This window comes from Streptomyces flavovariabilis (assembly GCF_000725785.1).
GTDB lineage: Bacteria > Actinomycetota > Actinomycetes > Streptomycetales > Streptomycetaceae > Streptomyces > Streptomyces hawaiiensis.
The window spans coordinates 286139-343809 of record NZ_JNXD01000006.1; the positions used below are offsets into that span (position 1 = coordinate 286139).

The 57671-nt window shown below is 69.1% G+C and carries 40 protein-coding genes and 4 pseudogenes (2 of these 44 running past the window's edge); 23 read left to right on the plus strand and 21 right to left on the minus strand.

Annotation, left to right across the window (positions count from 1 at the left end; all coding sequences use genetic code 11):
• The 5 genes from IO24_RS0113500 to IO24_RS0113520 form a co-directional block, all read right to left on the minus strand.
• Window positions 1-1958: the 5' portion of a xanthine dehydrogenase family protein molybdopterin-binding subunit gene (locus IO24_RS0113500; RefSeq protein ID WP_031135380.1), read on the minus strand. It extends 238 nt beyond the left edge of the window; only the first 1958 of its 2196 coding nucleotides appear in the window; the start codon lies at window positions 1956-1958; the stop codon falls past the left edge of the window.
• Window positions 1955-2935 carry an FAD binding domain-containing protein gene (locus IO24_RS0113505; RefSeq protein ID WP_031135382.1) on the minus strand — a complete coding sequence of 327 codons (981 nt, stop codon included), beginning with the start codon at window positions 2933-2935 and terminating at the stop codon, window positions 1955-1957. Before IO24_RS0113505 ends, IO24_RS0113500 begins: the two co-directional genes overlap by 4 nt.
• 6 nt (window positions 2936-2941) lie before the next feature.
• Entirely contained in the window at window positions 2942-3592 is a 651-nt protein-coding gene (locus IO24_RS0113510) for a (2Fe-2S)-binding protein (protein ID WP_031135384.1), read from the minus strand.
• A gap of 528 nt (window positions 3593-4120) precedes the next feature.
• On the minus strand, window positions 4121-4447 hold the full coding sequence (locus IO24_RS0113515; protein ID WP_031135386.1) for a carboxymuconolactone decarboxylase family protein: 327 nt from the start codon (window positions 4445-4447) through the stop codon (window positions 4121-4123).
• A gap of 19 nt (window positions 4448-4466) precedes the next feature.
• Complete coding sequence (locus IO24_RS0113520; protein WP_031135387.1) at window positions 4467-4874, minus strand: (R)-mandelonitrile lyase; 408 nt, start codon at window positions 4872-4874, stop codon at window positions 4467-4469.
• A 205-nt stretch (window positions 4875-5079) separates the two neighbouring features.
• Here IO24_RS0113520 and IO24_RS0113525 point away from each other — a divergent pair, with 205 nt between their 5' ends.
• A complete protein-coding gene (locus IO24_RS0113525) occupies window positions 5080-5952 on the plus strand; it encodes a helix-turn-helix transcriptional regulator (RefSeq protein ID WP_037667819.1) in 873 nt (290 codons plus the stop codon).
• Between the two features lie 51 nt (window positions 5953-6003).
• Here the strand turns inward: IO24_RS0113525 and IO24_RS47555 are convergent.
• Window positions 6004-7153, minus strand: a pseudogene (locus tag IO24_RS47555) (flavin-containing monooxygenase).
• Between the two features lie 279 nt (window positions 7154-7432).
• On the opposite strand from IO24_RS47555, the gene IO24_RS0113535 reads away from it, so the two are divergent.
• Together IO24_RS0113535 and IO24_RS0113540 are read left to right on the plus strand one after the other, a co-directional pair.
• Window positions 7433-8035: an ABC transporter ATP-binding protein gene (locus tag IO24_RS0113535; RefSeq protein ID WP_045296152.1), complete on the plus strand. Its 603-nt coding sequence runs from the start codon at window positions 7433-7435 to the stop codon at window positions 8033-8035.
• Window positions 8032-8823: a hypothetical protein gene (locus IO24_RS0113540; RefSeq protein ID WP_037667820.1), complete on the plus strand. Its 792-nt coding sequence runs from the start codon at window positions 8032-8034 to the stop codon at window positions 8821-8823. The genes IO24_RS0113535 and IO24_RS0113540 overlap by 4 nt, the downstream gene beginning before the upstream one ends.
• Before the next feature lie 121 nt (window positions 8824-8944).
• On the opposite strand, the gene IO24_RS0113545 is transcribed toward IO24_RS0113540, so the two are convergent.
• From IO24_RS0113545 to IO24_RS0113580, 8 genes are all read right to left on the minus strand, one after another.
• A complete protein-coding gene (locus IO24_RS0113545; protein ID WP_031135395.1) occupies window positions 8945-10144 on the minus strand; it encodes a threonine aldolase family protein in 1200 nt (399 codons plus the stop codon).
• Window positions 10145-10215: 71 nt separating this feature from the next.
• Complete coding sequence (locus tag IO24_RS0113550; protein WP_045296132.1) at window positions 10216-11496, minus strand: MFS transporter; 1281 nt, start codon at window positions 11494-11496, stop codon at window positions 10216-10218.
• Complete coding sequence (locus tag IO24_RS44350; protein WP_051905894.1) at window positions 11489-12736, minus strand: ATP-grasp domain-containing protein; 1248 nt, start codon at window positions 12734-12736, stop codon at window positions 11489-11491. The genes IO24_RS0113550 and IO24_RS44350 overlap by 8 nt, the downstream gene beginning before the upstream one ends.
• Window positions 12733-14364 carry a class I tRNA ligase family protein gene (locus tag IO24_RS40620; protein WP_037667821.1) on the minus strand — a complete coding sequence of 544 codons (1632 nt, stop codon included), beginning with the start codon at window positions 14362-14364 and terminating at the stop codon, window positions 12733-12735. Before IO24_RS40620 ends, IO24_RS44350 begins: the two co-directional genes overlap by 4 nt.
• The gene (locus IO24_RS0113565) at window positions 14361-15464 is read right to left on the minus strand and encodes an NAD(P)/FAD-dependent oxidoreductase (protein ID WP_031135401.1); all 1104 of its coding nucleotides are present in this window, start codon (window positions 15462-15464) and stop codon (window positions 14361-14363) included. The genes IO24_RS40620 and IO24_RS0113565 overlap by 4 nt, the downstream gene beginning before the upstream one ends.
• On the minus strand, window positions 15457-15834 hold the full coding sequence (locus tag IO24_RS42020) for a cupin domain-containing protein (RefSeq protein ID WP_051905895.1): 378 nt from the start codon (window positions 15832-15834) through the stop codon (window positions 15457-15459). Before IO24_RS42020 ends, IO24_RS0113565 begins: the two co-directional genes overlap by 8 nt.
• Window positions 15831-17063: a lysine N(6)-hydroxylase/L-ornithine N(5)-oxygenase family protein gene (locus IO24_RS0113575; protein ID WP_031135404.1), complete on the minus strand. Its 1233-nt coding sequence runs from the start codon at window positions 17061-17063 to the stop codon at window positions 15831-15833. Before IO24_RS0113575 ends, IO24_RS42020 begins: the two co-directional genes overlap by 4 nt.
• Before the next feature lie 16 nt (window positions 17064-17079).
• Window positions 17080-18342: an ATP-grasp domain-containing protein gene (locus IO24_RS0113580; RefSeq protein WP_045296134.1), complete on the minus strand. Its 1263-nt coding sequence runs from the start codon at window positions 18340-18342 to the stop codon at window positions 17080-17082.
• Window positions 18343-18800: 458 nt separating this feature from the next.
• Here IO24_RS0113580 and IO24_RS47560 point away from each other — a divergent pair, with 458 nt between their 5' ends.
• Entirely contained in the window at window positions 18801-18950 is a 150-nt protein-coding gene (locus IO24_RS47560; RefSeq protein WP_157851252.1) for a transposase, read from the plus strand.
• 215 nt (window positions 18951-19165) lie between these two features.
• A pseudogene (locus tag IO24_RS47565) lies at window positions 19166-19350 on the plus strand (IS982 family transposase); the annotation flags it as partial.
• Between the two features lie 35 nt (window positions 19351-19385).
• Here IO24_RS47565 and IO24_RS0113595 read toward each other — a convergent pair.
• Complete coding sequence (locus IO24_RS0113595; protein WP_051905896.1) at window positions 19386-20189, minus strand: AfsR/SARP family transcriptional regulator; 804 nt, start codon at window positions 20187-20189, stop codon at window positions 19386-19388.
• 362 nt (window positions 20190-20551) lie between these two features.
• Here IO24_RS0113595 and IO24_RS0113600 point away from each other — a divergent pair, with 362 nt between their 5' ends.
• The 9 genes and pseudogenes from IO24_RS0113600 (at window position 20552) to IO24_RS0113645 (ending at window position 32820) form a co-directional block, all read left to right on the plus strand.
• Complete coding sequence (locus tag IO24_RS0113600) at window positions 20552-22828, plus strand: glycoside hydrolase domain-containing protein (protein WP_051905897.1); 2277 nt, start codon at window positions 20552-20554, stop codon at window positions 22826-22828.
• Window positions 22825-23877, plus strand: coding sequence for a hypothetical protein (locus IO24_RS0113605; RefSeq protein WP_167551608.1), 1053 nt, complete (start codon window positions 22825-22827; stop codon window positions 23875-23877). Before IO24_RS0113600 ends, IO24_RS0113605 begins: the two co-directional genes overlap by 4 nt.
• Entirely contained in the window at window positions 23868-24203 is a 336-nt protein-coding gene (locus tag IO24_RS0113610) for a hypothetical protein (protein ID WP_031135422.1), read from the plus strand. Before IO24_RS0113605 ends, IO24_RS0113610 begins: the two co-directional genes overlap by 10 nt.
• Window positions 24204-25386: 1183 nt before the next feature.
• On the plus strand, window positions 25387-25962 hold the full coding sequence (locus tag IO24_RS0113620) for a hypothetical protein (protein WP_107062956.1): 576 nt from the start codon (window positions 25387-25389) through the stop codon (window positions 25960-25962).
• Window positions 25952-26635 carry a hypothetical protein gene (locus IO24_RS0113625; RefSeq protein ID WP_234335205.1) on the plus strand — a complete coding sequence of 228 codons (684 nt, stop codon included), beginning with the start codon at window positions 25952-25954 and terminating at the stop codon, window positions 26633-26635. The genes IO24_RS0113620 and IO24_RS0113625 overlap by 11 nt, the downstream gene beginning before the upstream one ends.
• The gene (locus tag IO24_RS0113630; RefSeq protein ID WP_037667822.1) at window positions 26635-31368 is read left to right on the plus strand and encodes a putative T7SS-secreted protein; all 4734 of its coding nucleotides are present in this window, start codon (window positions 26635-26637) and stop codon (window positions 31366-31368) included. The genes IO24_RS0113625 and IO24_RS0113630 overlap by 1 nt, the downstream gene beginning before the upstream one ends.
• The gene (locus IO24_RS0113635) at window positions 31368-31655 is read left to right on the plus strand and encodes a hypothetical protein (protein WP_031135428.1); all 288 of its coding nucleotides are present in this window, start codon (window positions 31368-31370) and stop codon (window positions 31653-31655) included. Before IO24_RS0113630 ends, IO24_RS0113635 begins: the two co-directional genes overlap by 1 nt.
• A gap of 105 nt (window positions 31656-31760) precedes the next feature.
• Window positions 31761-32233: pseudogene (locus IO24_RS47570) on the plus strand (putative T7SS-secreted protein).
• Window positions 32234-32328: 95 nt separating this feature from the next.
• Entirely contained in the window at window positions 32329-32820 is a 492-nt protein-coding gene (locus IO24_RS0113645; RefSeq protein ID WP_031135433.1) for a nucleotidyltransferase domain-containing protein, read from the plus strand.
• A 52-nt stretch (window positions 32821-32872) separates the two neighbouring features.
• On the opposite strand, the gene IO24_RS0113650 is transcribed toward IO24_RS0113645, so the two are convergent.
• Entirely contained in the window at window positions 32873-35431 is a 2559-nt protein-coding gene (locus IO24_RS0113650) for a glycoside hydrolase family 32 protein (RefSeq protein ID WP_037667823.1), read from the minus strand.
• Window positions 35432-35969: 538 nt separating this feature from the next.
• On the opposite strand from IO24_RS0113650, the gene IO24_RS0113655 reads away from it, so the two are divergent.
• The 7 genes from IO24_RS0113655 (at window position 35970) to IO24_RS42025 (ending at window position 47656) form a co-directional block, all read left to right on the plus strand.
• Complete coding sequence (locus tag IO24_RS0113655) at window positions 35970-36977, plus strand: LacI family DNA-binding transcriptional regulator (RefSeq protein ID WP_031135437.1); 1008 nt, start codon at window positions 35970-35972, stop codon at window positions 36975-36977.
• Between the two features lie 401 nt (window positions 36978-37378).
• Window positions 37379-38677, plus strand: a complete 1299-nt coding sequence (locus IO24_RS0113660; RefSeq protein WP_031135439.1) for an extracellular solute-binding protein — start codon at window positions 37379-37381, stop codon at window positions 38675-38677.
• A 32-nt stretch (window positions 38678-38709) separates the two neighbouring features.
• Window positions 38710-39696, plus strand: a complete 987-nt coding sequence (locus tag IO24_RS0113665) for a carbohydrate ABC transporter permease (RefSeq protein ID WP_031135440.1) — start codon at window positions 38710-38712, stop codon at window positions 39694-39696.
• A gap of 6 nt (window positions 39697-39702) precedes the next feature.
• On the plus strand, window positions 39703-40590 hold the full coding sequence (locus tag IO24_RS0113670; RefSeq protein ID WP_037667824.1) for a carbohydrate ABC transporter permease: 888 nt from the start codon (window positions 39703-39705) through the stop codon (window positions 40588-40590).
• Window positions 40591-40757: 167 nt separating this feature from the next.
• Window positions 40758-43055, plus strand: coding sequence for a glycoside hydrolase family 3 N-terminal domain-containing protein (locus IO24_RS0113675; protein ID WP_031135444.1), 2298 nt, complete (start codon window positions 40758-40760; stop codon window positions 43053-43055).
• A 100-nt stretch (window positions 43056-43155) separates the two neighbouring features.
• The gene (locus tag IO24_RS0113680) at window positions 43156-44628 is read left to right on the plus strand and encodes a glycoside hydrolase family 32 protein (protein WP_037667825.1); all 1473 of its coding nucleotides are present in this window, start codon (window positions 43156-43158) and stop codon (window positions 44626-44628) included.
• Window positions 44629-44719: 91 nt separating this feature from the next.
• Window positions 44720-47656, plus strand: a complete 2937-nt coding sequence (locus IO24_RS42025) for a discoidin domain-containing protein (protein ID WP_051905898.1) — start codon at window positions 44720-44722, stop codon at window positions 47654-47656.
• Between the two features lie 177 nt (window positions 47657-47833).
• On the opposite strand, the pseudogene IO24_RS42890 reads toward IO24_RS42025, so the two are convergent.
• From IO24_RS42890 to IO24_RS0113700, 3 genes and pseudogenes are all read right to left on the minus strand, one after another.
• Window positions 47834-48400, minus strand: a pseudogene (locus IO24_RS42890) (transposase); the annotation flags it as partial.
• Between the two features lie 1384 nt (window positions 48401-49784).
• Window positions 49785-50369, minus strand: coding sequence for a WD40 repeat domain-containing protein (locus IO24_RS0113695; protein WP_031135451.1), 585 nt, complete (start codon window positions 50367-50369; stop codon window positions 49785-49787).
• A gap of 363 nt (window positions 50370-50732) precedes the next feature.
• On the minus strand, window positions 50733-54113 hold the full coding sequence (locus IO24_RS0113700; protein ID WP_037667826.1) for a S8 family peptidase: 3381 nt from the start codon (window positions 54111-54113) through the stop codon (window positions 50733-50735).
• A 610-nt stretch (window positions 54114-54723) separates the two neighbouring features.
• Here IO24_RS0113700 and IO24_RS0113705 point away from each other — a divergent pair.
• Window positions 54724-55311 (plus strand): hypothetical protein, encoded by a 588-nt coding sequence (locus IO24_RS0113705; protein WP_031135455.1) that lies wholly within the window; start codon window positions 54724-54726, stop codon window positions 55309-55311.
• A gap of 367 nt (window positions 55312-55678) precedes the next feature.
• Here the strand turns inward: IO24_RS0113705 and IO24_RS0113710 are convergent, their stop codons facing one another.
• On the minus strand, window positions 55679-56302 hold the full coding sequence (locus IO24_RS0113710) for a TetR family transcriptional regulator (protein WP_031135457.1): 624 nt from the start codon (window positions 56300-56302) through the stop codon (window positions 55679-55681).
• Window positions 56303-56398: 96 nt separating this feature from the next.
• The gene (locus IO24_RS0113715; RefSeq protein WP_031135459.1) at window positions 56399-57223 is read right to left on the minus strand and encodes an SDR family oxidoreductase; all 825 of its coding nucleotides are present in this window, start codon (window positions 57221-57223) and stop codon (window positions 56399-56401) included.
• Between the two features lie 133 nt (window positions 57224-57356).
• Between IO24_RS0113715 and IO24_RS0113720 the strand changes: the two genes are divergently transcribed.
• Window positions 57357-57671: the beginning of a helix-turn-helix domain-containing protein gene (locus IO24_RS0113720; RefSeq protein WP_045297237.1), read on the plus strand. It continues 573 nt past the right edge of the window; only the first 315 of its 888 coding nucleotides appear in the window; its start codon is at window positions 57357-57359; its stop codon lies off the right edge, out of view.

Consider the following 57671-nt stretch of genomic DNA (forward strand, 5'->3'; position numbering starts at 1 on the left):
CGGTGGTCGGTGACCGTGTGCTCCAGCAGGGCCGTGCCGATGCCGCCCACGATGCCGCCGATGGCTTGGCTCTCGGCGAGCTTGGGGCTGATGATGCGGCCCGCGTCGTACACCCCGAGCATCCGCCGGACCCGCACCAGCCCCAGCGTCGCGTCCACCGCGACCTCGGCGAAGGTGGCGTTGTAGGCGTTGTAGGAGTTCCGTTCGGGAGCCGGCGGCCCGGCATAGTTGCCGCGTGCTTCCAACTGGGGGCGGTTGTGGCGGGCCAGCAGGCTGCGGTACGTCTCACCGCGCGCCGGGGTGCCCTTCACATGCAGCCGCCCATTGCGCACGACGACGTCGCCGGCCGGCACTCCGTGCAGAGGCGACTCCTCGTCCCCGACGGCCAGTTCGATCGCCTGCTGCCGCACCTTGTTGCAGGCGTCGACGACGGCGGAGCCGACGCTGGCCATGGTCGACGAGCCGCCGTGCGGGCCGGTCTGCGGATACAGGGAGTCACCGAGCCTGAAGGTCACCGTGCGCATGGTCAGCCCGAGCGCGTCCGCGGCCACCTGGGTCTGCGAGGTGTAGGTGCCCGGACCCATGTCAGTGGCGGCCGCCTCGACCACAGCGGTGCCGTCGGCGTGGAGGCGGGCCCGGGCCTGCGCGGGGAAACGCCCGGGGTCGTACACGCCGGCCGCCATTCCCAGACCGATCAGCCAGTCCCCGTCACGGGTCGAACGGGGCCTGGGGTTACGGCGGTCCCAGCCGAACTCACGGGCGCCGACCGTGTAGCACTCCCGCAGCCGCCGCGTCGAGAACGGCAGGTTCTTCGCCTCGTCCTCGGACGGTTCGTTGCGCCGGCGCAGCTCGATCGGGTCGACGCCGAGTTTGTGGGCGAGTTCGTCCATCGCCGACTCGATGACGAACGACGCCGACGCGAAGCCGGGGCCGCGCATCCAGATCGGCGTGTTCACATCCAGCGGCACCGTCCGGTAGTTCTGGCTGACGTGGGGCATGCTGTAGAGCATCTGCCCGGGCGCCATGACCCCTTCGGTGAACGTCTCGTACGACGAGGTCTCCGCGTCGATCTCGTGGGTCGCGGCGGTCAGCCGGCCGCGCCGGTCGCTGCCCAGCCGCAGCCGGTACTCGTAGGTGGGCCGGAAGCCGGTGCCGAAGTACATCTGCCGACGGCTGAGCACCAGCTTGACGGGCCGCTTCGTCTCCCGCGCGGCCACAGCGGCGACGATCGTGTGCGGCCAGCAGCGCAGCCCGCTGCCGAAGCCGCCCCCGACGAACGGGTTGATCACCCGCACCGCATCCGCGGGCAGGTCGAACACGGCGGCGATCTCGTCGCGGGTACCCATGACCCACTGCGTCTTGTCCCACACGGTGACCTTGTCGCCGTCCCACCGGGCGATCGTGGCGTGCGGCTCCATCGGGTTGTGGTGGTTGCGCGCCAACCGGTACGTCAGGTCCAGGCGCACGGCCGAGGAGCGCAGCCCGGCGTCCGCGTCGCCACGCGCGTAGGCCGTCGGTTCGTCCCGCTCGGCCTCGTGCAGGTCGGTCGAGGACTGCTCGGCGTCGTACTCGACCCTGACCAGACTCGCGCCGTGCTGCGCGGCCTCCAGGGTCGTGGCCACGACGACGGCGACCGGCTGGCCGTGGAAGAGCACCCGGTCGTCCTGGAACACCCGCAGCCTGCGCCCGGGCAGATTGTTCGAGCCGGAGTTGTCGCGGTACGGCAGCTTCGGCGCGTTGCGGTGGCTGATCACCCGCAGCACACCCGGGTGCCTCTCGGCGGCGCCGGTGTCGATGGCGGTGATGCGGCCACGGCCGACGCTCGCGTCGACGATGACCGCGTGCACCACCCCGTCGACGTCGAACTCGGCGGCGTACTGCGCCTGGCCCGTGACCTTCAGTCGCCCATCCACCCGGGACAGCGGCGCACCCACGGCAGCCTGCGGCTGGGGACTCACTTCGTACCTCCTACGACGCGCAGCTGGCGTTCCACGGTCCGCCGCAGAAGCTCGACCTTGAACCGGTTGTGCGGAAGGGGACGGGCCCCGTCGGCCGCATGCCGGGCGGCCTCGGCCCACAGGCGGTCCGAGGGGTGCTCGCCGATGAGGGTCTGCTCGACGGCGGGCAGCTTCCACGGCACCGTGCCCACCCCTCCGGTGGCCACTTTCGCCCCGCGGATCACCCCGCCGCGCACGTGCAGCGCCACGGCCGCCGAGGTCAGGGCGAACTCGTAGGACCGGCGGTCGCGCACCTTCAGGTAGCCGGACCTGAGGGGGCGCGGCAGCGGCAGAATCTCCACGGCGGTAATCAACTCCCCCTGCCTGAGAGCGTGTTCGCGGTTCGGAGTGTCCCCGGGTTTGAGAAGGAAATCCGCGAAGGGGACACGGCGTTCCCCGTCCGGGCCCAGCAGGTGCACGGTCGCCTCCAGCGCCGCGAACGCCACGGCGACATCGGAGGGATGGGTGGCCACGCAGGCGTCGGAGGTGCCGAGGACGGCGTGCGTGCGATGGTGGCCGTGCAGCGCCGCGCATCCCGAGCCGGGCTCACGCTTGTTGCAATCGGCGGTCACGTCACGGAAGTACGTGCACCGGGTGCGCTGCATGATGTTGCCGCCGATGGTGGCCATGTTCCGCAACTGGGCGGAAGCGCTCAATTCCAGCGCCTGGGAGATGACCGGGTACAGCGAGCGCACCTTGGGGTGGGCGGCGGCCTCGGCCATCCGCACCAGGGCACCGATGAGCAAGCCACCGCGCTCGGTGACCCTGAGGTCGCGCAGCGGCAGGTCGGCGATGTCCACCAGGGTTTCGGGGCGCTCGACGGTCTCCCGCATCAGGTCGACGAGAGTGGTGCCGCCGGCGATGTAACGCCCGCCCGAGCGGCCCGCTTTGAGGGCCTCGCGGGTGTTCGCGGCCTTCGTGAAGGAGAAGGGGTACATCGGTCCTCACTTCCGGCCGGCGGTCTGCTCGACCGCCCGCACGATGTTCACGTAGCAGCCGCAGCGGCAGATGTTGCCGCTCATCCACTCCCGGATCTCCTCCGGCGAACCGGTGTGCCCCTCCTTGATGCAGCCCACCCCGGACATGATCTGGCCGGGTGTGCAGTAGCCGCACTGGAAGGCGTCCTCGTCGACGAACGCCTGCTGCAGCGGGTGCAGTTGGTTGCCCCCGGCCAGGCCCTCGATGGTGGTGACCTCGGCACCCTCCAGGCGCACCGCCAACGTCAGGCAGGAGTTGACCCGCTGCCCGTCGACCAGGACCGTGCACGCCCCGCAGGCGCCGGCGTTGCAGCCTTTCTTGGAGCCGGTCAGCTCGAAGTGCTCGCGCAGCAGGTCCAGCAACGAGGTGCGGTTGTCGACCGTCACGGCTCGCCGGGTGCCGTTCACCGTCAGGGACACCCGGCTGGAGGGCGGCGCGTCGGCGGCGGCCGCCTCCTCAGGACCGAGAAGATGCGTCCCCCCGATCAGGCCACCCGCAACGACGGCACCACCGACCGCGCCGGTGGTGGCAATGAAGGTGCGCCGACTGGGGGCCGGGGAGGACTCACCGGCCCCGCAGGGGGGCGGAACGGCAGACTCGGGGACTTCAGTGGACATGGGGAAGCCTTCGCATCGCGGACGGATCACGCCGCGCACAGCGGCACGGCAGGAGGCGGGACCGTCGTCGCCGCAGGACCTGGAAGACCGTGCGGATCAGACCCGCGACCGGTCATGCCGGCAGTCTGGCACCGCCGGTGACACCCGTGGCAGGGAGACTTTTCTCCCCCCCATCCCCTCCTTCGGAGTCCCAGCCCTGAGGCTGTCTGTGCAGCGTGGGCGGGTTGAGACATGCAGGACAGCAGGACAGCACTGACCCGCCGATGACGAGGTGAGGCTCCTCGGCGAGCGGGGTCGTCGCGTGGTGGGCGGCGCGGGAGGCGGACTCACCGCGGCGGCTTCACTTTCGTCGGTTTCGTGACCCCGGGCAGCCGCCCGGCGCGCCCGTCCTCGTCGGCACCCAGCCCGATTTCTTCCGTTCGTTCTCGACCGCCCTGGCCCGGCCAGGCTCCGGAAAGCACGGGCCGCCGAGCGGAAGTCGCTCGGCGGCGCCCTGCCGGGAGGAGTGGCCCAGCATCTCTCGCGTGGTCAGTCCGAGAAGACCTGCTTCGCAACCGTGATCGCCGACATGGCCTTGGGCCAGCCGGCGTAGAAGGCGAGGTGGGTGATGGCCTCGACGAGTTCGGTCTCTGTGACGCCGTTCTCCTTGGCTCGTCCGAGGTGGAAGCGCAACTGGTCGGCGTCGCCGCCCGCCGTGAGGACGGCCACGGTGATCAGGCTGCGGTCACGGGCGGCCAGTTCCGTGCGATTCCACACGTCCTCGAAGAGGATGTCGTCGGTGAGTTCGGCGAGCTTGGGAGCGAAGTCGCCGATCGTGCGGCGTCCGCCGCCGATCTGCCGGGGCTGGTCGGTCATCGGAAGTCCTTTCGTGCGGTCAGCGGCTGCGGGCGCGGTTGTACTGCTCGTCGGTGACCGGCTCGTTCCAGGTGGTTTCCTCGCTGCCGTCGCCCCTGCCCTCCCACATGGCGATGTGCTCCATGAAGCGACCGGGCGTGGCGCCGTGCCAGTGCTCCTCGCGCGGAGGGCAGGTGACCGTCTCGCCGGGGTGCGCTTCGAAGACGGTGCCGTCTCGGGTGCCGATCAGTGCGGTGCCGGAGACGACGTGCAGGGTCTGGCCCAGCACGTGGGAGTGCCAGTGGGTACGGGCGCCCGGGGAGAAGCGGACCAGGTTGGCACGCATCCGGGACGGCTCCTTGCCCGCGTGGATCACGTCGAACCAGACGTCGCCGGTGAACCAGTCCGCCGGGGCCTTGACGGTGTCCTGCTGCTTGACGAATTCCATGGTGTCTCTCTCAGAGGTGGGGGGACTGTGGGACGGAGGGCCGGTCCTAGTCGGCGACCTTCAGGACGACTTCGGCAGGACCCCGCGGTCGGGGAACGCCGCCACCATCGATGAAACCGCAGCTCAACGAGGTGAGGAAGGGTCTGTCGTTACCGGTACTGACAGTGCCCCCCACGCCTGCGCCGTCCGGCTTAGCCTGGACGGCGTGAGTACCGAGAGCGACATCCGCGAGTTCCTGGCCTCCCGCCGTGCCGGAATCACCCCCCAGCAGGCGGGCCTGCCCGCCTACGGCGGCAACCGGCGCGTGCCGGGCCTGCGCCGCGAAGAGGTCGCGATGCTCGCCGGCGTCAGCGTCGACTACTACGTCCGCCTGGAGCGGGGGAACCTCGCGGGTGCCTCGGAGGAAGTCCTCGACGCCGTCGCGAACGCTCTCCAGCTCGACGACGCCGAACGCGCCCACCTCTACGACCTCGCCCGCGCAGCCGCCAAACGCCCCACCCGGCGCAAGCGCGCTCGCGGCCCGCTGCCCGACAGCGTCCTGCGCGTTCTGCACTCCATGACCGACTCCCCGGCCTTCATCCGCAACGGCCGCCTGGACATCCTCGCCGTCAACCGCCTCGGCCGCGCCCTGTACTCCCCGCTCTTCCCCGACCCCACCACCGCGACGGCCAACATCGCCCGCTTCCAGTTCCTCGATCCGAACGGCCGCGACTTCTTTCCCGACTGGGACCAGTCCGTGAACACCACCGTCGCCCTGCTGCGCACCGAGGCCGGGCGCGCTCCGCACGACAGCGGGCTGACCGGACTCGTCGGCGAACTCGTCACCCGCAGCGAGGAGTTCCGCGCCGCTTGGGCCAGACACAACGTGCGCCTGCACCACACCGGTCGCAAGTCCTTCCGGCACCCGGCCGCCGGAGTTCTCACCCTCGACTTCGACGCCATGGAACTGCCGGCCCAGCCCGGTCTGACGCTCACCGCCTACAGCGCCGCCCCCGGCACACCCGAGCACGACGCCCTGCGGTTCCTTGCCGCCTGGGCAGCCACGGGGTCGACGGCCGCCGGGTCGGCTCCTGCCTGAAGAACCCTGCGTCGCCGCGAGGTTTCCGAAGCTCCGTCAGCCCGCGACCTCTCACAGGCGGAAGGCGTGAGCGATGGCGCGCGCCTCGATGCCCGCCTGACGAAGGACACCCGTGAGTGGATTGGTGTATCCGGCGAAGTACAGGCGCGGGGCCGCGGGATGGGTCTGTGCCCCTACGGCGAGAGGGTGCCCGGCCTCGTCGAGTACGCCCAGGGAGCCGACCAGGTCGTGCAGGTTGGGCCGGTACCCGGTGGCGGCGATGACCGTGTCGGGTCGCAGCCGTGTGCCGTCGGCCAGTACAACCTCGGGGCCGTCGAAGGCCTGGACGGCCGCGACCGGCTCCACCCGACCGGACCGGACGGCGTCGACGAAGCCGTGGTCGAGCACCGGATTGACCCCTTCGCGGGCATTGCGGGTATAGAGGCCGGTACGGGGCCGGGGCAGTCCCCGTGAGGTCAGGTCGGGCACCGCGAGACGTTGCGTGAGCAGGGAGGTGCGGTCGCGCCACGCGAGCGGGAGGACCTCCGTCAGCCGGCCGGCCGCATGCCATCGGGCGCTGGAACGGGGAAGGATGCTGGGTGGGGTACGGACAGCGATCCGTACCCCGTTCGGCTCCGGCCCCGGCCAGGACACTCGCGATTTCGGTACCGCTGTTGCCGGCACCGACCACCAGGACGTCCCGCCCGCGGTAGGGGACGGGAGAGCGGTAGCGGGCCGAGTGCAGCAGGGTGCCGGTGAATGTCGAACGCCCGGGCCAATGGGGGATGTTCGGGGTGTGGCAGCGGCCGGTGGCCACCACGACCGCGCCAGTGGGCACCGGGCCGTCGGGGGTGTGGACCAGCCACCGGGCGCCCGAACCGGGCTCGGACCGCTCGATGCGCTGCACCGGGGTGCTCACCCGGATGCCGAGTCGGTGATGGGCGACGTATCGCTCCAGGTATCGCACGTAGTCGTCCCGGCTCACCCAAGGGCCCGCCTGGCGCGGCACCGGCAGGCCGGGGAGTTTCGAGGTACCGGGGGTGGTGTGCAGTCTCAGATGGTCATAGCGCTGCGCCCAGCTCGCTCCCACTCGGTCCGACCGTTCCAGGATCACGGCCGGTACTCCGGAGCGGCGCAGCAGCGCGGCGACCGTGAGCCCGTGGGGACCGGCTCCGATCACGATCGTGGGAGCGCTGAACTCTGGCTGTGGTGTGGGGGGCATCGCCCCTTACAACGGCGGACCGCGGCTCACGTCACGCCCGACGCGGAGGCGCAGAGCCCGTGGAGCGGCGGTGCCGGTTGTCGAACGGAACAGCGGGTGGCCGCCGTTACACCGGCCTTACGGACTCGTTGAACACCGGGCAGTGGCGCGCCGCCTCGCAGGGGGTTGCGCGGCCCTGGCTTGTGAAGGCGGACTTTTCCTCCGGGCCGGCTCGCTGCAGCTGTTCCGATCTTTCGGGGGGCTCATGTGCAGGCAGTAACGACGTGCCATCGGCCACGGCTGCGGATCAGCGGAGTCTGCAAGGGGTACGGCGGCAAGCAGGTTCTGAGCGACGTCCACCTTGAGGTGCCTGCCGGGACGCTGGTGGGAGTCGTCGGCGAGAACGGGGCGGGCAAAAGCACTCTGCTGCAGATCGCCGTAGGACACCTCGCACCCGACCGCGGGACGGTGACACGGGCCGGGACCGTGGGGTACTGCCCACAACGGGCCGTGCTGAACGATGCGTTCACCGTCGGACAGCATCTGCGGTTGTTCCAGATGGCCTACCGGCTGCCGACACCGGAGCGCGTCGGGGAGCTGATGGAGCTGCTGGCGCTGACCGGCTGCCGGCGACAGCAGGTCGGCGAACTCAGTGGCGGAACGCGGCAGAAGCTGAACCTGCTGATCGCTCTCATGCACGATCCGCAACTGCTGGTCCTGGACGAGCCCTATCAGGGCTTCGACTGGGACACCCATCAGCGGTTCTGGACCCTGGCCGCCGACCTGCGTGATCAGGGCCGGTCGATCATCGTGGTCTCGCATCTGCTGCACGACCAGCACCACTTCGACGCGATCGCTCATCTGCGCCAAGGGCGTCTGCACTTCGAGGAGACCGACCGATGAAGCTCTCCTGGACGGCATTCACCGAACTGCTGCGCTGCACTCTGCTGGGTCACCTGCGCAACCGGCTGGCCCTGGTTCTGGCGGTCGCGTTCATCCCCGTCTGGATCGCTGTGGCCCGCCTGTGCACGTCCGACGAAGTCGTGCGCATCTGGCTGGACGCCATCAGCGCACCCGTCTCCGCCCCGGCCAGCCAGGCGGGCCAGGTGGCCAGCGCGCTCGGCGCCATCACCATGGTCGCCGGCTTCATCGCCTTCACCGAGACCTTCCAGTCCCGGCAGATGGACCGCCGTCTGCTCCTGGCCGGCTATCCCCGGCTGCCGATGCTGCTGGCGAAGCTCGCCGCTGTCGCCCTCACCGCGGCCCTGCTGGCCCTCTACACCACGATTCTGCTGTGGATCTCCCTGCCCGTACGCCACGCGGTCCCCCTGGCGCTGGTCCTTGCGGGTGCCGGACTCGCTTACGGCGGCATCGGTCTTCTGCTCGGCTCTCTGGTCCGCGGCGAGTTGGAGGGCTTCTTCCTCATCATCATGCTCAGCCTGGTCGACACCGGCCTGCAGAATCCCGTCTTCAACACACTCATGGATGTGGCGGGCGTGTCCGCGCTCCCTCTGTACGGCGTGAACCAGCTGGCGCTGAGCTCAGCTCTCACCCCCCAGAGTGCCTGGTCCCATGGTCTGCTCTCCCTCACCTGGTCCGCGGCGACCGGTGCCCTGGCGCTGCTCGTCCTCCACACCCACCGCCCTTCCCGCTCGTCGATGTCCCGCAGAGCGGGGGCCAAGGCAGGATGATCACGGTACGAGCATGCTGCCGAGCAGTGGGACCTCGAACTGGACGACCTCTTCGTGCTTCTCCTGCCGGGGGGCCCAAGGGCCAGGGGGCTTGCCTGACCTCCCGGGCTTCCGCCGCCGGCTACTTCGTCTTGCGGTTCGCGGAGAAGGCAGGCTCTTTCCCCAGCACTTCGATCGTCTCTTCCATTTCGCGGACCCTACGGCGCAGTTGCACCAGTTCCTCGCGCTCGGCCGTGGTCAGTGCGCCCGCCGGCCCTTGGTCTCGCTCCGCCGCCAGCTCCTCCGCGATCGCCGCCGCGAACGCGTCCACGTCGCCCTCGGTGGTGTCGAAGGAGGTCATCCAGCGGACCTCGCCGGCCTGCTCGTCCCAGGTGTAGAAGCGGAAACGCTTCTGGAGACGCTCGGTGACGGCCGGCGGCAGGACGGCGAAGATCTGGTTGGCCTGAACCGGACGGGGGATCTCCAGGCCCGGCAGTTCGCGCACCGCCTCGTACAGCCGCTGGGTCATCGCGTTGGAGCGGGCCGCCGAGCGCAGCCAGAGGTCGCCGCCCAGCAGCGCCTCGAACTGCACCGACATGAAACGCATCTTGGAGCCCAGCTGCATGCTCGTCTTGCGCAGGTGAGCCATGCCGCGCACCGCGTCCTCGTTGAGCACGATCACCGCCTCGCCGAAGAGCAGCCCGTTCTTGGTGCCGCCGAGCGAGAGGACGTCCACGCCGGCGTCGGTGGTCATCTCGCGCAGGGACACGTCGAGGGTGGCGGCGGCATTGGCGAGCCGGGCGCCGTCCAGGTAGACGAGCATGCCGAGCCCGTGTGCGTGGTCGCAGATCGCACGGATCTCGTCCGGCGTGTAGCAGGTGCCGAGTTCGGTGGACTGGGCGATCGAGACGACCTTGGGCCGGGCCCGGTGCTCGTCCTCGAAGCCCCATGCCTGACGGTCGATCAGCTCAGGGGTGAGCTTGCCGTCCCATGCGGGCACCGTCAGGAGCTTGATCCCGGCGACCTTCTCGGGCGCCCCGCCCTCGTCGACGTTGATGTGGGCCGATTCGGCGCAGACCACGGCGTCCCAGCGGTCGAGCATGGTCTGCAGCGCGACCACGTTCGCGCCGGTGCCGTTGAAGACCGGGTACGTGTGCGCGGTGGGGCCGAAGTGGCCGCGCACCACTTCCTGGAGGCGCTCGGTGTAGACGTCGGCGCCGTAGCTGACCTGGTGGCCGCCGTTGGCCAGGGCGATCGCCGCAAGGATCTCGGGGTGCACGCCCGCGTAGTTGTCGCTGGCGAAGCCGCGCTCGTCCGGGTCGTGCCGTCGCTGTACGGTCATGGTGCTCGCTTACTTGTCTCGGTCGGACGGGTGTGACACATGTGGTCCGGACGGGCGCCGGCCGGGTTCGCTCAGGCCGGCGCCGGCTCCGTCCGCGCGCGGGCCTTCTCCAGGCCGCGCACCAACGGCGGCGCGGCGAGCCCGAGCAGGGCGAAGAGCGCCGCGAGGACCAGCCAGCCGGTCCCCGCCGCGCCGACGACCAGGGAGGTCATCAGCCACGGCCCGGCGAACTGCTGGAACCCGCGCCCCAGGGAGAACACCGCCTGGTACTCCCCCTGCCGGCCCGCCGGGGCGAGCCCGAAGGACAGGCCCCAGCTCGCCGACGCCTGGTACAGCTCGCCGAGGACGAGCACCAGCGCACCGCCCAGCAGGGCCGCACTGTCCAGGAGCGCGCCGTGCCCCCCGCTCACCGCGAAGACCAGGCAGGACGCCCCCAGCGCCCACCCCGCCCAGCGCAGCATACGTGCCGCTCCCGCCGGGGTACGCGCGCCCTTGCTGACCGCGACCTGGAACAACAGCACCAGGACGGTGTCCAGGATCAGCAGCCCCGACACCAGCAGCGCGGGCGCGTCGGTGCCGGTGACGATCCACAGCGGCAGACCGACCGTCAGCAGCGGGTGGTACAGCTCCAGAGCGCCGCACACCAGCGCGACCGCCACATAGCGCACGTCCCGCAGCGCGGCGCTGCGCAGCACCCCGCCCGGCGCCTCGGCGGCGGGGGCCCGGGGCCCGGCGCCCGCGGGCAGCCGCATCCCGAGCAGCACGGCGACGGAGACCAACTGCAGGGCGGCGTTGGCGAGGACCGTGGCGTACAGGGCGGTCGAGGTGCCGGCCGCGATGGCGGCTCCGGCCAGCGCGGCGCCGCCCAGGAAGCCCAGGTTGAACAGGCTGCGCATCTGCGCGCTCACCCTGACCCGCTCCGCCTCGCCCACCAGCGCGTCGGTGAGCGACGCCTGGAGCGCGCCCGCCGAGGTCTCCAGGACCGCGATGGCACAGGCGACCGCGAGGAACGAGGCGAAGCCGTCCACCAGGCAGTACGCGGTGAAGCCGACGGCCGCGAGCAGGAAGTTGACGGTGAGCACCCGGCCCGCGCCGAGCCGGTCCGCGAGCCGGCCGATGGGCACGGTGCAGACCAGACCGCAGAGCCCGGCGACCGACAGGGCGAGGCCCACGCGCTGGGCGGGGATGCCGATGGTCCGGGTGAAGAACACGGCGCTGGAGGTAAGGAACACCCCGAGCCCCAGGGACTGGATGAGCGTGAGGACGCCGAGTCTGCGGGCGTTACCGGCGGCCGGAAGGGTCTCCCGGAACCACGCGCGCAGCGTACCGGCGTACCGGCGCGCCTCAGCCATGCGGCTCAGCTCCCTCGGCCCGCTCGGTCCGCAGCCCGTACACCTCCATCGCGGTGTGCACGGCGGCGTGCACCGCGGCGGCGCTCCGCCCCCGGAACCGGAAGATCCCGCAGCCCTCGTCATAGCTGCCGGGCCCGGTCATGATCTGGCCGATCGCGGGCAGTTCCTCGTGGTAGACCTCGGGGACGGCCGACCTGGGCGAGGTGCGCGCGACGACCCGTCCGGGCAGCTCGCGCGGAGCGGGGTAGATGAGCCAGCCACCGGCCCGGGGCCCGGCCGGTTCGGACGGCTGCCACAGCGGGGGCAGGCCCAGGGCCGCCCGGAACGCCTCGGCGAACAGGTCGATGCCGTAGAGGTCGACGTGCAGGAACGGCACCTGCGCGCCGCCCGGCCGCAGCCCGACCTCCAGGAACACCAGCTCGCCCCCCGGACGCCGGATCGCCTCCAGGTGGAACGCGCCGTCGCGCAGCCCCAGCGCCCGCAGACAGCGGTCGGCGAACGTGGTGAGCTCGTCGCGCTCGGGGCCCGGGTCGAGCAGGACCGAGCCGAGCGGGCGGCCGTGTGCGTAGTCCAGGCAGGTGTGGACGTACTGGGAAGCGGTGACGAAGTGGAGGCGGCCGGAGCGGCGGACACCGTCGACGTGGAAGATGTCCCCCTCGACGTACTCCTCGCACTCGTATGCCTCGGGGTCGACGCCCCCCAGCGCGTCGCGCAGTTCGTCGGCGCTGCGGACGACCGTGACTCCCTGGGAGCCCGCCGCGGCGCGCGGCTTGAGGACCAGGGGCAGACCGCCGAGGGCGTCGACGACCGCCTGTGCCGAGGGGGCGTCGTCGAGGCGCAGGAACCGGGGAACCCGCAGTCCGGCCGCGCCCACCGCGCTCTTCATGGCGGGCTTGTCCTTGAACCGCTCGACGAGGTCGAGACCGTAGCCGCCGGGGACGCCGAGTGCGGCCGAGAGCCGGGCGGCCGTCAGGATGTCGTACTCGGACTGGCCGAAGACGGCCTCGGGCGTGCCGTGCCGGTCCGCGATCTCCCGTACGAGGGGCAGCAGATCGTCGTGGGCGAGGCTGTCGCGCACATGGACCTCTCTCGCCCCGTCCTGGTCGAGCGCGGGCAGCCCGCCGGGCGTGGTGAGGTACACCGTCCGGCAGGGGTGGCCGTCGAGGAAACGGTGGTACTCGCCGAACTCGTCACCGGAGCGGTTGAGGACGACGTACAGCGGGGTGGTCCGGTCGGTCACGCGTCCGCTCCCGGTCGCAGGGTGTCGGGCAGGCAGGCGTCCAGATCTGCGGCGCTCACCCGGCCGAAGCCTGGCGCGGGCCGGTCCCGGTGGGCCGGGGTCCTGGCGAGGAAGGCCGCCGCGCGAGGCTCTCCGGCGCCGCCGAGGCGCTGCCAGACGAGCTCGGCGAGGTCCGGCATGACCGGGAACGCGAGCAGGGACAGGCCCTTGAGCCACCAGTAGGCGCCGTCCTCGGCCGCGTGGGCGACCGCGTCGTCGGCGCACCAGCGGTCGAGCGCCGCGACCGCGCGCCGCGTCGAGACACGGGTGCCGTCGAGCGCCGCTGACTGCTCGGCGAGCAGGGATTCCAGGAGGTCGGCGACGGCCGGGGCGGGCGCCTGCGGCGTCCCCCCGGGCAGCCGGCTCCAGGCGGCGTCGATCTGCTTGCCGAGGCCGTCGGCGAGCGTGGCGTTCGCGGTCCGAAGGAAGTCCGCCGTCTCGAAGCTCGCCGCCCCGGACTCCAGATCGGCCCCGGCGAGGTAATACCGGACGGTGTCCACGCCGATGGCGGGCGACGCGGCGATGTCCGCCGCCCAGATGGCGTGCCGGGCGCTGGTGGAGAACTTCCGCCCGGCCAGCCGGTAGAAGTTGTTGATCAGGCAGCGGTCGTACGGCTTCATGTCGCCGTGCAGCAGGCTGGTGCCGACGATCGAGACCAGGGTGGGGATCACGTTGTCGACCCCCAGGGTGGTGATGGTGGTGACCCCGGAGTCCGGATCGAAGGCGTTCACGCCGGTGCCGGAGAGCCGGCCGTGGACAGCGCCGGCGAGGCGGGCGAACATGAAGATCCCGGCGTACGGGAAGAGGGCGCGCGGCACGTCCGGCTCCGGCGCGGGCAGCGGAAGTCCCCACGTCTGCGGTGCGCTCAGCCGTACGGTCAGGCCGTCGCGCTCCAGGAAGCGCGCCACGGTCGCCCGGTAGCGGTCGGCGACGCCCAGGTCCACGAGCGTGGTGTCCAGGAGATCGCGGTCCGGCAGCCGCAGGAAGAGGCTGGAGATCTCCCGCCAGGTCAGCGGCCCCTCGTCGAGCAGGGGGCGCGGCTCGACGACCGACTCGGGCAGGAAGTGCGCGCTGCACTCCTCGCAGAAGTAGCTGGCGATGCCCGCACCGCACTCGGGGCAGCGGCCCTGGAGCCAGCCGCCCACCACCCAGCGGTCCGACGCCGCGCAATAGGGCACGCACTCGGTGCGCGTCACCACCGCGCCCCGGGCCGTCAGCCGCTCCATCGAGGCGGCGACCTCCTGCTCGAACTGCTCTCGCCAGGGCTGCTGATCGGGGACGATGAACGCGTCGACGCCGATGCGCAGGGCGGCCAAGTCGTCCTGGATGCGCTGTCCGTAGCGGGCGGCGACCTCGCCGGGCGTGGAGTCCTCGGCGTGCGCCTTGAGCGCCACGTACGACTCGTACACGTCACTGCCGGTGATCACCAACGGCAGGTCGCCGCGGACCCGCAGATGCCGCGCGATCATGTCCGACCACAGGAAGGGGCCGCCGACGTGGCCGAGGTGCAGGGGGCCGTTGGGAGTGGCCTCGGGCGGCACCAGGAGGTAGTGCCGGGGGGTGTGCGTGTCCCCGGTCAGCAGGCTCATGTTCGCGGTCTCCCGTCGAGCAGGTTCAGTGCGTCCTCGGCCATGGCCGGGGAGAGTCGGTAACCGGAGCCGGAGCCGCCGATGGCCATGACCACGTCGTCACCGCCGACCGTGTCCACGACCGGCAGATGGCCGGGGGTGAAGCAGTCGCTGAAGACCCGGCCGCCGAGCAGGTGCGGCAGGAATCCCGGTACGTGCCGGGCGAGCAGGGCCCGGGCGAGTTGCCGGTCGCGGGCATCGATGGCGAGCGGTTCGTCGGGGCCGCGGTCCCAGTCGGGTGAGGTGATGCTGAAGATCCAGTGGCCGCCGGGGTGGTGGGGCAGCAGGAAGGCGTCGGCGTCCTCCAGGACGAGTGCCGGGGCGCCCGGCGGGGGCGGCGTCATGATGTGGAACGCCACCACCTTCTTGACCCGGGCCCCGCGCTCGCGGGCCGCCGCCGCCACCGGGCCGTCGAGGACCCAGGGGCCGGGTGCGAGGACCGCCTTGGAGGCGGTGATCCGGCCGCCGTCGGCGGCGACCAGTTCGACACGCCCGCCCGTACGGCGTACTTCGGTGACCCGGAAGCCCTCCAGGAGGGTGTTGTCCGGGCGGCCGAGGACCTCGTCCAGAAGCCGGTCGGTGAGCCATTGGGGCTGGCCCGCCGTCATGGGGGCAGTGGCCAGAAGGACTTGCTCGTCGTCGTGGGCGAGCCCGGGGAAGGTCCGGTCGAGCAGGGCCCGCTGCTCCCCGGTGACCGGGCGGGTGCGGCCGCCGTCGGCCATGGTCGCGTCGAGGGCGGCCGTGTTCTCGCGCGTCACCAGCCAGCGGACGTCGACCGGCGCGCGTCCGGCGTCGCCGAGTCCGGCGGCGAGCTCGTCGAAGAGCGCGGTGCTGCGGGCGGCCAGGGCGCGCTGGGCCGGGTTGTGCCCCGTGGGCGTGTCGAACCCGGCCGAGAGACGGGTCGCGCCCGTCCCCCGTCCGGCGTGCGTGATCACGGCGACGCGGCGGCCCGGGTCCCGGCGCACGGCGTAGTACGCGGCGATGGCGCCGACCGCGCCCGCGCCGACGACGGCGAGGTCGTAGTGGGGCGCCTCACCGGTCCTGGTGGTGCGCTCACTCATCGGGCGCCGACCACCAGAAGGAGTAGATCACCAGTTCCTCGCCCTGGTCGGCGAAGATCTCGTGGACGGCCTGCGAGGCGAAGCCCACCAGGGAGCCGGGCCCGACGAGCGACCGTTCACCGTCCACCTCCAGGGTGCCGGATCCGGCGTGGACCACCCAGATCTCCTGGACCGCGTGCTGGTCGGGCGAGCTGGTCCCGCCCGGCGGCACGGTGAAGCGGGCCGCCTTGAACGGCACGCGGGAGAAGACCGAACGGGCGAAGTCCGCCTCGGCGACGGTCACTCCGTCGGGTTCCACCTCGGTCGGACCGAAGGGGACCAGGACGCCGACCGCCTCGGCCTGGAACTGCGGGACCTGACGAGCGGTCATACCGGATACCTCGTTTCACCGAGCATGCTGTTGAGGATGACCGCGCTGCGCCAGGCGAGCAGGCTGAGGTTGGGATCGGCGACGCCCCAGGAGTGCCGGGCGCCGTTCTGGAGGTAGATCCGGTTCTCCGCAGGCCCGTCCCATGCGACCGAGAAGTCGTCGCCGACGACGAGCATCCCGCCGTTCCGCCGCAGCCGCGCGTCCAGCGGAGCCATGAAGTCCGGCAGCGCGTACGCGTATCCGGTGCTCAGGATCACGATGTCGGCCGCGAGCACAGCGGGTGCGGAGCCCGGGCCCGAGGACTCGACGACGAGCTTCCATTCGTCGGGGCCACCCTCGATCGCGGTGACCGCGCAGTCCGCCAGGAAGCGCAGCCTGCCGGGATTGTTCTCGATGAACTCGTCGCGGTAGCTCAACCGGTAGATGTCCTGCAGGACTTGGAGGTCGATACCGTCGCTGGTGTACTTCTGCCGCTCCAGGAGCCGGGCCTTGTGGTCGGCGGGCAGCGCGTGGAAGCGGCGTACGTAGTCGGGCGTGTAGAGGTCGTTGGCGAACGGCGAGTCGTCCATCGGCAGGAACGACGAGCGCCGGCTGACCCAGGTGATGCTCTCGGGGTCCGCGCCGGTCGCCAGGTGGCGCACGATCTCCGCGCCGCTCTGCCCGCCGCCGACCACGACGACCCGCCGTCCGGCCACCTCGGGGGCCCGCAGCAGGAACTCCCCGGAGTGGAAGACGGTGGGGCCGAGTAAGCGACGGAACGGCTCGGGGACGGACGGGGTGAGCCCAGTGCCGAGCACGAGATGACGTGCCGTCACCTCGTGCTCGCCGGTGCGGAGGCGGAAGGCCCCGTCGTGGAAGTCCACGCTGTGTACGTCCGCCCCGAACGTCAGGCTCGGCAGCCGCCCGGCGACCCACTGGAGGTACTGGTTGAACTCGGCGCGCAGGACGGCCGGGAAGTCCGCGGCCAGGAACCGGTAGAGCCGGCCCTCACTCGCCAGGAACGACAGGAACGAGAAGGGACTGGTCGGATCGACCAGCGTCACCAGGTCCTTGAGCAGCGAGACCTGGAGGGTGGCCTCGGGCAGCAGCAGTCCGGGGTGCCAGGAGAAACTCTCACGGCGTTCCAAGTGGGCGCCGCGCAGCCCTTCGACCGGATGCGCGAGCGCGGCGAGGCTCATGTTCGCGGGGCCGATGCCGACGGCCGCGTAGTCGAGTATGTGTGCGTTCATGGTGGGAACCGCCCGGTCAGGCCGGGACGACGAGGTCGCCGAGCGCCTGCCAGCGGTCCAGGGCGCCCTGCGGCGAGTCGGCGGTGAACAGGGCGTGGCCGAGGCGCGAGCGGCAGTCCTCGACGCCCGGGATGGTCTCGCCCGGTGCGAAGTACACGGCGGTCTCGGTGACTTCCGGCAGCGCTTCCAGCTCCGGCCACCCGGTGAGTTCCCGGTACGAGGAGCGGCCCGCGGCGGAGAAGAAGCGGATGCCGGCGCTCTCGGCCTGCGGCCGCGCGAAGGCGCCGGCCGCCTCCAGTCCGACGCCGAGCGCGGTCGCGACGGCCACCCTGGGCAGGCTGACGCCGGTCACGAGCCGCAGCAGCTCCACGATCCGGTCGCCCGGCAGCCGGGCGCCGATCTCGATGAGCACCGGGCCGTCGGCGGTCAGGCGCAGTTCGCAGTGGAAGGGGCCGCTGGTGATGCCGACGGCGCGGACGACGTCGCCGACGTACGCCTCGACGTTCTTCAGGGTGGCGTCGTCGACGAGCGCCGGCGTGAGGTGGCCCAGCTCCACGAAGTCGGGCTCGGGGCCGAGCAGCGTGCGGCTGAGGGCGACGACGGTGACCTCGCCGCTCTCCAGGACATAGCCGTCGGCGCTGAACTCGGGGCCCTGCACGTACTCTTCGACGAGCACCCGGTGCTCGTGCAGTTTGCCCATGTCGGGCTCCGGGTCGGTCACGAGCCGCTGGAACGCGGCGGTGAGCTGGTCGAGGTCGTCGGCGCGGCTGACGTGGATGCTGCCGGAGCAGGCGACCGGCTTCAGCACGCAGGGGAAGCCGACCTGTTCGGCCGCAGTGCGCAGTTCGGCGTCGGTGGTCGCCTGGGCGAAGCGCGGGGTGCGCAGCCCGGCCTCGGCCACGGCGGCTCGCATGACGCTCTTGTCCCGGACCCGGTCGACGGTCGCCACGGGCAGGCCGGGCAGGTCCAGTGCCGCGGCGACACGCGCGGTCGCCGTCACATAGATGTCGGAGCCCGGCAGCACCGCCTCGAACGGCTCGGCCCGGTGCAGTTCGAGCACGGCCGCTTCGAGGGCTGCCTGGTCGTTGGTCTCCACCGTCAGCACCGAGTCGGCCGCCGCGCGCACAGCGGCGGAGAGCCGGCGGTCGCCGGAGTCGGCGGTGGCGACGACGACCCGCAGTCCCATCTCGGTCGCGACGCCGATCAGGGTGGCGCCTCCGGAGGAGGCGGGTTCGACGACGAGGACGCGGGCAGGACGAAGTGCATCTGTGTGCGGCAAAGCGAAATCCCCCGGGCAGAGCTGTATGGACCGGACTCGCGATCGCGATCCTGGTCGTGATCTTTCTATCCGGGCGCCTTGGTCCCGGTCAACGGATAACCGCAAGATTATCTGTGAGAGCGAACCTGGGCCGCACATTTTCCGGAACCAGCGCCCTGTCGGCGCCTGTTCGCCTCCCGGGAGCGACCTAACGCCTCCGTGAAGGTCCTCAGCGGCGAGACGTCCCCCTCGGCCGGCTCGGGCACGGGCGGACGGGGCATGCCGTCGCCGCCGGTCGCCTCGGCGAGGGCTGCCGGAGCAGACTCCGCCGCCTCCCGGTACAGGTCACAGAATCGCGTCGTGGCTTCCAGCGCCGTGGCGTACCGGACGCCCATGGCCCGCGTGGACCAGCTCCTCGTCCGGGGTGAGATGGTGCCGGCGCCGGCGCAGCCGCGTCAGGACTGCAGGACCCGGCCGGATTGCCGAGCGCAACAGCTGTACGCCTTCTCCGCCCGATCGCGCATGTCGCGAAGGATCTGGGCCTCCACAAGGAGGCCCTGCGCCGCTGGGTCCGCCAGGCCGAGGCGGACACCGGCGAACGCGACGACCGGCGACGACCGCCGAGGTAGAGCTGAGGCAACTCCGCCGGGAGAACGCTGGATCGAGGCGGGCGAACGAGATCCGGAAGGCCGCGAGCGCGTTTTTTGCGGCGGAACTCGACCTACCCGGACGAGGCCCACCAGGTGATCGAGCGCCTCAGGGAAACAAGGACCTCGGGGTCGAGTTCGCCTGCCGGGTGCTGGGCGTGTCCGAGTCGGCGTACCACGCGCGCAAGAAGCGGCCGAAGTCGGCCCGCCGCTTGCGTGACGAGCAGCTCATCACCCTCAAGGTCCAGCTCGACCTCGAACAGCACGGAAGCCGCAGCATCGAAGGCGCCGGCGTCCGTGTGGTCCAGCGGACCTGGCGAAGACCTGCGCAATCTGGCACAACGGCGCCATCGGCGCACCCGTCACCAGGTCACTGATCGCCGTCTCCACGCTGGAATTCCCACTCGCGCCGCCGGCTCAGGACCGCGCGCCCATCCCGGTGTCCGAGAGCGCGTCGACCCTGGTCCCGGGAGCCGGACTCGCGCCGTCGAGGATCGCGTCCAGGGTTCGGCGGACCTCGCGGCCCGGGCCGACCGCGAGTCCCTCGCCGAGCCGGCGGACCAGACGCGCGTACACCGCGTGAGCGTCATGGGTGCGCCCCTCGTCGTGCAGCGCCGACATCAGAAGGGCGACCCCGCGCTCCCGGAGCGGATGCTCCCCGACGTGCCGGAGCAGACGCGGGATCACTCCACTGCCGTTGCCCGCCGCGATCGACAGGGCGAAGTACTCCTCGGCCGCGATCGTCCGCTGCTCCTCCAGTGCCGCCGCGTATGAGGCGAAGCCCGGCACGTCGAGCCCGTCGTAGACGCCACCGCGCCACAACGCCAGCGCGCGTTCGTACAGTCCGATGCTCGCCTCCGTCCGGCCGAGCGCCTTCGCCGACTCCGCCTCGGCGCAGAGCCGGGAGAACACGACGTGGTCGATCCGGTCGACCTCGATGCCGAACACGTATCCGTCCCGAACCCGGTCGAGGGACACCTCTTCGGTGCACGAGGAGGCGATCGCGCGCCGAATGGAGCCGAGGCAGTTCATCACCTGCTCACGTGCCGTCCGCGGGGGATCGTCGTCCCACAGCGCGTCGATGAGCGTATTCGTGGAAATGAATGCGTTCGGTCGCGTCATCAGAGCGGAAAGAATGACCCACTCGCGCCTGCGGTTCACGCCGATACCGGACCGGAGAGGCTCGGCACGGGGCTGCCCGAGAATCCCGAAGTCGGGCATCGGCCATCCTTTCGACAGGGGGACGGGGCCAAAAGGGGCGCCAAATGCCGAAGAGTCCCACGCCCACGCCTTCGAAAGTGTATGCGACACGGGATTCTCTTTTGCGTCCGGGTGTGACTTTTGGGGACTCTTTGGAACTGTCTTGACACCCGCCCCCTTCTGGCAAAGTCAGTAAATTCAGGCACCCCCTGGCGATGGCCCGGCGATGGCCCGGCGATGGGACGAGCTGCCATCTTCATGCGCATCGGCTCACCGGCATGGAGAAGGACCACCCTATGGATCAGATGGTTCTCAAAGCACAGCAATGGGTCAATGCAACATACACAGGCGTATCTGGGTACAACCCGTGCACAGAGAACGGAATGACGGGCTGGGAGACGATCTACTGCCTCACGCGGGCTCTCCAGCACGAGCTGGGCATCGCCACGCTGTCCGACAACTTCGGGCCGACGACATGGGCCGATCTGAACGCCTACGGCCCGGTCGGGCGGGACTCCGGCAACATCAACATGCGGACCATCGCGGAGGCGGCCCTCTACTGCAAGGGCTACAGCGGCGGCGACATCGACGGCGGCTTCAACGTGTCCACCGGCGCCGGCCTGACCGCGCTGGTGGCGGACATGGGCCTGCCAGGTCCGGAGGTGCCCGGCTCCCAGATCTACGACGTGGAGCCGAAGGTCTTCAAGGCACTGCTGACCATGGACGCGTACGTGCTCACGTCCGGCGGCTCCAGCATGATCCAGACCTGCCAGCGCTGGCTCAACGATGCCTACTACGGGAAGGGCCAGTTCTTCATCGGACCGTGCGACGGCCACTTTTCCCGCAATGTCCAGCAGGCCCTGGTCCTGGCGATCCAGTACCAGATGGGCCTGACGGACAGCCAGGTCACAGGCTCGCTCGGCCCGACCACCGAAGGTGCGCTCAAGACGACCGCGTACGTGTCCAGCGGCTCGCAGGACTCCGGGGACGCCGGATGGGTCCGGTTGTTCCAGTGCGCGGTCGCGTGCAACAACTACGACAACCACTGGGGGGACGGCGGCGGGACGTTCACCTCCGATCTGGCGGCCACGGTGACGGCCTTCCAGAAGTTCTGTTCGCTCGACGCCACAGGCGCAGCCGATTACGGGACCTGGATGTCACTGCTGGTCTCGACCGGGGACCCGGACCGCAAGGGCACCGCGTTCGACTGCATGTATCCGCTGAACGCGACGACGATCCAGACGGTGAAGAGCAACGGGTACACGACGGTAGGCCGATACCTCATAGGCGGCACGAACAAGGTTCTGACCAACTCCGAGATCGCGCTCATCTTCGACAACGGCCTTTCCCTCTTCCCGATCTATCAGGACGAGGGAAACGCGCTCATCGACTTCAGTTACCCGCAAGGTGTCGCAGCCGGAAACGACGCGGCCGAAGCAGCGACCTCCTTCGGCGTCCCTTACGGCACCGTCATCTATTTCTCGGTCGATTTCGACGCGACCGACGACGACATCACGAGCGCGATCATCCCGCACTTTCAGGGCGTCAACAACGGCATGGCCGCGATGGGCAGCCAGTACGCGATCGGTGTGTACGGATGCCGCAACACCTGCATCCGCCTCGCGGCCGCGGGCCTCACCACCAGAAGCTTCGTCAGCGGCATGTCGACCGGCTACAGCGGCAACCTCGGCTATCCGCTCCCGGACAACTGGGCCTTCGATCAGATCAAGGACTTCACGCTGGCCGCCGGCACCAGCGGCGCGGTGGAGATCGACAACGACATCGCCTCCGGCATGGATCCGGGCATCGACAGCGTGACCCGGCCACGCGATCCCAACGACGCCTTCTACACGTACCTGATCTGGGTGGAGGCCAGGGCCGGCCAGTGGATCGACCAGGGGCACACCGACCGGTCCGCGCAGGAGCTGGTCGCGCAGTACCTCCGGGCCCGGACGTCACAGTACGTGTTCACGGGTTCCGACACGGTCTTCGGTGAGCTGGACCAGGGCTTCATCGATTTCGTGAACAGCTATCCCGACGAGCCGTACGCGGGCCCGCTGCGCGACCCCGGCCTGCTGTGGGACTCCGACGTGGACCACTTCGGCGCGTCCTGCGGCGCCGTCATCACCAGCGGGATCCCGGGCGACCTCACGTCGTCCAACCTGACGGACTTCGGGAGTTGGGGCGGCGATCTCGTCAGCGTGCTGGCGCAGTTCTACCTGAGCGGGCTCTCCGACGACCAGGCATACACCTACGCCGCGGGTCAGATCGGCGGCAAGGGCGACAGCACGTACTTCTCGCTCAACGACCTCCTCGCCGACGCGGACGCCTATGTTCTGGGCTATCCCGTCAAGCAGGGCTCCAGCCAGCCACTGTCGACGGGGTTCAAGGCCGGCTACGCGTCGTCCAGCGCGGCCGTGGCCCGGCGGGCGACGTTCTACTCGATCCGTTTCGGCAGCTCGCCCGCGACGGTGGCGGCCGCCGCCATGAGCGCCATGACCAGCGACGCCGCCGACCCGGAGATGGCCGCCATCCGGGACGCCTTCTGGGTCAAGACGACCAAATCGGCGTCCTGCCCGACTCCTGGGTCCATGTCCGACGCCGCGCTGTCCGGTGTGGCGAACGCCTTCAAAGACGCCCTCATCCAGTACTGCTCATGACGAAGCGAGGATGTGACATGTTCGACCCGAAGGTCAGCCGTCGGCAGGTCCTGGTACTCGGAGGTCTGACGCTGGGCGTCGGCGCGGTCACCGTTGCCGGTCTGGGCCCGGCGTGGGCCGACACCGCGGCCGCCGGCGTGGAGCTGGTCCCGGTCGGCGCGAGCCCGGTCGCGGTCCTGCCGGGTGTCGGTGTCCGACCGGCCGCGTTCCCCAGACAGCTGGCCGTGCAGGTCAAGCACGCGGGCACGGATCTGCCGGCCGGGACCCAGGTGGCCATCAGCTACGATCCCCGGCTGTACTCCCCGCTGCCCGCGGCCGTCGCCACCGTGGGCGACCGCCGGCTGCGCGCCACGAGCACCATCACGACCGACTCCAAGACCTCGGTCACCGCCTGCACGGTCACCTTGACCGAGGCCCTCCCCGCCGGCAGCGACCCGGTGGTCGTCGTGGGGACCGTGTTCCCCGTGCTCTACCCGTACGACCTGGTCGCCGGGCCCGCCGGTGCCACCGCGGCCGTGCACCACAAGAACGTGCGGCCGACTGACCGGCGGAGCCTCCAGCCCGGACGTCCGCACGCCTTCGGCGGAGTCGCCACGCCGTGGGGCCTGGAGGTCAGCGGCGTGTGGAACCGTTACGAGTGGGCGAACGGCAAACGGTGGTACTACTACCCGGCGCGGATCACGCTGAACGGCGTCGGACCGGGCGCCGCCCCCGTGGCCGCGTCCTTCTCCGTCGCGCTGGACCCCCAGGTCGTCTCCGACGTCAGGATCGTCAGCGCACGGCTCAACGACAAGGCGCACGACGCGGGGGTGCGGCTCCTCTCGGACACCCGGACCGCGTCGCTGTTCGAGACCCGCTGGACCACGCGCGTGAAGCTCAAGTCCGGCGACCGGCTGGACCTCGGACTGGAGGTGAAGACTCGGAAGCCTTCGCGTGACCTGCCGACCGTCAAGCACCCGACCGTAGGGCTGATGGACATGGGCAACCACATCACCCAGCGGCAGACCGGCCTGACCTCGATGTCGCGGAGCGATTCACAGTGGACATAGTCCCCGGTTTCGTGTTCATCCTGCCGGCGGTGATCGTCGTGGGATGGATCCTGTCGTGGTGGGGAGCCCGACGGGTCCGGTGGGTCCTGCTGTCCGCCGCGGCCGTCGTCTCCGTGCTCGGCGTCGTCATCGGCTGGCACGCCATGGGGCCGCCGGCGGACCCGCGGGCCGTCAACTGCTCGTCCAGCTGGGCGTGCACGGACCCGGGTTCGCTCTACCTGGTCGCGGCCGGGCTGCTCGGTTTCGGATGCTGCCTTGTGCTGTTGCTCCTCACGCTCGTGGGCGAGGCGATTCTGATCCGGAGGGCACGCCGCATCTCCGACTGACGGTTCATCAGCCGGACCAGGCGCCGAGCCGAGCGGTCGGCAGAGCCTGGTGAGCAGCGCGTCGTATGCGGTGGAGCCTGCTGTCCGCCGGGGCCGTCATCTCCGTGCTCTTCCGGTCTGGACGAGTAAGTCCGATCTCCGGTCAGTGGTCGTAGGCGATCAGTGACCGGGTGATCGGCAGGGGCGTGGGCCGGCTGACCCATGGCGGCGCATGGAGCAGACTCAGTCCGTTCACATGAAGCCGGGGCAGCAGGCGCCGACATGTTGCTGAGCAGGCACGGCAGTTGGTGGATCAGCTGACGCGGGAGCACCTCGCGATCACAGCCATCAGCAGCGTCGGCCTGCCGGCATTGCAGGTGAAGCGGGAGCGGTAGAGGAGGCCGACTGGCATTCGCGGCGGCTGCGGCTGGTGGGAGACCTGATCCCGGGGGCAGCGCTGGCGACGTGCGCGTCGACGCGGGTGCTGTGGTCCGAGGAGGCCGGCGGGGAACGGGTTCTGGATTTGTTTTCGAGGGATCGTTCAGAAGCTTGTCGCGAATGAGGTAGAGGGCGACTCCAAGTGGTTCGGGAGGCTCGGGCCATGGCGGAGAATTGCTGGCAGTGGAGTTGCCGTAGGGGGCGCTGGAACGGCGGTCTGCGCATTGGCCGTTGGTGCCTCCGGAAGACTCAGGGCGGATTTGATGCGGGCGCCCGGCTTCCCCGTCAGCTCGCCGTCGCGCAGTTTCACCGAGTGGACCGGCGCGTCCTACCACTCCGACCGTCCACAGTGAGTCTTTCCGGTAAGTGTCCATCGATCGCTGGGACCGCGACGCTGGGCTGCGGACCGTGCGGTTCCCAAGGCTGGGCAGCCAGGCTGCTGCATGATCACCGGATCGTGGCCGGAACGCACAAGGGTACGTGCGTTGGGCTGTTGCCGGCAGGCAGGCGGTGCTCGCAGACCGCCCCGCAGCCCCGGTCCTGCTCCAGATCGCGTACGCCAGCACCATCCGAGTGATCACACAACGTTACAGTCCGTTACTGGCAGAGGCTCACTGTCGTCCCCTTGATGCCCTCACGGCTGTAACGGGCCCTCCGCGCAGAGGAGGGATCGGGGGAGTCGGTGCCGACTGCTTGACAGCCAAATCCTGCCCCGGCCGGTGGTCCGCGTTGCGCTCGACAATATGCGGATGTGATGATCCCGGGCATGGCTGAAGGAGGGGGCGAGGGCCCGGAGATACCCAGGTCCAGGCTGTACGACTACCTGGAGAACGCTGACCCGGACGACAAGGTCGGGCAGGCGCCGCGGGACAGCGTTGAATCGCCATCGCCTGGCCCCCTGACGGGAGCTGCAATACCGCCGACCGCCGCGGCCCCCTCTCCGGGCAGCACGGACGACAGTGCCCGTGCCCGCCGTGAGTTCTCCGCGCTGCTGGGGGAGTTCCGCCGTACGCCCGTACTCGTGCCGCTGGACGAGGATGAAGCCCCGCTGGTCGGGGACTACGGCGGCATCCGGTGGATCTACGCCTTCTCGGACGAGTCGGCGTTGGCCCGGTTCGCGGTCGCGAGGGGTGAAGGCTCGCGGGAGTGGGAGTACCGGCGGGTGTTGGGGGCGCGGTTGCTGGATGCCGGTGTTCCGGCGACGGGGGTGCCGACCGGGGTGGCGTTGGACGTGGGCAGTGACGGGGACGGCGTGCTGTTCCCGCCGGTGACGGGGATCGTGCCGGATGCGGCCGCAGTGGACACGGAGACGGTGGACGTGGAGGACCGCGGTGAGCGGTGAAATGGGCGGCGGCAGCGGCGGCAAGGACATCCAGGCGATCGGCCTCGATGCCATAGCGCAGGGCATCACGCTGACACTGTCCGAGTTGAAGGAGCTCGGCATGGACAGCATGGCCGGTTCCGGTCGTGGGTTCGAGGAGCTCGCGCTGTCTGGAATGCAGTTGGGGCACGACGGGCTGACATCGGCCTTCAAGTCGTTCTGTGAGCGCTGGGAGTGGGGCGTGCGCGACCTCGTGATCGAGGGCAACCTCTTCGCGCAGAACGTGGGCCTGTCGGCGGGCACGTTGCACGAGACGGATCAGTACGTGGAGGGCGCCCTGAAGATCGGCGTCAACTCCCTCATGGGCAACCCGTACGCGTCCGAGGATGAGGTCACACAGATGGGCTGGCGCCAGATCGCCGGCACCGGTATGGACTCCCTCAGGAACCCGGACTACAGCGCGGAGTCCTTCGACCAGGCGTGGGACAACAGCAAGCAGGGCTGGATGGACGCGAGCCGCGACATGATGACCTCGCAGGCGATGGCCGGCCCCATCCCCGGCCCGCTGAACGTCCAGCAGGCAACGGGCGTGAGTGACGAGCAGTACGAGACCTTCCTGGACGCGACTTTCGGGCCGTCGGCCGAGGAACGGGCCCAGCAGCCACAGCCCCAGCAGGGCGAGGAGAGCCGCTGATGGGCTTCGGTGATCTCGTCAACGGCGGACTGGGCAAGCTTGAGGACGGTTGGGAGGCGGGTAAGGAGCTTGTCGGTGAGGGTGTCGACAAGGGCACCGATCTCGTCGGTGCGGGTCTGGAGAAGGTCGGGGCCGAGGGCTGGGCCGACAAGGTCGAGGACTTCGGCGACGAACTGGCCTCGGACCTCGGTGCCACGCCGGGCGAGCAGCAGCTCGGGCAGACGGAGCAGGCGAACGAGCTGATCCACGGCAACCCGGGCACCATCCGGGCGTCGGCCTCGCACCTGAAGGACTTCCGGAAGGCCTTCGACAAGGTCGGCGACGGGATGCGGAAGCTGGACTCCTCGCACTGGAAGGGCGAGGCCGCCGACACGTTCCGCGAGAAGTTCGCCATGCACCCGACCAAGTGGCTGCACGCGGCGGACGCCTGTGAGAAGGCGGCCAAGGCTTTGGAGGACTTCGCGGACACGGTCAAGTGGGCGCAGGGTCAGGCCCAGGACGCCATCAACCTGTACAAGAAGGGCAGGAAGGCCTCCGACGACGCGGTCGACTCGTACAACAAGCGTGTCGACGCCTACAACGCCAAGGTCAAGGCGGACGAGGATCCGGGTCCGCGTCCGGAGCCCTTCAAGGATCCCGGCACCCCGGACATCAAGCGGGCCGGGGAGATCCTTGCCGAGGCCCGCCGCCAGCGCAACGACGCCGGCCGTACCGCGGCGTCTTCCGTGCAGGCCGCCCTCGCGCACGCGCCGGCCGAGCCGCCCGCGCTGGACCGGCTGCGGGCGAACGCCGAGGACGGGTACGTGGCGGTCAACACCGAGATCTTGCATGTCGCGGGGGGTGTGGTGAAGGGCGGTGCGGGCCTGGTGAACTTCGCCCGAGGCCTCAACCCGCTCGACGGGTACAACATCACCCACCCCGCTCAGTACCTGCAGAACGTCAGCATGACGCTCTCGGGACTGGTCTCGACCGCCGCGCATCCTGAGCGTGTGGTGAAGTCGGCGTGGGAGGGCTTCAAGAAGGATCCGTCCGAGGGTATCGGCCGTCTGATCCCGGAGTTGATCGGCACCAAGGGGCTGGGGCTGGCCCGGGGCGGGCTGCGGACCGCGGTGAAGGAAGGGATGGAGGAGGCCGCTGAGCAGGGGGTGCGCAAGGGCGGGAAAACGGCTCGGGGCGGGGTGAACGAGGACCCCGCGCAGCACTCTCGGGCCGGCCAAGCCGTGGAGAGCAAGGGCACCGACCCGATCGACCTGGCCACCGGCAAGATGTACCTGCCGCAGACGGACGTCACCCTCCCCGGCGCACTGCCCCTGCAACTGACCCGACGGGTGCAGTCCGGCTACCACCTGGGCCGCTGGTTCGGCCCGTCCTGGTCCTCCACCCTGGACGAGCGCCTGGAGATCGACGCGGAGGGAGTCGTCTACGTCACGGAGGACGGCCTCCTCCTGTCGTACCCCCACCCCGCACCCGGTCTGCCCACCCTGCCCAGCCACGGCCCCCGCCTTCCCATGGACCGCGTGGATGACGGCTACACCGTCACGGACCCCCACACGCGCCGTACCCGGCACTTCGCCGACCATGGCGCCGACCTGGCGATCCTGAAGCAGATCGACGACCGCAACAGCAACTGGATCACCTTTGAGCACGACGAGGCGGGAGCGCCGTCGGCCATCGTCCACAGCGGTGGCTATCGCCTCAGGATCGACAGTGCCGACGGGCGGGTCACCGGCCTGCACCTGGCCGGAGGCGAAGACGGAGCCGATCTCCAACTGGTCCGGTACGGATACAGTCAAGGGAACCTCACCGAGGTCAGGAATTCGTCCGGGCTGCCGCTCAGGTTCACTTACGACGATGCGGGCCGGGTCACGTCGTGGACGGACACCAACGAGCACGCGTACACGTACGCGTACGACGATACGGACCGGTGCACCGCGCAGGGCGGCACGGACGGGCATATGAGCCTCCGGCTGTCCTACGGCGAGAGAGACCCGGAAACCGGGCTGCGGACCACGAAGGCGGTCAACGGCGAAGGCGCCGTACGCCAGTACTACGTCAACGACCTGCACCAGATCGTCGCCATAGTGGATCCGGCAGGGCACACCCGGCGCTTCACCCGTGACCGGTTCAACCGCCTGCTCTCCGAGACGGACGCCGTCGGCCGTACCACTGCCCACCGGTACGACCCTCTGGGAAACCTGACGGAGATCATCCGTCCGGACGGACGGCGAACGACGTTCTCCTACGACGCCCGTGGGCGGCTCACGAGGATGGTGCGCCCGGATGGAGGCTCGCTCCGTCAGGAGTTCGACGCCCTTGGCAACCGGACGTCGGTCACCGATTCAACAGGCGGCAGGCAATCCTTCACGTACGACGAGCACGGGCATCTGTGCGCGCTGCGCGATCAGTACGGCCGGGTGACCGAAATCCGCTGCGACGCAGCCGGTCTGCCCGTCGAGGTCCGCGATCACGCCGGCAACACCATGCGATACGGGCGGGATGCCTTCGGCCGCGTCACAGCCATCACGGACCCCTTCGGTGCGACCGGTGAGATGGAATGGTCCATCGAGGGTCACCTCACTCGCCGGCGGAATCCGGACGGCACCGAGGAATCGTGGACGTACGACGGTGAGGGAAACTGCCTCACTCACACGGACACGGTCGGCGGAGTCACCCGTTTTGAATACGCCCAGTTCGACCTGCTGACCGCGCGCACCGAACCAGACGGCTCTCGTTACGAGTTCGCCTACGACAACGAACTGCGCCTGACTCGGGTGACCAACCCCCACGGGCAGACGTGGACCTATGAGTACGACGCGGTCGGCCGGCTCATCACTGAGACCGACTTCGGCGGACGCGTCACCCGGTGCTCGTACAACGCCGTCGGCGAGCTGAACTCCCGAACGAACGCCCTCGGTCAGGTCGTCTCCTTCGAGCACAACGACCTCGGGCAGGTCGTTCGCAAGAGCGTCGACGGGGAGGTGGCGACGTATACCTACGACTTCACCGACCAGATCGCGCACGCCGGCAATCGCCATGCGGAACTCTCCCTACTGCGCGACCGGCATGGAAACCTGGTCTCCGAACAAATCGACGGCCGGGAAGTGGCCTACCAGTACGACGAGTTCGGGCGGCTGACTGGACGCACGACGCCGGCGGGCGCCGTCAGTGCCTGGGAATACGATCCCGAGGGGAAGCCCCGCCGGTTCACGGCCGACGGCCGCGTGATCGCACTGGGGTATGACCGGATCGGCCGCGAAGTCAGTCGCCGATTCGGCGAGTCCTTGAGCGTTTCGCGGTCGTTCGACGCAATGAACCGGCTGGTCTCCCAAGCAGTGGACCACTCTCGCCGGCGTGTCCAGTCGAGGACCTATGCATACCGCGCCGATGGCAGCCTGACCAAGGTCGATGACCAACTGAATGGCATTCGGCACTATGAACTCGATCCGGTAGGCAGGACCACTCGAGTAAGCGGGGACGGGTGGGCGGAGTCCTACGCGTACGACCAACTCGGCAACCAGACAACCGCCGACTGGTCTGCGCGACAGTTCGGCGACGACGGGTGCGGTGATCGCGCCTACCAGGGCGCTGACCTCGTGCGCGCCGGCCGGATCCGTTACGAGCACGACGCCGCGGGACGTGTGGTGCTGCGCCAGAAGACCCGGCTCTCCCGCAAGCCGGACACATGGCGGTACAGCTGGGACGCGGAGGACCGGCTCACCCAGGTGGTCACCCCGGACGGCACGATATGGCGGTACCAGTACGACGCTCTGGGCAGACGCATCGGCAAGCAGCGCATCGCCGGGAACGGTGTCGACGTACTGGAGCAGGTGGACTTCGCCTGGGACGGCGTCGCCCTCTGCGAGCAGACGACCACCTGGGGAGACTCGAGTGACTCGGTGACCCTGACGTGGCACCTCAATGGCACCGAAGCGGTTGCCCAGAGCGAGCGCAGGGCCACGGCGACGGCCTCGCAGGACGAGATAGACACCCGGTTCTTCGCCATCGTGTCCGACCTCTCGGGGTCTCCGTGCGAACTGATCGACGAGTCGGGAGAGATCGCCTGGCGAGCCCGGGCCACAAACTGGGGAAAGCTCTCCTGGTCGGTCGGGAGCCACGCCTACACTCCACTGCGTTTCCCGGGGCAGTACTGCGACTCCGAGACCGGCCTCAACTACAACTACTTCAGGTATTACGACCCCGAAGTCGGCCAGTACGTCAGCCTGGACCCCCTCGGTCTGGCTCCGGCGGCCAACCCCGTCGGGTATGTCGATCGGCCTTCTGTTTCCTGCGATCCCCTTGGACTTGCGCCTCAGAAGTCGCCGATCCCGCCCAAACCGTACGAAAGTCCCAACTTTCCGGACATGGCGAAGCAGTTCAACCCCGACGGTGGGAATACGAACTGCACCTACGTCGCCGACGCATTCGAACGGTATATGCGCGGCGAGGGGATCAAACCGGTGCCCGCAGACATGGGGGGACTGCAGTCCCTCGAACGCCTGGAGAATGTCTATGGAGCGAGCTTCAACAAGACCGATTTCTGGAACATGGTCGACCATATCAGGAATTCGGGGGACGGTGCTCGCGGTATCGTCGCAGCGAAGCCTGGTGAGGGTATGCCGGGCCACGTATTCAATATCGTGAACCAGCAGGGTCGAGTACTCTTCATCGATATGCAGACGGGGTTTGTCGACCCTGCCCTTTACAAGACATTCAAGCTATTGAGGACGAACTGATGTATACGCAGGAACGAGCAGAGCAGTTGGCCGCAGACTTTCTTCGGCGAGTATCTGCTGGTTGGGACAATGAGGTCGCGCTGTTTGAAGAGGACAGTCATAAGGCGGCGAAGGGTGACTTCTTCTACTTCGGCTATCAGTCTGTCAAGTACTTGTCTACCAGGGATGACAAGTACCTCGTCTACGGGCCCACCTGTATCTCGGTGCACAACGTGACCGGCGAGTGTCGATTTGTCAGTGTGCAGGACCTGCAGGCGGCCGGTGACCCGTTCAACTGGTGGCACTGACCTCCAGGCGGCCGGCTCTGAGACCATCGCAGCGCAGCGCACTCGTGCCCAGCAGTCGCCCCAGCACTATCTGCGAGAGCGACAGCAGGGCGGGGAGACCGGCTGATGGGCTCGGGCGATCTCGTCAACGGGGGTCTGGACAAGCTCGAGGACGGCTGGGAGGCGGATAAGAAGCTTGTCGGTGAGGGCATAGACAAGGGCACTGACCTCATCTGCGTGGGTCTGGAGAAGGTCGGTGCTGATGACTGGGCCGACAAGGTCGAGGACTTCGGCGACGAACTGGCCTCGGAACTCGGCGCCACGCCGGGTGAGCAGCAGTCGGCCAGAGCGACCAGGCGAACAAGCTGATGCACGGTAACCGAGGCACCATCCGTGCGTCCGCCTCGCACCTGAAGATTTCCGCAAGGCGTTCGACAAGGTCGGGCGACGGGATGCTCAGGTTGGACTCTTCGCATTGGAAGGGCGAGGCCGCCGACACCTTCCGTCGCTGCCCGGCGCCCTCCTCCTGCTCTCCAGACGGCGGGTGGAGTCGGGCTACCACTACGGCCGATGGTTCAGCCCCTCGGCCAGCAGCTTGAGGTGAGTGTCGGCCCCGACGCCGTTCCTCGGCGAGATTGACCGCACATAAATCCACTCGCCCGCCCACGTGATCACCGCTAACGTGCGCAAGGTGATGACGGCCGACGATGTGTTGTCCATCCTTGCAGTGCTGCGGAACGCGGACGTCGACATCTGGATCGGCGGCGGTTGGGGCATTGACGCCCTGGTCGGCGAGCAAACCCGCCTGCACCGCGACCTGGACCTGATGCACCGAGAGGACCAGGAAGCCGACGTCGTGGCGGCTCTCGCGGACGCCGGCTTCGTCGAGACCCTCGACTGGCGCCCCGTACGGTTCGTCGTCACCGGTCCTCATGACCGGGAGATCGATCTTCACCCGCTGGTCTTTGCCGCGGACGGATCCGCCGTGCAGGCGTCACCCGACGCGGAGCACCCGTTCGCCTATCCCGCCTCGTGTTTCGTCACTGGCACGATCCTCGGGGCCACCGTCCCGTGCCTGTCACCCGAGCAGCAGGTCTATTTCCACCAGGGCTATGAACCTGCTGATCACGACCGTCACGACATGGCCCGGCTCCGGCAGACCTTCGGGATCACCACCCACTTCTGAGCCCGCGCGCCGGAAGCCGCTCCTGGCCGACCGGCGCACGGACCCCGGCTCGTCACCGCCGGATGGACCCCAGCTGCCACGCCAGCATGTGGTCGAGGGTGGCGGTGCCGCCCTCGGCGAAGACCTCGACGCCGGTGCTGGAGGGGTCGGGGAAGATCTGGTCGGTGATCACTGCCTCGCCGTTGCCGCCGAAGACCTCGACGGAGGACCAGTCGACCAGAATCCGCAGCTTGACCTTGCCGTTCTTGGCCTTCAGCGGTGCGGTCTGGACGTCGGGGAAGGTGCTGTTGAAGTCGCCGACGCCGGAGCGGGTGCGGTCGACGTACAGCTCCTGCGTCGTGGTGTCGTAGCCGATGACGGTCTCCTCGCCGCCCGCGCCGGTGCGCACCTTCAGGCCGAAGCGGTCGGCGTCCTTGAGGGAGAAGGTCGCCTCGATGTCGAGTGCCTTGCCCTTGGCCGTGGGGCCGATCAGGGGCTTGGAGGCGCTCTTGACGGTGATGTCGGACGCCGTCGCCGGGCGCTTCCCCCGGAGGGACTCCAGGCTGCCCACTGGCTTGCTGGTCAGCCGGATGCGGCCGTCGACGGTGCGCAGGGCCATCTCCCGCGGAACGCTCTGCGCGCCGCGCCAGGGGGAGGTGGGGACGGACTGGCCGTAGTCCCAGTTGTTCATCCAGCCGATCATGTAGCGCTTGCCGCCCGGCGCGTTCTCCCAGGACACCGCCGCGTAGTAGTCCTTGCCGTAATCGGCCCAGTCGGCGCGCTGTACGACCGACTTGGCGGGCTTGTCAGCGGCGGTGAACTGGTCGGCCATGACGTGGCCCCAGCCTGCGGTGTTCATGTCGACGACCTGGATCTGCGCCTTCTTCCCGGCGTACGGGCGCATGTCGAAGGAGGCCCAGTCCAGGGTCTCGCTGTCGGCGCCGGTCGCGCTGCGGACGACCTGGCCGTCGACGAGCAGGTTGACGGACGTCTCCTGGGAGACGCGCTGGGCCTGGCTGTCCGACAGCACGATGTGGTCGACGTTGACGTGGCCCCAGCCGCCGGTGTTGTCGTCGACGATCCTGATCCGCGCCTTCTTGCCGGAGAGGTCGCTGACGTCCCAGGAGGCCCAGTTGAGTGCCTCGGCGTCCTTTCCGGTGGCGCTGCGGACGACCTGGCCGTCCACGAGGAGCTCGACGGCGGTCGGGTTGTCGGAGCCGGCCGGGTGATTGCCGCCGCCGATGAGGAAGTTGATGCGCTTCTTGTCGATGGTGAACTCGGGTGACGTGAGGGTGCCGGTGGTGGAGTCGCCGTTCCGGAAGGTGTTGACCAGCCCGTCTCCCAGGAAGCCGGATACCTGTCCCTGGTCGGGGAGGGTGCCGGTGGCCGGTGCGGTGCCGAAAGCGTCCCCGGTCGCCGTCCAGTCACCGTACGTTCCGCCTTCGAAGTCGGCGAGGACCGTGCCCTCGGGCGGAGTGCTGTCCATCACGGTCCCGACCTCGTGCGGATGCCGCCCGCCACCGATCTTGAAGTTCAGGTAGGGGCTGTCGACGGTGAAGGAGGGGGAGCTGAGGATGCCGGTGGCGCCGTCACCGCCGTGGAAGCTGTTGGCGAGGCCCTTGCCGTAGAAGCCGTCGACGGTCCCCTGCCAGTCCACCGCACCGGCTGCCGGTCCCTGGCCGAACGCGGTGCCCGTGCTCGTCCACGTACCGAAGCCGGTGCCCTCGAAGTCCTGGACGACCTTCCCGGTAGGCGGGGTGTAGGTGCCTTGGTCGTCCGCGGTGAACTTCTTGCCGTCGAAGTCGCCGACGAAGTACTGGGCGGCCGAACCGCCCGCGATGCCACCGGGGTTGATGTTGACGACCAGGACCCACTTGATGTTGTTCTTGTCCCCGTCGACCGCGAGCGGGAACAGGTCGGGGCACTCCCACACACCGCCCGTGGCACCAGCCGGCCCGAACTCGCTCTGGAGCTTCCAGTCCTTGAGGTTCTTGGACGAGTAGAACTGCACTTTGTGCTCGGCGGACAGAGACACCGTCATCAACCAGCTCTTGGTCGGCTCGTACCACTGGACCTTGGGGTCGCGGAAGTTGTTGGAGCCGATGTCGATGACGGGGTTGCCCTGGTACTTGGTCCAGGTGCGGCCGCGGTCGGTGCTGTAGGCGAGCGACTGGGCCTGCTTGCCGCCGTTCTTGTAGGCGCTGGTGTAGATCGCCACCATGGGCGGGTTCTTCTTCGTGCCGAAGCCGGTGGTGTTGTTCCGGTCGACGACCGCGCTGCCGGAGAACACCATCTCCTCGTCGTCGTGCGACAGGGCGAGCGGCAGCTCCTCCCAGTGCACGAGGTCCCGGCTCACCGCGTGCCCCCAGGACATGTCGCCCCAGGTGTTGCCGTTGGGGTTGTACTGGTAGAAGAGGTGGTATTCGCCCTTGTAGTAGACGAGCCCGTTGGGGTCGTTCATCCAGTTCTTCTGCGGAGTGAAGTGGAACTGGGGTCTGTAGGTCTCGGTGTAGGTCGGGGTGTCGGCGGCGACGGCCTGGGGGGCCAGCGGGGCTGCGGACAGGGCGCAGACGGTCGCGACCGCCGCCATCATCCGTATGCGGGCATGCCGGGATACGCGTGCAGAGCTCATGGTCTCTCCTAGTCCCGCGGCCGTCCACGCAGCGGTGACTGCGGCTTCTGTGCGACGGACCGAAAAGTGCACCTCAGGCCGATGCCGGCTTCCGTGCCGTCGGCCTGGGGTGTCATCGTTGACTTGTGTCATCGATGACAGCGAGTGCCCGATTATGAAGCCCAATCCGGGCTCCGCGTCAACGGTCCGGGCGCGATTGCTCCGGCATGACCGGCAGTTCATCGGCTGTCGTCGGTGGTCGCGAACCGCGCCGACCCGTTGGCAGTGGCGGTCTCGGTTTCGATAACCGCCCAGGTCAGAGGGGTGGGGTGGGGGCCGCCCGGCAAGCTTCGGCCTCATCGTCGACGCCGAGACGGGTCGGTGAGCGAGTTGTTTCCGGCCTGTTGACCGGTCGGGTCTTTCGGTGCTTCACTGCCGGAACCGCTACCGAAACCGGTTCCGGAACCGATTCCGGTACCGGTTCCACGGGCCTCTGTACGATCGGCCCTTCGGTGCGGGAGGACGTCTTCCGCCTCTGCAGGAAGGGAGGGGAGGTGACATGGGAGTCACTATCGCCGATGTGGCCGCGCGGGCCGGGGTCAGCAAGACGACGGTCTCGCGGGTGCTGAACGGCAAGGGCGAGATCAACGAGAACACCGTCTTGAAGGTCCGCAAGGCGATATCGGAACTCGGTTATGTGCCGAGCGCCGGGGCAGTGGGGCTCGCACGCGGCACGACACAGATGATCGGCATGCTGGTCCCTGACCTGGCCTGGGCCTGGGCCGGCATAGTGCAGGCGGTCGTCGAAACGCTGGAGGCCGAGGGCTTCGGGCTGCGGATCCTGACCTGGAACCGCGGTGAGGAGTCACTGCGCAGGCTGGGCCTGCAGGTCGCTGCCAAGTCGTTCGACGGGCTGCTGGTGATAGAGCCCGAGGGGGCCCTGGGATCCATCACGGAACTGCACGAGGCCGGACTGCCGGTGGTGCTGATCGACGACCGTTTCCAGCGGCCGGGATTCCCCTACGTGGCCACCACCAACCGGGAGGGCGGTGAGCAGGCGGCGCGCCACCTGCTGGACATCGGCCGCCGTCGCCCTCTGGTGGTGACCGGCCCTGATGAGTACGGGTGCACGCAGGAACGGCTGGGCGGCTTCGTCGACGCGTATGCGCAGGCCGGGATCGAACTCGACCCGCGCAGAATCATCTGCGGCGACTTCCTGTTCGACGACGGCCGGAGCTCGGTGGCGCAAGCTCTCGCGGACGGCGTGGAGTTCGACGCGGTCTTCGGGCACAACGACCCCTTGGCAGCCGGTGTGATCGCGGCCCTGCACGAGGCCGGCCTCAAGATTCCACGGGATGTCGCCGTGGTGGGGTTCGACGACGTCGAGGTGGCGTCGTACACCTATCCGGCGCTGACCACCATCCGCCAGCCGATGCGGGAGATGGGTGAGGCGGCGGCTCGTCTGCTGCTCGACCACGTGCGCAGATCGCCGGAGGCCGCTCCCTCGCGCATCGTTCCCACCAGCCTCGTGGTCCGCGGCTCGACGTTAGAGCCGAGCTCGAACTGACGCGACGTCATCGCGATGAGCGAATGACGGCGCCTCGTGGCCGGGCGGTGCGTTGCCGCTGACGCACCGCCCCCCGTCTCCTTGAAACATCGGCGAACCTCTTCGGGGCCTCGCCTTCCTCACAACTCAGGGCGGCTGCGCCTGCGTTCACGCGGCACCGCCCACCTGCACTTTCCGCCCGCGCGTTTCCCGATCCGGGACACCGAAGGGGCGCCTGGCACATCCCGCCCGGCCGCTACCCACTCCGCGTCGGACGCTCCCACCGCGACCCGCGAGGGGCCGACGCCGCTGTCACCGCAGACGCTGCCCACTCGTGGGCCGGCCCATCCGGGCGCCCGCCCCTTCCTACCCTTCGCCGCCCCCCCCCGCGCCTGTCTCGCTCAACGGCAAGGAGCCGCATCATGCGTATCACCACCCGTCACGCTGTCAGAACCGTCCAGACCCTGTGCGTCACCCTCACCGCAGCCCTCGTGGCCACCGGCTGCGGCCGGAGTGAGGATTCCGGCCCCGGCAACGATGCCCCCGCCGAGATCGGCGCGGGCAAGGCCAAGGGGACGGTGGTCATGTGGTCCCTGGGTGACCCCGACGAAGACCTGAAGGAGCTGGCCAAGAAGTTCGAGCAGCAAAACCCGGACGCAGACGTCAAGATCACCGCGGTCCCGTGGGACGGCGCCCACGACAAGCTGACCACCGCGATAGCCGGCGGCAACACACCGGACATGTCCATGGTGGGCAGCACCTGGATGGCCGAGATGGCCGCCTTGAACGGCTTCCAGGCCACTCCGGCGTCGATCAAGTCGTCGGACTTCTACCCCGGCCAGTGGGACACCACCAAGTACAAGAACACCTCCTACGGCCTCCCGTTCATCGCCGACACTCAAGCGGTCTACTACCGGACCGATCTCACGGCGAAGGCCGGCATCAAGGGCGCCCTGGCCGGCGACTGGGACGGATACCTGAAGGACCTCAAGGCCATCCAGGCCACCGCCGGCAAGGAGAACCCCAAGCTGCGCCACGTCAGCGGGCTGGTGATGGGCTTCAACTCCTGGATCTTCTGGCTGCCGATGGTCTGGCAGCAGGGCAGTGACATCTACGACGCCAAGACTGGAAAGTTCACCTTCGACACGCCCGAGGTCGCCAAGGCGCTGGAGAACTACGCAAGCGTTCCGAAGCAGGGCCTCGCGCCGACCGACAGGGCGGACAACGTGCAGAGCTTCCAGGACGGGCTGACCGCCGTCTACCAGGAGGGCGCGTGGGCGGGCGGCACCTTCCACAAGGACTCCCCGCAGCTGGACGGCAAGTGGAAGACCATGCCGATGCCGTACACCAAGCAGCCCGCAGGGTTCGCCGGCGGCACCGACCTGGCGGTGTTCAAGGAGGCCAAGAACCCCGACGCGGCATGGAAGTTCGCCCAGTTCCTGACCGAGCCCGCCAATCTGGCGACCTATTCCAAGGCCACCGGCAGCCTGCCTCCTTCGCCCCAGGCGTGGACGGAGGGGAAGCTGACCGAGGACGAGAACTTGAAGGCGTTCGCCGAGCAGCTCGAGGTCAGCAAGGCGCCGCCCGCCATCACGACCTGGCAGCAGATCGCCGACACCATCGACTCCGAACTGGAGAAGCTGACTCTCGGCAAGGCCACCGTCGCCGAGGTGCAGAAGACGCTGCAGTCCAAGGCCACCAGCATCGGCACCGGCCGCTGAGCGCGCCGCGTGAGTATCCCTCGTACGGACGGATGACATCCATGTCCACGAAAGCGCTCCCCGAGCGGGGCGACACCCACGAGCAGGGCACCGCAGGGTCGGAACGGAGTGCCGATCGCCGGCACTCCGGGCTCCGGAGCACGGCGCGCGGCAGGCAGGCCCGGGCCGCCTGGGTCCTCGCCGGCCCGTTCCTCGCGCTGTTCTTGGCCTTCATGCTGCTGCCGGTGGTGTGGTCGCTGCTGATGGGCCTGACCGACACCAAGAGCGCGGACCTGCGCACACCGCTGAACGTGTCGTTCGTCGGCTTCGACAACTACGTACGCCTCTTTGAGGACCCGCAGTTTTTCACGGCCCTGCGCAACACGGCCGTGTTCGTCCTGGTGGCCCTGCCCCTGACCCTGGCCGCCGGGCTCGCGGCGGCGGTTGCCCTCGACCGGGGCATCCGCCGCTTCCGGGCCGTCTTCCGGGTCGGCTTCTACCTGCCGGTGATCACCAGCATCGTGGCCGTCGCCGTGGTGTGGAAGACGCTCCTGGAACCTCGCGCGGGACTGGCGAACCTGGTCCTGGGCTGGTTCGGGATCGACGGTCCGGCCTGGCTGGCGGACACCCGCTTCGCTCTGCCCGTCATGATCGTGATGGCGATATGGCGCAACCTCGGCACGGTCATGATCATCATGCTGGCGGGTCTGCAGTCCGTACCCCAGTCCCTGATGGAAGCGGCCGAACTCGACGGCGCCGGGCCCTGGCAGCGGTTCTGGCGGGTCACCTTCCCACTCCTGCGTCCCGCCCTGCTGCTGACCGCCGTGACCACCGGCATCGGCTATCTGCAGTTCTTCGACGAGCCGTTCGTGATGACCGATGGCGGACCGCTGGACTCCACCCTGTCGGCGACGTTGTACGCCTACAAACAGTTCGGCAACGGCAACTACGAGATGGCGTCGGCCGCCGGCTACGTCATCTTCGTCCTCATCGTCGCGCTGACCGTGCTGCAGTTCCGCGTGCTGCGAGACAAGGACTGATGCCTCATGAGCACCCTCTCCACTCTCCGAACGCCACAACCGGGCACGAACCGCGCCCTGAGGCGCCGCCGCATCCGCCAGAACTGGGGCCAGCCCTGGCTGTACATACCGCTCGCCGGCGCCCTGCTGCTGATGATCGCGCCGTTCCTGTGGATGCTGTCCGGGTCGTTCAAGCCCGAGGCCGACATCCGCAGGGTCCCGCCCGTCTTGATACCCACGGCGCCCACGACCGCCAACTACGGCGAACTGTTCAGCACGCTCGACTTCACGAGCATGTTCGCCAACTCCGTGATCGTGGCCCTCGCCGTCACCGCGGGCAACCTGATCTTCTGCTCGATGCTCGGATACGCCTTGGCCAAGCTGGAGTTCCGCGGACAGCGCGCCGTCTTCCTGCTGGTCATGGGGACCCTCATGATCCCCGGCCTGGTCACCTTCGTACCGCTGTACGTGCTGGTGGCCAACATGCAGCTGACCGGCTCCCTGCTCGGGCTGATCCTGCCGTTCCTGGCCACGCCCTTCGGGGTGTTCCTGATGCGGCAGTTCATCTCCACCCTGCCCGACGAACTCATCGACGCCGCCCGCGTCGACGGCTGCCGCGAACTGGCCATCTTCGCGAAGATCATCCTTCCGCTGACCAAGCCCGCCCTCGCCACCCTCGGGATCATCACCTTCCTCGGCTCCTGGAACAACTTCCTGTGGCCCCTGGTCGTCGCCCAGAACGAGAGCCAGTACACCCTCCCCGTCGGCCTCGCCCTGGCCAGCAGCGGACAGTCCTTCACCCGCTTCGGCATCCTCCTCGCCGGCGCCATGGTCGTCCTGCTGCCGGTGATGATCGTCTTCCTGCTCTTCCAGCGACAGTTCGTGGCGGGCATCGCCACCACCGGTCTGAAGTGACACCCCGGCTCCCGCCCCGCCGCCCCATGCCGTACCGGCCCCGCCCAGAGCGGCGGACGGACGGCACGCGAGCCCCGCCGCGCCGGGCGGCAAGGTTCGCGCGACGAAGCACTCACCGTCGCCCATCAACTCTCTGATCAGTGACGACTCATCTCTTGGAGAACACCGTGGGACAGCCGGTCCACTCTGCCGCGTACCTGGATCCGGAAGCGTCCGTGGAAGCGAGAACCGACGACTTGCTGTCCCGGATGACCCTGCCGGAGAAGGTCGGGCAGCTGCTGATGCTCGACGCACAACACGGGGACCTGGCGGACATCGTGTCGGCCAAGCTGGCCGGGGCAGTCCTGCATGTGTCTCCCGACCTCATGCCGCAGGCCATGGAACTGGCCCGGCGGACACGGCTCGGCATACCGCTGCTGACAGCCGACGACGGCATCCACGGCCACTCGTTCTGGCCGGGGGCGACCATTTTCCCGACCCAGCTGGCCATGGCCTGCACCTGGGATCCCTCCCTGCTCCACCGAGTCGCCCGAGCGGCCGCGACCGAAATCGCGGCGACCGGAATCCACGGGACGTTCTCCCCGGTCCTGTGCATCACCCGGGACCTGCGCTGGGGCCGGATCAACGAAACGTTCGGCGAGGACCCGTTCCTGATCGGTGAACTCGGGGCGGCCATGGTGCGCGGCTACCAGGGCGACGGCCTCAGCGACCCGACAGCCGTGCTGGCGTACGCCAAGCACTTCGCGGGCTACTCCGAAACCCTGGGCGGGCGCGACGCCAGCGAAGCCGATCTCAGCCCCCGCAAGCTGCGCTCGTGGTTCCTGCCCCCCTTCGAGCAGGCGGTACGGGCCGGCTGCCGCGGCTTCATGCTCGGCTACCAGTCCATCGACGGGGTGCCCATCACCGCGCATCAGTGGCTGATCAACGACGTGCTCAAAGGCGAGTGGGGCTTCACCGGCACGCTGGTGACCGACTGGGACAACGTCGGCCGGATGGTCTACGACCAGCGGACCTGCGCCGACTACGCCGAGGCGGCGGCGGTCGCCGTCAACTCCGGGAACGACCTCATCATGGCCACACCGCAGTTCTTCGAGGGCGCCCAGGAGGCGGTCGCCCGCGGCCTGATCGAAGAGAAGCAGATCGATGACGCGGTACGGCGGGTTCTGCGGCTGAAGTTCGAACTCGGGCTGTTCGAGGACCCCCGCGCCCCCGACCCCGACCGGCAGGCGCAGGTGATCGGCTGCCGCGCACACGCCGACCTCAACCTCGAAACCGCCCGACGCTCCCTGGTGTTGCTGCGCAACGAGGGGATCCTGCCCCTCGAGGGCGGGCTGACCTCGGACGGAACCGGCCGCGCCGCGAGCCGAGGCAAGCAGCGGACGATCGCGGTCATCGGCCCCAACGCCGACAGCACGCAAGCCATGCTCGGCGACTGGGCGGGCGCCACCGGCCAGGTCCCGTGGATGCCCGACGGACATCCACGCGAGTCGGTGGAGACGGTGCTCGATGGCCTGCGCGCCGTCGCACCGGCCGACTGGACCATCACGTACGCCCGCGGAGCCGACATCGAAAGCCCCGCATCCAACTCCGAGTGGTCCCTCGGGCCCGACGGCCAACCGCAGCCATCCGTTTTCACCCCCGCCCCGGTCGACCAGGCACAGCTTCGGGAGGCCACCGCCGCCGCGGAGGCCGCCGACTACGCCGTCGTGGTCGTGGGGGACACCATCGCCCTCACCGGCGAGGTGCGCTCCACGGCCACGCTCGACCTCCAGGGAGGCCAGATCGCGCTGCTGGACGCGGTCGCCGCCACCGGCACACCGATGATCGTCGTACTGGCCCAGTCCAAGCCGAGCACCCTCCCGGAGTCGGCACTGAACGCGGCAGCCCTCATCGAGGCGTTCAACCCGGGCATGCGCGGTGGCCGCGCCGTCGCCGAACTGTTTCTCGGACTCATCGATCCCAGCGGTCGGCTCCCGGTCTCGTTCGCGCGCCACGTCGGGCAGCAACCGGTCTTCTACAACCAGGTGCGAGGCCAGCACGGCAACCGCTACGCGGACCTCACACAGGACCCCCTGTTCGCGTTCGGCGAGGGCCTCACCTACACCACGGTCACCTACTCCGACTTGGTCGTGCACGACTCGGAGGTCTCCGCCGACGGCACCGTCGACGCCACGGTGCGGCTCACCAACAGCGGCAGCCGCAGGGCCGTGGAAACGGTCCAGGCGTACGTCAGCGACCTGACCACCAGCGTCACCTGGGCCGAGCAGGAGCTGAAGGGTTTCACCCAGGTTGAAATACCTCCCGGCGAAAGCCTGGACGTCCGCATCAGCATCCCTGCCTCCCAGTGCTCTCTCGTCACAGCCGACAACTGCCGAGTGGTCGAACCAGGCGAGTTCGCACTCCGCGTCGGCCCCAGCTCACGGCGGGAGCAGCAGCTGAGCGTGGAATTCCGCATCCGGACCTGAAGGCCGCACACAGGCTTGAAGACCACCGCCGCGTCGGCCCGCCGCCCCGCCAACCAGAGGGCCGGCGGGGCGGTCCCCTGTCATACCGAAAGGCACGCGTGTGTCCACCCCACCCCGCGATCCACACTTTCCCGTCGCGCACCTGCGCCCGCCCCGCAACTGGATCAACGACCCCAACGGGCTGGTCTTCCACGACGGTCACTACCACGTGTGCTACCAGTACAACCCGCACGGAGCGAACCACGCCAACATGCACTGGGGCCACTTCCGCAGCCCCGACCTGCTGACCTGGGAGCCGCTGCCGATCGCCCTGTCCCCGACCCCCGGTGGCCCGGACGCCGACGGCTGCTTCTCCGGTAACGCCGTCTCCGACGGCGAACGGCTGGTCGCCTTCTACTCCGCGCACCGCGAGGACCGCTCGTTCCAGCACCAGCCGGTCACCCGCGCCGTCTCCCGAGACAGCGGCCGGACGTTCGGCCCGAGTGGTGAACTGGTCATCCCCGAGCTGCCCGAGGGCTGCACCATGTACCGCGACCCGTACGTCTGGCAGGACGGCGACGGCTGGCGGATGCTGGTCGGCGCCGCCCTCGCGGACGGCCGCGCCGCCACCCTCCTCTACGACTCACCCGACCTGGAGAACTGGGCCTACCGGGGGCCCTTCGCCACCCGCCATCCGGAGCCCATCGGTGGCACCGACCTGCTCACCGGGGAGGGCTGGGAATGCCCGCAATACCTCCCGGCAGCCGACGGACGCGGCGCCCTCCTGTTCAGCACCTGGACCGAACCCACCGGTCCGCAGAGTGTCGCGGCCCTGATCGGCGAAGAGCATGACGGCCACTTCAAGGCGGGCTCAGCGGTACCCGTCGACCACGGCCCCGACTGCTACGCCCCCGCCCTGCTGCGGGCACCGGGCGACCGGTGGCTGCTGTGGGGCTGGTCGTGGGAAGCCCGCGACGAAGCATGGGCCGTCGCGGACGGATGGGCCGGGGCCCTCACCCTGCCCCGCGAGATCCACGTCCACGACGACGGCACACTGCGCCAGCAGCCCGCCACCGAACTACTCGCCCTGCGCGGCCGACACACCATCACCGCCACAGGCGCGACGCACGGCTCGCAACCGGTGGACCTCGGCTCCGTGGGCCGCGCCTTCGACCTGACGGCCCGTCTGGAGCCGACCGGAAACGCCGGCCTGCGGCTGCTCACCACCCCGGACGGCTCCGAGTACCTCGACATCCGTCTCGACGTGGACGCGGGCGAACTCGTCGTCGACCGTGACCACGCCTCACTGGACAGCCGGGCCCGCGGCGGTTCCCACCGGATGCCCTGCCCGCCAGACCGGCCCCTAGACCTGCGCGTCGTCGTCGACCACTCCATCGCCGAAATCTTCCTGATCACCACCGGCCAGGTCCTCACCCTGCGCTTCTACCCCACAGGGCAGAGCCCGTGGCGACTTCAGGCCCGCACCGCCCCGGGTACACGCCTCGGCTTCGCGGTCGACGCCTGGGAACTGCACTCGCTCGTGATCAAGGAGCCGAGCACCGGCGCCGCAGAGCCGGCTCCGGCGTCGCCGTAGAACCGACTCCAACCGGTCGATCCCCCACCTCGGCAATGTGTTCCACCCGCTCTCCCAGTACTGAACAAGCAGGTCCGAAGGAGGATCTTCCATGAGGTCATACGGTCTCGGACGACGCCAGTTCCTGGCCACCGCCGTTGGTGTCGCCGCCGCCTGGAACCAGGTTTCCGGGAACGCCATCGCCGCCCCGCAGCTGAAGCAAGCCTCACGTGACAATTCCGTCCGTGTGTGGCTGACGGACGTATCGGCCGACAAGTGGGTCGCGGGCCAGGACGATGTGCTGTTCAAGGCGAAGAGAACGGCCAACCCGCTGACGATCAAGATCGACGACAGCGTCAAGTACCAGAAGGTCCAAGGCTTCGGTGCGGCCATGACCGACTCCTCCGCCTGGCTCCTCGACAAGCTGTCGACCGCCGAGCGGACCAAGCTGATGAAGAAGCTGTTCGATCCCTCGAAGGGAATCGGCCTCAGCCTGCTCCGCTCTCCGATGGGCGCCACGGATTTCAACGCGTCCGGGAACTACTCCTACAACGACATGCCCGCGGGACAAACAGACCCCACGCTGTCCAACTTCTCCGTCCAGCATGACGTGCCGTACATCATTCCGGCCTTGCGGCAGGCCCTCTCACTCAACCCGTCCATCAAGATCATGGCTAACCCGTGGAGCCCACCAGGCTGGATGAAGACCTCCGACTCCATGATCGGAGGCACCCTCAAGAGCGAGTACACCTCCGCGCTGGCCGACTACTTCGTCAAGTTCATCCACGCCTACGGCGAAGCCGGCGTGCCCATCTCCTACATTTCCCCGCAGAACGAACCCATGGGTACTCCCACCTGGCCTGGAATGTTCCTGTCCGCGTACCAGGAAGCCGAGTTGATCCAGGAGATCGGCAAGGCGTTCGAAGCCAACGGAATCTCCACGAAGATCCTGGCCTGGGACCACAACTGGGACGTGCCCTCGTATCCCGAGACGATCTTCAGTGACCCCGCAGCCTCCAAGTACACCGCGGGAACCGGATGGCACATCTACAGCGGCAAACCGAACTACCAGACGGTGGTCCACAACGACTACCCGAGCAAGGAAACCTTCATCACAGAAGCCACCGGAGGCGTTTGGCAGGACAGCGACCAGACGGCGTTCAGCGAAGCACTGGGAACGTGGATCATCAACGGAACGCGCAACTGGGCGAACGGGGTGATGCTGTGGAACATCGCACTCGACCCCGATCGGGGCCCCCTCAACAGCGACACGGACGGCATACCCATGCTTCGGGGCTTGCTCACGATCGACCCGGCCGACGGACGGGTGACCTACAACGTGGACTACCACGCCCTCGCTCACGCCGGCAGGTTCGTCAAGCCCGGAGCACGCCGGATCTACTCGAACACCTTCGGCGAAGGAAGCATAGAGAACGTCGCGTTCCAGAACCCGGACGGATCGAAGGTCCTGATCGCCCACAACTCGGGCAGCGCCGCGAAGACCTTCAGCGTCGCCGACGGGACACACTCGTTCGACTACACCCTGAACGCCGGCGACGCCGTCACCTTCACGTACTCCGGGCCTGCGCAGAGTGGTAGTACCCCCGCAGCGACCAAGGTCTCGGACCCGACACACGACTTCACCTTCAAGTCGGCATCCGGCCCGGTCACCGTCACGTACGACCCGGCACTGCTGCCCTACCAGAACTCCATCCGCACCGGAAACAAGCTGGTCACGTACTCCCTGCCGATCGGAGCTTCCGTCCAGACGACCGGAAGGGCGCTGAGCCGTAACAAGTGGACCGCCACGGCTTCCGCGCAGCCGGACTGGGGGGTGGCCGCGAACGCGATCGACGGCGACATCAACACCAGGTGGAGTCTCGGGCACGGGCCGACGAGCGGCGACTGGTTCCAGATCGACCTGGGGAACCCCACGAGCTTCAACAAGATCGTCCTCGACACCGGCGTGAACAATTCGTTCGACTACGTCACCAGGTACCAGATTTACGTTTCGAACGACGGAGTCGATTGGGGCAGCGCGATTGCGAGCGGCAGCGGGGGCATCGGCAAGATAGCCGTCACGTTGCCGACCCGAACGGCACAGTACATTCGCATCGTCAGTACCGCGGTCTCCGGCTTCTGGTGGGCCATCGGCGACATCGAGGTGTACGGGTCTGCGCGTGGAACCGGCTCGATCACAGCTCCGGCAGCGGTATCGAACGGCCTCCAGCTGAAGAACTGGACCAGCAAGGAAGGGTCGCAGGTCACCGTCGTATTCAACGGGACCGCCGACAGCAAGAGTTTCAAGATATCCACCGACGGCTCGTACACGTATACGCTGCCAAGCGGCACCTCGGCGATGTTCACCACCAAGAAGCTGTCAAGCTTCCCATCGCCGACCTTCAGCGAATTGAAGCCGGAACGAGGAACGCCGCGCTCCAAGTTCACGATTCACGGTTCTGGTTTCGGCGATACACAGGGGCTGGGTACGGTGTATTTCGGATCGAGCTATGCCGAAATAGACACCTGGTCGGACACGAGCATCAGCGCCTACGTTCCGAAGGGGCTTCCAGCGGGAAAGGTCACGGTTTCCGTGAAGGGGGCCAGCGGAGCAGACGCAGGTGGATCATCGTTCGACGTCATAGATCTCGGTCCTGCGCTGCCGCGGACAGGCTGGACCGCAAAGGCTTCGGACGCAAGCCAGTGGGATGCGCCCGGAAACATGCTCGATGGCAATTCCGACACCCGGTACAGCTCCGGAACAGGGCAGTACGACGGCCTCTGGATCCAAGTGGACATGGGGCAGACACAGACCTTCGACAAGATCGTGCTGGATGTCGGCGGCAGTGTCAGCGACTATGCGCGGAGCACAGACGTATACGTATCCACGGATGGAACCGACTGGACCAAGGTTTCTTCCGCAGCGGACGGCCAACGAGTTCACCTGATTTCCTTCCCCACGCAGACAGCTCGCTACATCAAGGTCGTCAACACCGGCAACGTTGCGCGTAGCTGGTGGTCAGTCGCAGAATTCAACGTCTACAACTGACCTCGCGCTTTGAGGGCCGGAGTGGCACGCCTCACCAAGGGTGCCGCTCCGGCCGTAGGCTGACGTTCGTGACGTGGGAGGCCAGCACCGGGGCTCGTGCGGGAGCCACCGGCCCCTTCGCCGTTAGTCCTCGTGCTCCACCTGTCTCGCCTCAGCCACACGGTGAAGGTGCCGAAGCCTCCCGTGATGGTGTCGGCAAGAGCGTCGCCGAGCATGACCGGCTTCACCTTGGCATCTCGCCCTCTCGCTGTCGTAGCCGTTCGCGGCGGAGACGCCGACGACCAGGGGCCCGTTCGCGTCCGACAGGATGTGCATCTTGGAGCTTGCCCGGGTCCACGGGGCTCGGACCTGTGTGTTCGCCCCGCTTTAGCGCGGACCTGGGCGGTGTCGAGGAGGACGCGACGTCGATTAGGCCGGCGTCGTCGAGATGGTGCAGCACGGCCTCGTGCAGGCGGCCCCACACTCCGGCTCTCGACCAGATGAGGAACCGCGGTGGGCGGTCGACTTCGATATCCCGAAGCAGGGTGGCAGAGCTCTCCAGGTGCAGCCGCTGACCAGCACGTAGATGATCGCCGCGAACAGCGTCTCATCAGGCGTGTCCTGCGTTCCACCGCCCTGTGGCCGCACCCGCGACGGCGGGATCAGCGGCTTCGCGATCTCCCACAGTCCGTCCGGAACAATCCAACTGACATATGTGCTCGCGCGTAAAGCGACTCGCCCTGTGCCCTCGTGTGCCTGATATATCGTCAGCTAAGTCAGCATCTGATCAGCATCAGTCCCTGAACATTCCGAGACGGTTGTCTGCGCAGGTGCCTTGGCGACGGCACCGCAGCAGCCGGGTTCGCACGGAGACGCAGGCAGGAAGCATTCGCGCCAGAGTGAAGCGATGTTCCTCACAATCTACGAGTCCAACGCGTGCCGGTGTACTGTAAGGACCGCCCTTGACCTGCAGAAAGCAGGCAGGGAGCCGTCTTCCAGGAGTCCCAAATGCTGCGTACTCTGTTCAAGTCCAAGATCTAGCATTTGGGTATTTCCACAGGTCAGAGCGCTGACCGCCGCCCCCGGGTAAGCAACAGGTCAGCATCGGGCTGGACGATGTCCGGCTTGCTGACCTGCACCCGTGGCAGGGCCTGCTGTGCCGCCCGGCGCCCTGCTCGGAAGGCTTGATACGTGGCCCGACAGCTCGCTCGTGGGATGGGATCCTTCTTCAAGGAGTGCCGTGTTCCAGGCCGATCCGCTGCCCGCACCCGTACACAATTCGGATCCGGGACGCTCTCGGTAAACAGCGTGAAGAGGTCGGCCACGAAACGCAGGACGACCGAACGAGCGCCTGATGCAGATCCACGCGGAGAAAAAGTCAGACGGCGCCATCCGTTTTCCCGCCGGGAACTCGACCAGCGAGCGGTCGCGGAGTACGCGAAGCAGTGGCGACCCCGGCGCGCAGGATGACGGAGTACTCCACGGACTGGCACGTGGACAGCTCCATCAACGTGCACATCGTCCCCCCGCCTCGGATCGAGGAAGCTGCCGGGAGGTCCTCTGCCGCGCTCCGTGCGGCACACATCCTCGATGCGCACTCTGGGATGCTGCCTGAACGCCGCGGAGACCGTCCCGGGTTGGCAATCCAATACGCGACCATGGTGGCACCACAGGCACAGGTTGCAGGGACCGTCCAACGGCGTCCAGTCAATCCAGACGAGTCCGCGGGCAGAGCGCTGTTTCTGACTGTCTTCGGTCTGACCTCGCTCTCCTGGCCGTCCTAAGGCCCTTGATCTTCGACGGGTCGACCGTCCGGACCGGGGACGGCGACGAGCCGGGCCGCGCGCCGGCGGACGCCGTGACCGGAGGCTCGGACGTCCCGTGCGAACAGGCCGCCGTGAGGGTGAGCGCGCCGAGCAGCAGGAGGGAAGGGAGCAGGGGGTGAGAGCGCATGTGACCAGAACCTGAGATGAGGGGACCTTCCGGGCGTCGCGGACCGGACGCCGGTCGGCCGCCGCGTCGGAGGGACGCCGACGGCCGTTGTGGTCTCTGATCGTTCTGGTCAGGGGCGTTTTTCAGCGAGGCCCGGGGTCACTGTGAACAATTCCGGGGCTTTCTGAAGTGGCACTCTGTCCCCTTTTGCGGGTGTTCAGTGCGCCGACGGGCAGACCTGTCGGTACGGCGCGTCGGGGACGTACCGCCGCCACTGCGCCCGGCTCAGCCCGCCACCGGCCCGCTCGCAGAGGGCGCGGACGGCCGCGTCGGGGGCGATGGGGTGGCGTTGCAGCACCACGTTCGGTCCGGTGGCATAGACCGTGCTGTCGTCCCGGCCGAAGGCGAGCGAGCGGATCTGGTCCCCGGGCGTGGGGAGGTCGCCGCCGAGCAGTTGCTGGCTGGCGGTGTCCCACAGTCGCAGGGTGCCGGCGGCTCCCCCCACGGCGAGGGTGCGGCCGTCGGAGGAGAAGGCGAGTGCGCCCACGGCCTCGGCCCGGCTGCTCGGTGCCGTGTCGGCGGTGCCGGTGAGCACCCCCGTGGCGTGGCGCAGGTCGCCGTCCCAGAGGGTCACGTGCCCGGTGGTGTCACCCACGGCGAGCCGGGTGCCGTCGGGGCTGAAAGCGAGAGCGGTGACCTCGCGGCCGTCGGCGAGCGCCCATCCGGTGACCTTGCCGGAGGGCAGGTCGGCGTACTCGTCGGCGGAGCCGACGAGCAGCCGTCCGTCCGGCCGCACGGTCACGGCCTGCCCGAAGAGGCCGTGGCCGCGCAGGGTTCGCGGGCCGCGGTTCGCCGTTGCGGTGGTCGACCTTGAAGACCAGGTCGGCGCCGGAGGTGATGACGTAGGCCCGTCCGTCGTCGCGGTACCCGAAGGCGCTGGGCGCCGCGTCGGCGGAGTCGAGCAGAGGACCGGCGACCGCGGCGCCCCCGCCGAGGACGAGCCCGCCGGCGGCGGTTCTGAGCAGGACATCGCGGCGGTCAGGCGCCGGCGACCGTGTTGGGCCATGGTTGTTCCGTTCGTGAGCGGGAAGCTGATCGAGCTGTGGTGTGTGCGGCGGTGGTGGCCGGGCCGAGCCGGGCCACCACCGCCGCAGGTGCCTTCCGGTTACCGGACGGTGCGGTAGGCGTTGTGGATCGTGCCGGTGTAGGTGTTTCCGGCGGTGTCGGCGAGGGCTGTCCTGAAGGAGACGGCGCCGGGCCTGCTCGGGTTGGTAAGGGTCAGGTATGGCTTGCCGCTCGCCGCGCTGTGCACGGTGACCGGCTTCCAGGTGCGCCCGCCGTCGTACGACACCTTCACCGTCAGCGACTTCAGACGCCCCTTGGCCGCCGCCGGGCCCTGCAGGGACAACGGGACGGTGATCCGGGCGCCCGCCTTCGCCGTGCCGGTCAGGCTCAGCTCGGGATGGAACCGGACGACGGAGAGCGGCCAGGCGGCCGCCCGGGTCTCGGGCGTGTTCGTCGAGGTGAACGTCCACACGCCCTCGACGTGGTCACTGATCTTGTAGCCCTTGCTGCGGTCGGCGGTGATGGACAGCTTGTAGCGCGCCGTCCCGGCCCGCAGGTTGGAGTAGGTGTTCGGGCAGGTGTCCTCGGTGAAGTCGCCTATGACCTTGCCGCCGGAGGTGAGCCGGGTGTGGACACTGTTCTGCGCGGAGTACGAGAAGTCGCCGGGTCCGTCCGAGAACATGGGCACGCACAATGCGTAATACCGTCCGATCCGCAGACCGCCCACGACCTTCGTCGGTGTCACGATCGGGCCGTGGACACCGCCGTCGAGAGTGACGCGGTAGGTACGGTCCGGCTCGAAGCGGCGCGAAGTGGCGAAGGCGGTCATACCCTCTCCGTCCGTACCGTTCTGCGTCCGGGTGCCGAGGATCCAGCGCACGCCGTGGCCGGTCGACAGGTACTGCACGATCTTGGCGGTCGGCGCCGTACGCAGTGGCCCTTCGAGGGTGGACGTGGCCTGGTCGAGCGCTGGCCAGCCCGGCGTGGTCCACGCGTTGTTCTGCGCGGTCTGCGCCTTGGTCAGGGCCGTTGCGACGGAGGTGTTGACCCTGGCCATGCCCCGGTTGGAGGCGAAGGTACGGGTGAGGCCGTCGAAGAAGCCGCCGGTGCGCGTGGTCACCAGGTTGTACGCCGGGGATGTCGCGGTGCGCTGCCAGATGCCGCCGGCCTGGGCGATGAAGGAGCCCGCGGGGGCGTTCGGGCTGACCTGGCCGAGGAAGGTGGTCTTTGCGTCGAGATCGGTGCCGATGGCGAGGTCGTAGGCCGGCTTGGCGCCGCGGGCGGCGAAGACGACCTGGCCGTCGCGGAGGGTGGCCCGGCGGTCCGGAGCGGTCACCTTCACCGGCTTGGCCTTGCGCCCGTCGAGGGCGACGGTGGTGTCGTGGTCGAGTACGAGGTGGGGAGCGACCAACTGGGCGGACCGGCCTGCCGGGGTGATGGTCATCGCGCTGATCGCGTAGCGCCCTCGGGGCAGCCGCAGGGTGACCGTGCCGTTGCGTGCCTTTCCGTCGTCGTAGGGCGTGAACTGCTTGCCCGTGTCCAGGCCCGCCACGGTGACGTCGGGTTCGTTGTCGCGCTTGCCGTCCCGGCGGGTGGTGACCAGGGTCAGCGTGTGCGTCTCCACCTCGCGGTCGACCGCAAGGGCGGTGCGGACGCTCTGTCCGTCACCGCTCGCGGTGACCGCGCCGGAGTAGACGCCGTCGGCGCTGCCGAGGCGGGTGTCGGCCGTGACCGTCGCCTTCGCGTTGCCGCCGGCGGGGACGGTCAGCCGGGCGGGGGAGACGGTGACCATGCCGGTGGGCGCGGCCTTGCCGTCGGGGCCGGCCGCGGTGATGCCCAGGTCCAGGGTGACCGGCCGGGTGCCGTCGTTGCGGTAGGTGAGAGTCCTGGTGACGGGGGTGTCGTCGTCGTGCGGCCAGGGGTCCGGGGTGCCGAAGTCGACCGAGGACGGCTCGCTGCCGACGGTGGTGCCGATCGCCCGGGGCAGGTCGGCCCGGCCGACGCCGACGTCGTACGGAGTCACGCCGCTCAGCGTCCTGGCCGAGGCCGTGAGGGCGGACTTGAGCCGCTCGCCGGTCCAGCGCGGGTGCTCCTGGGCCAGGATGGCGGCGGCGCCCGCGGTGTGCGGGGTGGCCATCGAGGTGCCGGACATCGACACATAGCCGGTCGCCTCGTCGTTGCCCTCGGTGCCGTGCGCGGCCTTCGCGGCGATGATGTCGACGCCGGGCGCGGCGACGTCCGGCTTGAGGCGGCCGTCGGCGGTGGGGCCGCGGCTGGACCAGGAGGCGATCTTGTCGTGGCGGTCGACGGCGGCCACCGTCAGGGCGGCCGCGGCCGCTCCCGGGGAGCCGACGGTGGTGTCCGAGGGGCCGGAGTTGCCGGCGGCGATCACGAACAGGGCGCCGGAGGAGGCCGACAGGTCGTTCACGGCCTTCTCCAGGGGGTCGACGCCCGGGGTGTCGACCTCGCCGAGGCTCATGTTGACGACCCTGGCCCCCTGCGCCACGGCCCACTGCATACCGGCGATGATGTCCGAGTTGTCACCGAAGCCGGTGTCGTCCAGGACCTTGCCGACCAGCAACTCCGCGCCGGGAGCCACTCCCTTGTACTTTCCGCCGCTCTTCGCGCCGGAGCCGACAACGGTGGAGGCGACGTGGGTGCCGTGGCCCTGCCTGTCGTCGGTGGAGCCGGAGCCGCTGAAGTCCTTGGCCTTGAGGATCTTGCCCTTGAGGTCCGGGTGGGTGGCGTCGATGCCGGTGTCCAGGACGGCGACCTTGACGCCCTTGCCGTCGTAGCCCGCCTTCCAGGCCGCCGGGGCACCGATCTGCGCGACCCCTCCGTGCGGGTCGGGAGCGACGGCGGCCTGCGCGCTGATCTTGACCCGCCCGTCCAGCCACACGCGGTCGATACCGGGGGCAGCGGTCACGGCGGAGCGGCCACCGGCGGAGTCGGTCAGCGCCTGCCACACCTTGCCCGTGTCCGGCTTGTCGGTGGTCAGCGCGTCGCCGTGGATGGCCGGCAGCCGGTGCGTGACCTCCGCCGGGCCGGCGAAGAGGGAGTCCCTGGCTTCCTTCTGAACAGCGTTCGAGCCGTCGTAGGAGACGATCAGCGGCACCTGCTTGCGATGGGCGTCGTCGTAGCCGTCCTTGACCAGCTGCGTGACGTCGAACAATCGGCGGTCCAGCCTGCCGCTGCCCAGCAGCCTCGTCGCGTCGAGCGGAACGACATAGGTGTGGCCGGCGACGCGCCGTACCGAGTACCCGATGCCGCTACGGCCCTTGCCCGGCCGGACCTCGACCACCCGGCCGTTGCCGTCCACGCGGACGGTGTCACCGGTCAGCAGCGTCACGCGCGCGGCCGGCTTGGTCAGGCCGCCCGGGGGCACGGTGGACGGTTCGGCCGGCCTGATCGGTGCGGCGGAGGTGACCGTCGCGGTCGCGGTGAGGCCGGCCAGGGCCAGCACGGCGGCGATGCCGCACACCGTCCTGGCGTGCCCGCGCGGTCTCCCGCTGGTCCATTGGCGCTTGTTCCGCAAAGGAAGTGCCCTTTCCCTGTGGTCGGTGCGTGGTCGTACGCAGCCGCGTACGCGAGTGGCAGAGCGGCCCCGAGTCACCGAGGGGAACGGGGCCCGGGGCCGCTTGCCCGAGGGCCGGTGGCGGGGGGTTTGCCACCGGCCCGCACCGACTCTGCAGGCGCGGGGAGTTGTTAAGTAGGCCCTGACCAGCACTGAAAAATGCGGAACGTCGGCTGATGCGCGTCGGTCCCGGCACGGCGCCGCGGTCGCAGGCTGTCAACCGATCAGTTCATGATCGAGGCAGTCGGGCTCGCACTGGGCACCGGAACGGGAAAGGCCGCCAAGTCCGGTGAGGACACCAACGGCCTGAAAGAGCCGAATCGCGGGGAGGGAGCCCCGGTCACCTCGCCGGCGTGGAGAGTGAGCCCTGCGGCGAGTACCTTCCGCGGCCTGCTGCGCGCCGAGGTGGGCGCCGACCGGGACTGGACCGGCTGCCCGCCGACCGCCACGCCGTCCCCGGCACACCACCGGAACGCTGGGCCGCGCGGCGCTGGCACACCCCGGCGAACTCGTCGCGGTGATCGGACACCGCGCCGCCTGGCGGTTCGTCTCCGGGCTCACCTTGGCAGGTTTCGTCGCCAGGTTCTTCGCCCTGCTCACCCTGGACGCCGCCCACTCGTGGGGAGGACGGCCCGACCAGCTCGCCATCGCCGTCCCGGACAACAAGGCGACGCAGATGCGGGCGCGGGCCGAACAGCGCCTGCACGCCGCCGGGGTGACCGCGGTGATCGGCGTAGACCACGGCTTCGTGGCCGAGGGCCCCTCCGACAGCCGCCAGGTCACCGCCACCGTGTCCGGCGGCCCGAGCGAGCTGGACCGCGCCCGTACCGCGCTGACCGGCCTGACACCCGATCAGTACCCGGTCACCGGCATCGACGTGAACTGGTCCGAGGCACGGTTCACCCGGGACTTCACTACCATCACCCGGGTGGTGCTCGTGGTGACGTTCACGGTCGGCTCACCTCGGCCGGGATCACCGCCGCCTCCGTCCTCGACCGCCGCAGCACCTACGGCCTGCTGCACCTGGCCGGGACCCCACTGCGGTCTGGGACGCCGCCCGCAACCGGGAGACGCTGATACATGGCCGACGACCTGGGGCGTCTGACGGCGTGCCAGGCGGCTTCGGGCGATCTGCGGAAGCCGTGCCGGTTCCGGTATGGCCGGGGCGCGCTCAGGCGCCTCCGACAAGGTGGGCGAGCAGCTCGTAGGCGTAACAGGCCGGAGTCGTGCCATGAGCTCTGCGGCGCAGTGAGGACCAGCCGATCCCCACGGCCGGCTGCCGTCCTACCCGGCGAGGGCGCGCGGCTGATGGAGCAGGCCGGTCCACGTCTGTCGTCTGCAGCGCGCACAGACCCGGCGGTCATACTCCTACCGACGGCATGGGCTGCGCGTGTACTCGGTGCGGTAGCAGCCACTCGCTCCGCCGTGGCGGAGCGAGTGGGGAAGCGCGGCCGACGGGGCGGCGGGCCCGGTTACTCTCTCAACGCGCCCATCGCCCGGTCGAGCAGGACGGCCAGCGGGACAGTACCCTCGCAGGCCACCCATCCCGTGGCGGCTACGTCCAGGCAGGCGAGTGCGGCGGCGGCCAGTGCGCTCGGCCTGGTGTCCTCGGGCCGGTCAGGGCTGACGCCCAGCCGCCGGGCGATCTCCGGCACCAGCAGTTCCTGCCAGCTCAGTTGCTTCTCGTAGTGCCCGGCGCGCAGCGACGGGGTCTCCTGGAGCATGCGCAGATAGGTGAGTGCCTGCTCGGGCGCTGCCTCGTTCATCCGCGTCAGGACGTCGAACGCCCGGCGCAGTGCCTCCCAGGGCCGCTCGTCGTGGGGACGGGCGGCCAGCGCCTGCGCGATCTGGCGGCCGGATTCCGCCAGGCGTCCCAGGACGATCTCTTCCTTGGTGCCGAAATACCGGAAGAGACTGGCGCGCGACAGGCCCACCTCGGCGGCGATCTGGTCGACGGTCGTCCGGTCGAACCCCTGCTCGGTGAAGAGCCGGTGCGCCACCTCGACCACCTCCGCCCGAACCGTCGCACGCATGCGCTCACGCAAGCCGGGCGGCTTGCGGGCGGGCTGGTCGGCGGTACGGGCGGTTTCAGGCATACAAGAAGGGTACATCAGGGACTCAATGTGATACCGAGTATCAGACTGCAGAGCGGTCTCCCGTCCGGTCCCTGGCCTGCCCTGCTCGGCGTGCGGTTACGCGGCGTTGCCCTGGGCCTGCGTGGCGACATCGGCCCATTCCTCCCAGGTCTTCAGTCGCTCGGCGTAGACCTGGGGGACGAGGTGGAGCGGGGAGGTGCCGAAGAAGACCCGCAGGGGCGGGTTGTCGGCGTCGACGATCTGCAGCAGGGCCGCGCCGGTGGCGGTGGGGTCGCCGTGCTCGATGTTGCCCCAGTGGGCGGCGAGGGCCGCGCGCAGGTCGTCGTAGGCGGGCAGTTGCCCGGCGAAGGTGGCGGAGGAGCCGGCCCAGTCGGTGGCGAAGCCGCCGGGCTCGACCAGGGTGACCTTGATACCGAATCCGGCGACCTCCTGGGCGAGGGCTTCACTCATGGCCTCCAGGGCCCACTTGGAGGCGTTGTAGACACCGAGGTTGGGGAAGGCGGTGACGCCGCCCACGCTGGAGATCTGCACGATGTGGCCACTGCCCTGCGCGCGCAGCAGGGGCAGGGCGGCCTGGGTGACCCACAGGGCGCCGTAGAAGTTGGTCTCCATCTGGTCGCGGACCTGCTGCTCCGTCAGCTCCTCGACTGTGCCGAACAGGCCGTAGCCGGCGTTGTTGACGACGACGTCGAGGCGGCCGAAGTGATCGTGAGCCCGCTTGACGGCCTCGGTGGCGGCGGTCTTGTCGGTGACGTCCAGGGTCAGGGGAAGGATCGCCTCGCCGTGGGCGGCCACCAGGTCCGCGAGGGAGTCGGTGTCACGGGCGGTGGCCGCGACCCTGTCGCCGCGCTCCAGGGCCGCCTGGACGAACTGGCGGCCGAAGCCGCGCGAGGAGCCGGTGATGAACCAGATCTTGCTCACGAGAACACTCCCGTTCGAAATGAAGTCTTAGGAAAGGACTCTAACTCTAATTGAGACTCAGTATCAAGAAGAGTCGTAGGGTCGATGTTGTACGCTGCTCGCACCAGCGAGGCAGGACGACTGGAGGACGAAGATGTCTTCAGATGCGGCGGCCGGTGACCAAGTGACGTCCGGACTCGACCGGCGTACCGAGCTGAGGGAGTTCCTGCGTTCGCGCAGGGCCCGGCTCAGGCCCGAGGACGTGGGCGTGCCCTCGCACGGGCGGCGGCGGGTTCCCGGGTTGCGGCGCGAGGAACTGGCGCAGTTGGCGGGGGTGTCGTACGCCTACTACGCACGGCTGGAGCAGGGATACGGCGACACCATGTCGGCCGATGTGCTGGAGGCCGTCGCCCGCGCCCTGCGCCTGACCGACGAGGAGCGCGACCATCTGATCCGGCTGGCCCAGCCC

Excerpts from the sequence above, each read along its gene's own strand:
- IO24_RS0113505 (WP_031135382.1), bottom strand. The coding sequence starts at position 2,935 with ATGTACCCCTTCTCCTTCACGAAGGCCGCGAACACCCGCGAGGCCCTC.
- IO24_RS0113510 (WP_031135384.1), bottom strand. The coding sequence starts at position 3,592 with ATGTCCACTGAAGTCCCCGAGTCTGCCGTTCCGCCCCCCTGCGGGGCC.
- IO24_RS0113515 (WP_031135386.1), bottom strand. The coding sequence starts at position 4,447 with ATGACCGACCAGCCCCGGCAGATCGGCGGCGGACGCCGCACGATCGGC.
- IO24_RS0113520 (WP_031135387.1), bottom strand. The coding sequence starts at position 4,874 with ATGGAATTCGTCAAGCAGCAGGACACCGTCAAGGCCCCGGCGGACTGG.
- IO24_RS0113540 (WP_037667820.1), top strand. The coding sequence starts at position 8,032 with ATGAAGCTCTCCTGGACGGCATTCACCGAACTGCTGCGCTGCACTCTG.
- IO24_RS0113545 (WP_031135395.1), bottom strand. The coding sequence starts at position 10,144 with ATGACCGTACAGCGACGGCACGACCCGGACGAGCGCGGCTTCGCCAGC.
- IO24_RS0113550 (WP_045296132.1), bottom strand. The coding sequence starts at position 11,496 with ATGGCTGAGGCGCGCCGGTACGCCGGTACGCTGCGCGCGTGGTTCCGG.
- IO24_RS40620 (WP_037667821.1), bottom strand. The coding sequence starts at position 14,364 with ATGAGCCTGCTGACCGGGGACACGCACACCCCCCGGCACTACCTCCTG.
- IO24_RS0113565 (WP_031135401.1), bottom strand. The coding sequence starts at position 15,464 with ATGAGTGAGCGCACCACCAGGACCGGTGAGGCGCCCCACTACGACCTC.
- IO24_RS42020 (WP_051905895.1), bottom strand. The coding sequence starts at position 15,834 with ATGACCGCTCGTCAGGTCCCGCAGTTCCAGGCCGAGGCGGTCGGCGTC.
- IO24_RS0113575 (WP_031135404.1), bottom strand. The coding sequence starts at position 17,063 with ATGAACGCACACATACTCGACTACGCGGCCGTCGGCATCGGCCCCGCG.
- IO24_RS0113595 (WP_051905896.1), bottom strand. The coding sequence starts at position 20,189 with ATGCCCGACTTCGGGATTCTCGGGCAGCCCCGTGCCGAGCCTCTCCGG.
- IO24_RS0113600 (WP_051905897.1), top strand. The coding sequence starts at position 20,552 with ATGACGGGCTGGGAGACGATCTACTGCCTCACGCGGGCTCTCCAGCAC.
- IO24_RS0113605 (WP_167551608.1), top strand. The coding sequence starts at position 22,825 with ATGACGAAGCGAGGATGTGACATGTTCGACCCGAAGGTCAGCCGTCGG.
- IO24_RS0113620 (WP_107062956.1), top strand. The coding sequence starts at position 25,387 with ATGGCTGAAGGAGGGGGCGAGGGCCCGGAGATACCCAGGTCCAGGCTG.
- IO24_RS0113630 (WP_037667822.1), top strand. The coding sequence starts at position 26,635 with ATGGGCTTCGGTGATCTCGTCAACGGCGGACTGGGCAAGCTTGAGGAC.
- IO24_RS0113635 (WP_031135428.1), top strand. The coding sequence starts at position 31,368 with ATGTATACGCAGGAACGAGCAGAGCAGTTGGCCGCAGACTTTCTTCGG.
- IO24_RS0113645 (WP_031135433.1), top strand. The coding sequence starts at position 32,329 with ATGACGGCCGACGATGTGTTGTCCATCCTTGCAGTGCTGCGGAACGCG.
- IO24_RS0113650 (WP_037667823.1), bottom strand. The coding sequence starts at position 35,431 with ATGAGCTCTGCACGCGTATCCCGGCATGCCCGCATACGGATGATGGCG.
- IO24_RS0113655 (WP_031135437.1), top strand. The coding sequence starts at position 35,970 with ATGGGAGTCACTATCGCCGATGTGGCCGCGCGGGCCGGGGTCAGCAAG.
- IO24_RS0113660 (WP_031135439.1), top strand. The coding sequence starts at position 37,379 with ATGCGTATCACCACCCGTCACGCTGTCAGAACCGTCCAGACCCTGTGC.
- IO24_RS0113665 (WP_031135440.1), top strand. The coding sequence starts at position 38,710 with ATGACATCCATGTCCACGAAAGCGCTCCCCGAGCGGGGCGACACCCAC.
- IO24_RS0113670 (WP_037667824.1), top strand. The coding sequence starts at position 39,703 with ATGAGCACCCTCTCCACTCTCCGAACGCCACAACCGGGCACGAACCGC.
- IO24_RS42025 (WP_051905898.1), top strand. The coding sequence starts at position 44,720 with ATGAGGTCATACGGTCTCGGACGACGCCAGTTCCTGGCCACCGCCGTT.
- IO24_RS0113710 (WP_031135457.1), bottom strand. The coding sequence starts at position 56,302 with ATGCCTGAAACCGCCCGTACCGCCGACCAGCCCGCCCGCAAGCCGCCC.